Here is a 53,907-nt window from a genome sequence, read left to right on the forward strand (position 1 = left end):
GGCGGCTCGAGGGCCGTTGCATCAATATCCACCACTCCTTCCTGCCCGGCTTCAAAGGCGCCCGCCCCTATCACCAGGCCCATGCCCGCGGGGTAAAGGTGATCGGCGCCACCGCCCACTACGTCACCCCCGACCTGGACGAAGGCCCGATCATCGAACAGGATGTCGAACGGATCAGCCACCGCGACACGCCGGAAGATTTGATCCGTAAGGGTCGTGATATCGAACGACGCGTCCTAGCTCGCGCGGTCCGAAGACATCTCGAGGACCGCGTTTTGCTGCACGGCACAAAGACCGTCGTCTTCGAAGACTGAATGGTCAAGCTGCGTCCTCTTGTCACGCCGCATGCATCCTTTAGGTGAAATCGAACGTAACCTTGTCGCGGCCGCCACAACGCGGGCCAGGCCCAGGCCAACGGCGGGACCGCCACCCTGGAGACGGTTCAGGGCGAGGAATTGAAGGTCGCGGCCGGCCCGAACAACACCTGGGTCATCACCGACGCCAAGGGCGGCGCGTCCACCATCACCCAGGCCGACGTGGCCCAGTCGAACGGCATGGTCCACGTGATCGACACGGTGCTGACGCCCTAAAAAATAATTTCGTTCTGTTCGGAACGGGCTGAAACCAAATCCCCCGCTCCGTGTTCTTCAAGGGCGCGAGACGCACCGTAAGCCGGGTCAGACATCCCCCAACGTCCCCGGCAAAAAAGAAAGGGCCGCACTTTCCCCCGGGTGCGGCCCTTTCGAATTCTCAACTGACCCGAAGGCCAGACCTTATTCGCCGGCGCGAATCTGCTCGCGGGCGATGGAGGCCAGTTCGTCGATCTTGGAGCGGATTTCGCCTTCTGACACCGCCAGGCCCGAGGCCTTGAAGTCGCCGGCGACCTTGCGGAACACGTCCTCGTCGCCCGGCTGCTCCATGTCGGCGCGCACGATGGCGGCGGCGTACTGGTCGCTGCTTTCGGCCGACAGGCCCATTTTCTCGGCCGCCCAGTGGCCCAACATCTTGTTGCGCCGGGCGATGGCCTTGAATTCCTGCTCCTGATCGAGGGCGAACTTGGCCTCGAAGGCCTTTTCCCGATCGTCGAAGGTGGTCATGTCGCCAGCATAGCTCCGCACGCCCCTCACTCAGGGACTAGGGCGTCTATAGCCCGCCCGCGCCTGAACGCAACATGACTTCCGTCGCGTCAGTCGCCGATCTCGGGTTTACGGCCCGGCCTTATTTGTATCGAGAGCCGCCTTAAGCTAAGGAGACCGCGAACGAGATTGACTGCCCGAACGATTCCGAAACGCGCCGCCAGGACCGGGTCTTCCCCTTTCCACCATGGCCGCGCGATTTTTGTTTCTGGAGGGCGCCCGTAAGCCGGGACCGGATTATGAACAGCAAGCGCAAGAAGATTTACGAAGGCAAGGCCAAGATCCTGTACGAAGGACCTGAGCCCGGCACCCTGATCCAGTACTTCAAGGACGACGCCACCGCGTTCAACGCGCAGAAAAAGGCGGTCCTCGAAGGCAAGGGCGTGGTCAACAACCAGATCAGCGAATTCATCATGTCGCGCCTGAACGGCATCGGCGTGACCAACCACTTCATCAAACGTCTGAACCTGCGCGAGCAGCTGATCCGCGAAGTCGAGATCATTCCGCTGGAAGTCGTCTGCCGCAACATCGTCGCCGGCTCGATGAGCCAGCGTCTGGGCATCGAGGAAGGCACGCCGCTGCCCCGCTCGATCATCGAATTCTACTACAAGAAGGACGAGCTCAACGACCCGATGGTCACCGAAGAGCATATCACCGCCTTCAACTGGGCCTCGACCCAGGAACTGGACGACATCCTGGCGATGACGGTTCGGGTGAACGACTATCTGTCGGGCATGTTCGGCGCCGTCGGCATCACCCTGGTGGACTTCAAGATCGAGTTCGGCCGCATCTGGGAAAACGACTTCAGCCGCGTCATCCTGGCCGACGAAATCAGCCCGGACTCCTGCCGCCTTTGGGATTCCACCACCGGCGAGAAGATGGACAAGGACCGCTTCCGCCGCGATCTGGGCAATGTCATCGAAAGCTACACCGAAGTCGCGCGTCGCCTGGGCATCATGAAGGGCATGCCGACGGTGATTCAGGGCGGCCTGCACTGATGACGGGAGTCGCGGAAGAAGGCGGCGAGTTCCGGCGGGCCATTGATCTGGCCGGAACCAGCCGCTTTCGCCGCATCGCTGGCCTCGGCCCAATATACGAGGTGACCGCCATCGTCGGAGACCGCGTCAGGGCCTGTATGATCGACAGTGACGAGGCCTTCGACTATCCGCTGGCCGACGCCGAAAACGACCCCCTGGCCTGATGTTCGCGATATCCTTCGATCTGGACCTCAACGAGACGACCGCCATCCATCCCGCCGGGGTGAGGCAGGCGTATCGCGAGATCGAACGGACCCTGAAACGCTATGACTTCCACCGCGTCCAACAGAGCGTCTATCTCACTGAGATCCCCGACCTCGCTAATCTGACCCTGGCCATGACCGCCCTCAAGGCTCTGCCCTGGTTCCCCCAATGCGTGAAGGACGTTCGCGGCTTCCGCGTCGAGAACTGGTCCGACTTCACTCCCTTCATGAAAGGCAATGGCTGATGGCCAAAATCAAGGTTCACGTCTTCCTCAAGCCCGGCGTCCTGGACGTTCAGGGCAAGGCCGTCGAAGGCGCCCTGCAAGGGCTGGGCTGGTCGGGCGTGTCGAACGCCCGCGTCGGCAAGCTGATCGAGTTCGACCTCGCCGGCGCCGAAGATCCCCAGGCCGAGGCCAAGAAGATGTGCGAGCAGCTCCTGGCGAATACGGTGATCGAAGGCTACCGCATCGAGGCGGCCTGACACGAGATCGACCAGCACCGCCGCAAGTTGAAGAGTGGCGACGTGAGGTTGACATAAATCCAGCTGCCGACCAATGTTCTCCCAATATTTGGGGGAACCCGCGTGACGTTCACCGACATCCAAAAGGCCCTGAGCGCCCGGGGTTTCGATCCCGGTCCAATCGACGGCGTATGGGGGGCGCGCACCACTGCTGCGGTTCGCGCCTTTCAGGCCAGCAAGGGCCTGAAGGTCGATGGCATAGTCGGCCCGCGCACGGCTGCGGCCTTGGGGCTGGACGCCACGGTGACCAATCCTCTGATCGACCCGTCGCTGGTCTGGTTCCAGGCGGCCTGGCGCCTGCTCGGCACCAAGGAAGCGCCGGGAACTTCCGACAACCCGAATATTCTGCAATGGGCGTCGCGCCTGGGGATTCCTTACAGGCGCGATGATGTCCCCTGGTGCGGCCTGTTCGTCGCCCACTGCATCGGCTCGACCCTGAGCGCCGAACCCCTGCCGAACAATCCCCTCTCCGCCCGCAACTGGTTGAAGTTCGGCGTCCAGACCACCGGACAGGCCGGGGCCGTCGCCGTCTTCTATCGCGGCGCCCTCAAAGGCTGGCTGGGCCACGTCGCCTTCTACGTGGGCCAGGACGATGAGGCCTATCACGTCCTGGGCGGCAATCAGTCGAACGCCGTCAGCGTGGCCCGCATCGCCAAGAACCGGCTCCTGGGCTTCCGCTGGCCTTCGACGGTCCCGCCGGGATCCGGCAAACCCGTGCTTCTGACCCCCAGCGGGCAGCTGTCGACGAACGAGGGCTGAGCTTTCCGTTCGGGATCAGGATGATTAGGTTTGGCCTCCCTATCGGAGCGCCCCCATGACCTTCACCCTCACTTCCGACGACATCCAGAACGGCGGCGTCCTGGCCGACGCCCAGGTCCACGCCAAGGGAAACACCTCGCCCCACCTCGCCTGGTCCGGCGCGCCCGAAGGAACCAAGAGCTTCGCCGTCACCTGCTATGATCCCGATGCCCCGACCGGCTCGGGCTTCTGGCACTGGACCGTCGCCAACCTGCCCGCCGACGTGACCGAGCTGGCGACCGGCGCGGGCTCGCCCGGCGGACACCTGCCGCTCAGCGCCGTCCAGGGGCGCACGGACTACGGCCAGGCCGGCTTCGGCGGCGCCGCCCCGCCCCCCGGCCACGGTCCGCACCGCTATATCTTCACCGTCTTCGCCGTGGACGTCGACCGGCTGGACGTCACCGCCGACGATTCCGGCGCCGTCTTCGGCTTCAACCTGTATTTCCACACCCTGGCCAAGGCCGCCATCACGGCGACCTACGAAAACCGGGGCTGAGGCGGTTGATCCAGGGGCAGGCCCATAGCCGCCGGCGACGGCTGGGCTTCGACCGGCTGGCTCGGCGTCGGCCTGTCCCTGGGCGGGTTTTCAATCTTCGTGATCGCCTGGCTGGCGGGTCGGGCGCGCGTTAGGGCCTCGATCTGAGCGTTTCGCCGGTCGCGCCATTCTGGTAAGAACGGGTCATGACCGACGTGACCAGCGCACCGATCTACGAAGTGCTGAAGTCGATCCAATTGGATGTTGGGCGTCTGCGCACCGACATACGGGAAGTGAAATTCGAAGTTCAGGCCGTTCGCAGCCATGTGATGGGCGTCCAGCAGGACATCAGCAACATCTGCGCGACCCTGGGCGACCACGGCAAGCGACTGGATCGGATCGAGACCCGCCTCGGACTTCTTAAACCCGCGCACTGACATTTCCCGAAAACGATGCTAGAGGGCCGCGCCATGAGCGCAGCCGTCATCGTCTTCCCCGGTTCCAACTGTGATCGCGACTGCAAGGTCGCCGTCGAACGCTCCACTGGCGAGCCCGTCTCGATGGTCTGGCATGCCGAGACCGAACTGCCCTCGGGCCTGGACCTGATCGTCATTCCCGGCGGCTTCTCCTACGGCGACTATCTGCGCTGCGGCGCCATGGCGGCCCAGTCGCCGGTGATGCAGGCGGTCAAGAAGGCCGCGGACGACGGCGTCGCCGTGGTCGGCATCTGCAACGGCTTCCAGATCCTGTGCGAGGCCGGAATGCTGCCCGGCGCCCTGCTGCGCAACAAGGGGCTGAAATACGTCTGCAAGCCCATCGCCCTGACCGTCGCCAACGGCCAGACCCGCTTCACCGCAGGCTATCAGGGCCAGCGCGAGGTGGTCATGACCCAGGGCAATGGCGACGGTAACTTCTTCGCCGACGCCGAAACCCTGGCCCGGATCGAGGGCGAGGGCCAGGTGGTCTTCCGCTATGTCGAGAACCCCAACGGCTCGGTCAACGACATCGCCGGCATCCAGAATGCGCGCGGCAACGTCCTGGGCATGATGCCCCACCCCGACCGCGCCTTCGAGGCCGAACTCGGCTCCGCCGACGGCGCGATTCTGTTCCAGAGCATCTACGCGGCAGCTTGACGGCAATCTGGAGTTAGTGCGCATTTGCAGAATGCGCAGCCTCCTTCGATTCACCGCCGTTTTCATAGCTCTCGCCGCCGCGACGCCTGCACTGGCTCAGGAAGGCGCACCCCAGGGAGAGGACTGGGCTTTCACATCAGTGCCCGCGCAAAAGGCGACGATCGCCATGATCGACTTCACGTCCGGTCTGACCATCGCCGCGCGTTGCGTCGACGGCGTCTACGACGTCCTGATCACCGGCCTGCCGGAAGCGCCCAGTCGCGCCCTGTCGCGCGAGCTCGGCATTCAAGCGGGCGATCAGGAGGAACCCTTCACCTCCGTCTGGACGGTGGGCACACAACGCGACACGGCCTTCAGCCGGATCCCGGCCGTCGTCGCCCGCGACCTGGCCAAGGGCGGCAAGCTTCAGGTCATCGTCCCAGCGACCTCCAAGTCGCCACGGACGCGCTACGTCATGGAGCTGAATCCATCCAGCACAGCCATCGAACAGACCTTGACCGCGTGTGGACGTCCGATGGTGGATCCGCGCGAAGCTCGGTCGGATGAAATCGAGGGCAATGGCCAGGACGGATTGCCGAGCAGCGTGAGCTGGCAAACCTTGCCCCGACCGACCTTCCCCGACTCGGTCAACGGCCGAAGCCCTACAGAGGGCTATGTCGTCCTGTCCTGCGTCGTCGATGCGCTTGGCGGGCTTAACGAATGCCAGACGGAAAGCGAGCAGCCCGCAGGCTATAACCTGGGCCGTTCCGTCGAACGTTCCTTGCCGCGCGCCCGGATCAAACTGACCGACGAAGCGGCGGCGACGGGAACCCCGCTCGCCGGCCTCATGATCCGCTTCTCCGTGATCTTCAAAATGGAGCGCTGACGGATCTTTCCGTCCCCGTCGCCGGTTTCGGAGTCCACCGTTCTCTCGAGTTTGTGACACGCGATAATCGTGATCTGCGCTAACCTGAAGATGCATCGGCGTCTCGGGGGCGATCATGGCGACTATTCTCGACCCACTGCCTCAGGCCGTGCTTGACGACCTCAAGCGGCTGAACGCCCTGCTCGACGCCGTGCCGCCCAAGACGGCCGGCGACAATCTGCTGATGGCCACCTGGAACATCCGGGGGTTCGGCAGCCTGACGGAGAAATGGGAAAGCGAGGACGGCGACAGCCCGCGCCGCGATTTCCACGCGGCCGTCCTGATCGCCGCGGTGCTCGAGCGGTTCGACGTCATCGCCGTGCAGGAGGTGAAGGCCAATCTGCGCGCCTTGCGTCATGTGCTGAAGAAGCTGGGGCCCGACTTCGGCTTCCTGATGACGGACGTCACCTACGGCGACCCCGGCAATGACGAACGCCTGGCCTACATCTACGACAATCGACGACTGAAGCCCTCGGGCCTGGCCTGCGAACTGGTGGTGCCGGAAGACCTGAACACCCCCTTCGCCACCCCTGCCAACGCCTTCCAGCGCCAGTTCGTCCGCACCCCCTACGCCGTCAGTTTCAACGCCGGCGGCAAGACCTTCGTCCTCGTCACCCTGCACATCGTCTATGGCGAAAAGGGCGCGGACCGCGTCGCCGAACTGACCGCCATCGCCAAATGGCTGCGCCACTGGGCCGAGTCGATGGACGACTACGGCCAGAACCTGATCTGTATGGGCGACTTCAACATCGACCGCCACGGCGATCCGCTGTGGCAGGCCTTCACCTCGACCGGCCTGGTCACCGCCCCCGGTCTGGAAAAAGTGCCGCGCACCCTCAGTTCCTCGGTCGAAAAACCCGATCTGGCCAGCTTCTTCGACCAGATCGCCTGGTTCGAGCGGCGCAAGGACGGCAGACCCTATCTGTCGCTGAAGTTCCGCAAGTCGGGCGGTCTCAACTTCCAGGGCGTGGTCCTGCCCCATCTGACCCGCACCCAGCTGTCGTGGCGGATGAGCGACCACTATCCGCTGTGGGTCGAGTTCGGGCTGGACTGACCCCTTTCAGCTTCCCAGCTTCGGCGTCGCCCCGCCCCCGGCGTCGATGGCGTCGAACAGGGCGCAGATCAGCCCGCGCTCCTCCTCGGTGATCTCGGGTTTCCAGACGTCGAAGATCAGGATGGTGCGATCCTGATCACTGTCGTTCCAGGCCTCATGCTCGATCGTGTCGTCGAAGGCCCAGGCCTGGCCTTCCTCCCACTGACGGACATCCGATCCCACCCGGAACCACGACCCCGGGGGCGCCACCAGCGGCAGGTGACAGATCAGGCGGGTATTGATCAGCCCGTGATGCGCCGGAATCCGCGCCCCCGCCGCCAGTTTCGAGAACAGGATCGACGGCGACCGCCCCGGAATAATGCTCAGCGGCGCCGCCTCCAGCGCCTTCAAGGTCTGCGGACAACGCGCGGCGATCTCGGGAACCACCACCCCGTCCTTCCACAGGAAGACGGCGCTCCAGGACGGATTTTCCAGCATGCCCGCCTGGCCGCTGCGCGGCCGGTTGGATCGATCCTCCACATAGGGGGCGAACAGGCTCGGTTCGGCCAGCACCGCCTCCAGCTCGGCGCGGATCGCGGGCGCAGCCGCCTCGATCTCCGCCAGCCAGGTCGTGTCGGCGCGCGGCTGGAACTGGACCTGCGGCAGGCCCGGAAACAGATAGAATTTCGGCTGCTGGTGATACAGGGGCTTTCGCCCGGTCAGCAGGTCCAGCGACAGGGCGAATCGCGCACTGGAGCGCGCCTCATCAAAGCCTCGCGCCTTCACTCCGGCCAGCAGGTCGTCTTCAAACCGGCGTTTCATATCCGCCAGCGCCTGCTGGGCCCGCCGCAACTCGTCCCTCAGCGCGGGATCAGCGCCCCGCTGCCGCGCGCCGGCCAGCGCCGCACCGTAAAAGGTCGAGGCGGAACGCGCATCGCCCCGCGCGGCCAGGGCGTCGGCCTTGAGAATGGCGCCCAGAACATGGCGTGCATCGACCTGAAGAACCCGCTCCGCCGCCGCGAGCGCCGCCCCGGAATCTCCGCCCGCGCGGGCGGACAGGGCGTGCTGAAGAAGCGTCTCCAGAGCGACGGGGGCGTCTGAGTTCATGGATCACATGAACGACAATCACCGAACCTGCGTCAAGGAACGACATTGCCTGTCCGATCACTCCGGGCGCGCCGACCGTCCGTTCTCCAGCGCTTCGTCCTCGTCGAGCGTCACCACGCCGCCCGGATCGCGCTGCGCCGCCAGTTCTCGGGCGCCCACGCCCTGGCCCTGTTCTATGGCGTGGTTGGCTTCGACCTCGTCGGTTTCAAAGCGTGGGGTGTCGTCGTTTTGGTCCGCCATGACGGTCTCCGGTTCATGCTGATCTGACAACCGGTCGCCGGGACTCTGGTTCCGCCTTGGGGCAAGCTTCACATTTCACGCTTTACGTTGAACCTTCCGCCCCTCCAACGCGTACACTCAATCAGTACGTCGCCGTATCGGAACCCCCATGTCCTCGATCCTCCGCCCCACACCCGCCCAGCGGACCCGCCGTCTGGTCGTTCTGGCCGCCGCCGTCTTCGCCCTGGTCGTGCCTATGGTGCAGAATCTGGCCGGTCTGGGCCTGACCCAGGCCGAGTTCGCGGCCGATGGAAACTCCACCCTGCGCGTCGCCGGCTATGCCTTTTCGATCTGGGGCCTGATCTATCTGGGCCTCATGGCCTACGCCGTGCGCCAGGCCCTGCCCCAGACGGGCGAGAGCCCCCTGATCACCCGGATGGGCTGGCCGTCGGCCGTCGCCTTCTTCGGCATCGGCATGTGGATCGTCGTCGCCGCCCTGAACCTGAAGGCGGCCAGCGTCATCGTCATCTTCGCTTCGCTGATCGCCCTGCTCGCCCCGCTTCTGGCCTATTCCGGCTCCATCCGGGGGCTCAGCCGAACGGATCGCGACCGGCTGCTGCTGGTCTGGCCCTTGGCCGCGCTCGCGGGCTGGCTGACGGTGGCCGCGCCCCTGAACCTGATCACCACCCTGACCGCCTTCCAGGCCCTGCCCGAGGCCCTGTCGCCCAGCGCCTGGGCCATCCTGGCCATCATCGTGACCACCGGCGCCGCCCTGGCCGTGACCGCCCGCCTGCGGACCATCGCCTATCCCCTGCCGACGGCCTGGGGCCTGCTGGGCGCCTTCGTCGCCGAACAGACGGGCAAGCCCGCAGTCGCCTTCACCGCCCTGGCCGCAGCCGTCGTCCTGCTGGTCGGCGGCGTGCTGCTAGCCTTCCGCCTGAAGCCGGGGGTCGAGCGCTAAGACCCCTTGGCGGGCGTGTCGGTCGCAGGGTGGTCGCCATCGCCGACGTCGAACGCCCCGGTCTCCTGAAAGCCGACGCTGCCGATCCCGGTCGCCTGTCCGGTCAGCCGCTGGCGGCGGCTGATCATGGCCTGCTCGGGCGCGGCCTTGTCCAGTTCACGCATCGTGTCGGGATCGTTGGACCGGTCCACCTGCTGACGGGTGGCGGGGTCGATGGGCCTGTGGGTCATGACGAAAGCTCCGTGTGGACTACACACGAAATGACGCCCAGCCCCTGGACGTTCCCCCTACTCAGATCGTGATCGCCACGTCCGTCTTCGAAAAGTCGTCGCCCTTGAACAGCAGCGGTTCGCCGCTGCTCAGGCTCAGCGCATAGGCGAAACAGTCGCCGTAGTTCAGCCGCGCCGGATGCCGCCCCTTGCCGAACCGCACCATGGCCTCGCACGCGATCCGCATCTGCGCCTGATCGACGGGGACCAGGTCCAGCCGGTACTCCTCTTCAAGACGATCGAGCACGGGACGGGCGTCCAGGCCGAGCCGGGACGTCAGCACCGCCGCCAGTTCGACCCAGGTCGCGACACTGACCCGGCGCGTCGTCGCCGAGCGAATCCGCTCATCGAACGCCGCCGCTTCCAGCTCTCTCAGAACAATGGCGACGAAGGCGGAGGTGTCGATGACCATCAGCGCGGCAGGCCGTGCTCGTCGTACATCTCGTCGTCGATTTCCTGAAGAGAGCGGCCGTCGCCGGGCGGCAGGGTCCGCAGATAGGCGAACAGCGCCTCGCGCTTGCTCGCCCGCTCCGCCGCCGCCTCGTCAGCGGTCAGCTCCTTCCAGGTCTTGTCCAGGGCGATGTCGATGGCCTCGGTCAGACTGACCCCCATCCGCTCGGCGACGGCGCGCGCCTTGCGCTCCGTCTCGGCGCGCTTGATGCTGAGGCCCATTCTAGAACTCCCAAAATGCTGTCTAGAATATAGCCTATCGGCCCATCACCGGCTAGAAGCCCCCGCCATGAGCGCTCCCCAGAAGACCCCCGCCAAGACGATGGCCGAACTGGCCGCCGAATACGGCCTGGCCCCGAATGAATATCAGGTCGTCCTCGACCGGCTGGGCCGCGAGCCCAACCATGTCGAACTGGGCGTCTTCTCGGTCATGTGGTCCGAGCACTGCTCGTACAAATCCTCCAAGATCCACCTGGGCAAGTTCCCCACCACCGGCGACCGCGTCATCTGCGGCCCCGGTGAGAACGCCGGGGTGATCGACATCGACGACGGCGACGCCTGCATCTTCAAGATGGAGAGCCACAACCACCCCTCCTATATCGAACCCTATCAGGGCGCGGCGACGGGCGTGGGCGGCATCATGCGCGACGTCTTCACCATGGGCGCCCGCCCGGTGGCCCTGCTGAACGCCCTGCGCTTCGGCGACCCGTCGCACGAGAAGACCAAACGCCTGGTCAAGGGCGTGGTCTCGGGCATCGGCGGCTACGGCAACTGCGTCGGCGTGCCGACCGTGGCGGGCGAGACCAATTTCCACGCCGGCTACAACGGCAACATCCTGGTCAACGCCATGTGCGTGGGCCTGGCCAAGGCTGACAGCATCTTCTATTCGGCCGCCCCCTCGGCGGGCCTGTCGGTCGTCTATTTCGGCTCCAAGACCGGCCGCGACGGCATCCACGGCGCGACCATGTCCTCGGCCGAGTTCGACGACGAGTCGGAATCGAAACGCCCCACCGTCCAGGTCGGCGATCCTTTCGCCGAGAAACTGCTGATTGAGGCCACCCTCGAACTGATGGCCTCGGGCGCCGTCGCCGCCATCCAGGACATGGGCGCGGCCGGCCTGACCTCCTCTTCGGTCGAAATGGCCGGCAAGGGCGGCGTCGGCATCGAGCTGAACATGGACGCCGTGCCCCAGCGCGAAGAGGGCATGACCGCCTATGAGATGATGCTGTCGGAAAGCCAGGAGCGGATGCTGGCGGTCCTGAAGCCGGGCCGCGAGGCCGACGGCGAGCGCATCTTCAAGAAATGGGGCCTGGACGCCGCCACCATCGGCGTCACCACCGACACCGGCCGTCTGGTGCTGAAGCATCACGGCGAGACGGTCTGCGACGTGCCCCTGGCGCCCCTGTTCGACGACGCCCCCCTGTACGACCGCCCCTGGATCCAGCCGGAGCTCCAGCCCAAGCTGAACCCCGCCGACATCCCCGCGCCCGAAAACTGGGCCGATGCGGTGATGAAGGTGATCGCCTGCCCCGACATGGCCTCCAAGCGCTGGATCTGGGAACAGTACGACCGCCACGTCATGGCCGACACGCTGCAGGACTCGGCCACCGGCGCCGACGCCGGCGTGGTTCGCGTCCACGGCACGGACAAGGGTCTGGCCGTGACCAGCGACTGCACCCCCCGCTACGTCCAGAACGACCCCTATGAGGGCGGCAAACAAGCCGTGGCCGAGGCCTGGCGCAACCTGACCGCCGTCGGCTCGCGCCCCATCGCCATCACCGACAATCTGAACTTCGGCAATCCGCAGCGCCCCGAGATCATGGGCCAGATCGTCCGCGCCATCGACGGCATGGCCGAGGCCTGCCGCGAACTGGCCTTCCCGGTCGTCTCCGGCAACGTCAGCCTGTATAACGAGACCAACGGCGTCGCCATTCCGCCCACCCCGACCGTGGGCGCCGTGGGCCTGCTGCCCAACTATGACGTCGTGACCAACTTCTCGACCATGGCGGCCGGGGATACCCTGGTCCTGATCGGCCAGACCGTCGGCGAACTGGGCGCCTCCATCTATCTGCGCGAGGTTCTGGGCCGCGAGGACGGCGCCCCGCCGCCCGTCGATCTGAAGCTGGAAAAGAAGACCGGCGACTTCGTGCGCGACCTGATCGAGGCCGGCGACCTGACCGTGGTTCACGACCTGTCCGACGGCGGCCTGATCGGCGCCGCCGCCGACCTGGTCCTGGCCTCCGACGTCGGCGTGACGCTCGGAATTCAGGGCGACATCCCCGACCACGCCTTCTTCTTTGGTGAAGATCAGGCCCGCTATCTTGTCGCGGTCAGCGGCGATCAGCTCGATACTCTTGACGCCAAGTTCAATGCCGCTGGCGTCGATTACCTTGTGGTCGGCCAGGCCGGCGGCGACGTATTCTCCGCCAACGGCTCCGATGGCCCCCTGTTCAGCATCCCCGTCGCCCATCTGCGTGAATGGCACGAAGGCTGGATGCCGGCCTGGCTCGGCGACGCCGCATGATCCGCACCGCCCCGCCGATCGCGTTGCTCCTCGTGCTAGGGGCCTGCGACGGCGGCGGCGATCCGGTGCAGCAGGCGCTGCGTGAAGCGTCGGCCGCCAACCAGGCGGCGGCGACCCGCACCACGGCCGAAATGCAGGCAGCGGCCCAGACCGCGGATCAGACTGCGGATCAGGCCTATGTCGCTAAGATGATCGCCGACCACGAAAGCGCCGTCGCCACAGCCCGGGTCGCCCTGCGCGACAGCCGCGATCCGGAAATCCGGCGCATGGCCCAGATGGTCATCGACACTCGAACGCGTGAGATCGCCGAAATGAAGACCTGGTCGCCCACCGCCCCTAAGGCGAACTGAACTTGGCTAAGGGATCCTATCCCGGCGGCGGAAAACGGGCGCGTTCTCCCGGTTCCAAAACTGCGCCGACGGGACGTCTTGCCGAGCGGAAGCCGGGGCGGCCTGCCGCACGGACGCCGTCCAAGCCTTCACAGATCACGAGAGACGAACTGAAGCACTTCAGTTTTCGCGGTCTATCCAAAGAGGCGTTTCTGGATGAGTTCGATCCGTGGCTCCGCGCCTGTTTCAAGAACGGCTTCACCCGGCCCAACGAGATCGCCGGCCTTCTGAACAAATTGCGGAAGACAACCGCCTGCGGCCAACCGTGGACGCCTCACCTTGTCTGGGGTCTTCAACGCTTTCTGTTCGAGCGACGCGAAAAGCGCAGAGCCGCTCAATCGGGTGAAGCGGCGCCGGCGGCCCCGGTTTTGAAGCCCGCCGCCTCAGGCCAGGGCTCGAAGGATTTGAGTGCTGAGGATATGGCGCGACTGCTCGGCGCCATCGGCAGGGCGTCGCCTTCTCGTTGACGTCGTGCTGGTCCACTATGCTTCATGAACGCATGCACCAGATCGCGCGTTTTAGGGACGATGCGCCCGGCTGACGGGCGATTTGCACAGGGAGCGTCTTATGGACGCGACGACCGCCGACGCCATCTTCCGCCCCGCCGTCCCGCCCCGTCGCACGGGCGGCCCCTTGGCGCTGCTGCCCTTCCTGTGGATCAGCTGGCGCGACCCGATCCGCATGTGGTCCGAGCGGCATTTCACCGAGCCGCAACTGCACGGCAATTCGGCTTTCGGCGAAATCCTGGTCGTCAGCCACCCCGAGGGGGTCCGTCACGTCCTGACCGAGAACGCCGCCAACTATGTGAAGGGCGACCTGCAACGCCGCGTCCTGGGCCCCATGCTGGCCGAGGGCCTGCTGCTGACCGAGGGCGAGGTCTGGCGTCGCGCCCGCCGCATCCTGGCCCCCCTGTTCACCCCCGCCAAGATGGCCACCCTGAACGGCCGCATGGCCGAGGTCTGCCAGGCCCGCGTCGCCGGCTGGTCCCTGTCCGCGCGCGGCCGGGTGCTGGATATCGATTCCGAGATGTCCGGCCTGACCTTCGACATCCTGTCCGCCACCATGTTCTCCGACGAACTGGGCGGCGAGGCGCGCGGGTTCGAGCGCGCCCTGAACCAGTTCCTGGCCAATGGCGCCCGCATCGATCCGCTGGACGTGCTGGGCGCCCCGGACTGGGCCCCGCGCCTGGGCCGTCTGGCCAGTTTCCGCTCGGCCCGCTTCTTCGAACAGCGCGTCACCACACTGGTCGAGGCCCGCCGCGCCCGGATCGAAGCGAACGCCGACGCCCCCGACGACCTGCTCAGCGCCCTGTTACTCGCCCGCGACGAAAACGGCGGACCCACTTCACAGGGAATGGGCCTGTCGGACGAAGAGGTCGCCGCCAATATCCTGACCTTCATCCTGGCGGGGCACGAGACCACCGCCCGCGCCCTGGGCTGGACCCTGCACCTGCTGTCCCGCCAGCCCGAATACCTGGCCCGCCTGCAAGCCGAGGCCGACGCCTTCGACGTCTCAGATCCCAAATGGGCCGACGCCCTGCCCTGGACCCGCGCCGTGCTGGACGAGACCATGCGTCTGTTCCCGCCCGCCCCGACCATGGCGCGCAAGGCCCTGGCCGACGACGAGATCGGCGGCCAGCCGATCAAGGCCGGCGCCACCGTCATCATCTCCCCCTGGATCCTGCAACGCCACAGCCTGCTGTGGGACGACCCCGACGCCTTCAAGCCGGAACGTTTCCTGCCCCAGAACCGCAAGTCCATCGACCGCTACGCCTACATCCCCTTCAGCGCCGGCCCCAGGGTCTGCATCGGCGCCGCCTTCGCCATCCAGGAGGCGATGATCGCCCTGGCCTCCATCCTGCGCGTCGCCGAGGTCGAGGCCCTGACCACGGTCGAGCCCCGTCCGGTCCACCAGATCACCCTGCGCAGCCGCGACCCCATGCGCCTTCGACTGCGCGCCCGCCGACCCTGAAGCCGACCCTGACTTTGACGACGCTGACTGTAACGACGACCGGCCCGCCGTTACAAACCCATCGCGGACGCGACACAAACCGCCTATAGGCGGCGAATCTCTCGTCGGATCATCCCTTGCGCACCGCCGTCCTCCTGCCCCCCGGCTGCCTCTTTTCCGAAGCTCAGCCCAACTCGATGGAGACGGTTGTCCGCACCCTGCTGACGTCCGACCCGGCGCACGAGACGCGGGTGTTTTGCAGCCAGGGCGCCGAGGACCACAATGCGCCGAACGTCGTCGCCTTGCCGCGCCAGGGTCGCCCACAGGCGCTGATCGCCGCCCTCAAAGACTTCGCCCCCGACCTGATCGAACACCACCAGCAGGTCAAACAGGCGCTCGCCGTCTCGTCGCGTTTCCCCGGCACGGCCCACCTGCTGTACCGGCACAATGCTCTGAAGCCGGCGCGTCATCTGTTCGACCGCTGGCGCTACGCCGCGCGCTTCGGCCGGATGGACGGCCTAGTCTTCGTCAGCGTCGCCGAGCGGGACGCCTTCGCCCGCACCTATCCCCGCCTCGCCGACCGCGCCCACGCCCTGCCCAACGCCATCGATGCGGACGCCTGGTTCGCCCCGCCGGAAGATCGTCAGCCGGTCATCGCCTTCGCCGGCCGCGCCATGCTGGAAAAGGGGCTGGACGTCCTTTGCGCCGCCCTGCCCGCCGTGCTCGACGCCCACCCCGACTGGCGGGCGGTTCTGATGTTGAACGACTGGGACAGGCACGCCGCCTGGGCCGCGCCGCACCTCGCCCCGCTCGAACGTTTCGGCGCGCGTGTCGCCGTCCTGCGTTCCGCCCCCCTGTCTCAGGTGCGCGAACAGATGAAGACCGCCGCCATCGCCCTGACCCCCTCGGTCTGGGACGAGCCCTTCGGCCTGACCGCCATCGAGGCCCAGGCGGCGGGCGCGGCCCTGATCTCGTCCGGCCGGGGCGGCCTGCGCGAGGCTAGCGGCGACTACGCCCTCTATGTCGATGCGGTCACCCCCGAAAGCCTGACCGAGGCGATGGAGCGTCTGATCCGCAACCCCGACGAACGCCTCGCCCTGGCCCGCGCGGGACAGCGCCATGTGATGGACGCCCATACGCCGCGACAACGCGCCGCCGAACTGGCGCAGATCCGAAACGCCGTCGTCCTGGCCCGACGCCGAACCGCCGCCTGACGCACGACGCAACGCCCCCGCCTCTGGCCGATCCGACTGGAAAATCTGTCACATCGGGGCGATAGAGGCGAAGCTCAGTCCAGGGATGTTTCAATGACCACGCTCGCCCTCTCGCGCCGTTCGATGCTGGCCGCCTTCGGTGGAGGCCTGGCCCTGTCGCCCACCGGCCCCGCCCTGGCCCAGGCCGTCTTCGACACCAACCCCTTCCGGTTGGGCGTGACGGCCGGCGATCCCCTGCCCGACGGCTTCGTCATCTGGACGCGCCTCGCCCCCGACCCGGTCGCCTATGGTTCCGGCATGCCCCGGGCGCCCGTCGCCGTGAAATGGGAGGTCGCCGCCGACCGCGGCTTCAACACCGTCGTCCGTTCGGGCGAAGCGATCGCCCGCCCCGAACTGGGCCACTCCGTCCACGTCGAGGTCGAGGGGCTCGAGCCCGCCCGCCCCTATTTCTACCGTTTCCAGTGCGGGACCGAACGCAGCGCCGTCGGTCGCGCCAAGACCGCCCCCGGCGTTTCCGTCTCGGCCGTCCGCTTCGGCGTCGCCGGCTGCCAGGCCTATGAGAGCGGCTACTACACCGCCCACCGCAAGATGGCGGACGAGGATCTCGACTTCATCTTCTGCTACGGCGACTACATCTACGAAGGCCGGGGCAACCCCATCTATCAGTCCGGCGCCGGCCCCCAGGACAACACCCGCGTCCACCTGGGCGGCGAAATCTACAGCCTCGACGACTACCGCCGCCGCTACTCGCAATACACCATGGATGCGGACCTACAGGCCTCGCGCGCCTCGGCCGCCTGGTTCTGCACCTATGACGACCATGAGGTCGACAACAACTGGGTCGGCGACATCGACCAAGAGGGCGTCCCGCCCGAAATCTTCGACCTGCGCCGCGCCGCCGCCATGCAGGCCTTTTACGAGTTCATGCCGATGCGGAAGTCGGCCTTCCCGCGCGGCGTGGCCATGCAGGCCTATCGACGCGCCCAGTACGGCGACCTGCTGGACATCGCCTTCCTCGACACCCGCCAGTACCGCACGGACCAGCCCTGCAACGACCGGTTCAACTCCACCTGCCCGGGCATAGAGGCCACGGCGGCCCAGGTGCTGGGCGACGCCCAGGAAGCCTGGCTGCTGACCAACCTCGACCGTTCGAAAGCCCGCTGGAAGGCCCTGGCCCAGCAGATCATGATGATGGATCTGAACCGCAACACCTCGGGCGGCCAGGGGATCAACACCGACAGCTGGGCCGGCTATCGCGTGCCCCGCAACCGTCTGCTGCGCCACATCCGTGACCAGCGCATCGACAATGTCGTGGTCCTGACCGGCGACGAGCATCAGAACTACGCCGGCGGCCTGTGGCTGGACGGCAGCCAGCCCGAGGGCTCCCCCATCGCGGTCGAGTTCGTCGGCACCTCGATCAGCTCCGGCGGCGACGGCTCGGACCGCGGCGCCGACTATGACCGCTTCCTCTCGGCCAACCCCCAGCTCAAGTTCCGCAACACCCAGCGCGGCTATCTGGTCTGCGAGGCCACGCCGAGCCTCTGGACCACCCAGTTCAAGGTGCTCGACAAGGTGTCCGACCGCTCGGGCGTGCTGACGACTCGTCAGACCCTGGTGGTCGAGGCCGGTTCGAACACGCTGACGACGGCGTGATGACCCCGCATCATCACGGCAGCCTGGTAGCCTTCTCTATTCCTGTCTTGACGCGATCAGGCTGCGCCGGCTTTCCGGCTCCGGCGCGGGGCAGACGTGACCACAGGCTTCCCCCCCTTAAGGCTTAGCGGGATGGGCGCGAGGCCGGGGATATCGACCGAAATCCTCAGCTTTCCGCCCAGGGCTGCGATGTGCTTTTCCAGCGTGGACACCATCAGATCATCCCGGCGCTCGATCTTCGAAACCTGATCCTGTGTCGTGCTGGCCGCCTTGGCGACGGCGGCTTGAGTGAGGCTGACGGCCTCGCGGACCTGACGCAGCGTGTATTCTTGCACCAGTTCGCGACCACGGACCTCGCCGGCTTCGCGGACGTCCTTCGGCAATTTGGCGAAGACTTCGTGAGCGGGGATCGCAGGTTTCGTCATTTGATCGTCTCCAAATGTTGGGCATAGCGTTCTTCGGCCTTGGCGATCAGCCCGTCATAAAACCGCGCTTTGCTCACGCCCGATTTATCGCCGCCGCAGAGCAAGATAGCCTTCCTCTTGGGATCAAACGCATAGGCCACGCGCCAAACTCCATTGTCCGCCTTGAACCGATACTCTTTCAGGTTCTTCAGTCTTGACCCGCTCAGCGTATCGGCATGAGGCCGTTTGAGCCCTGGACCGACCGTTTCCAGCAGGGCCACGCCGGCAATGATTTCAATCTGAACGGCGGGGTCCAGTTGAAGGAACTCCGCCTCAAAATCGGGGTGGAACTGGACGGTCCAAGCCATGCCCCTATATGACACACAAGGCATATGCACTCAAGTGCATATGCCGTGCCCCACACAGGTCTCGAGCGCCGGCAATCCAGGTTCAATGGCGCACGCCGACAGCCCTGCCGGAGACCGGCAGGCGATCAAGTCGCTGACGACACTCCCTTGCCGATCAGAGAACCGGCACCGCCTGCGACAGCCGCCCGCCCACCCGGATCGGCTCGACCCGCGTCGCCAGCCCCGTCTTGTCGTCGGTCTCGACGAACACGCCGCAAATCGTCGCCGGCCCCGAGGCCGGCATGTACCGCCCGCCCGAGATCCGGGTGGTGAAGCGGCGCAGCGGCTCTTCCTTCTCGTTGCCGATGACGCTGTCATAGTCGCAGCAGCCCCCCGCGTCGGTCTGATAGGCCGTGCCGCCGGGCAGGATCTGGCAGTCGGCGGTCGGGACGTGGGTATGGGTGCCGACCACCAGGCTGGCGCGCCCGTCGCAGAAATGGCCCATGGCCATCTTCTCGCTGGTCGCCTCGCAGTGCATGTCCACGATCACGGCGTCGGCCACAGCCCCCAGGGGCGCCGCCGCCAGCTCGCGCTCCACCGCGCCGAACGGATCGTCCATCGGGTCCATATGCACCCGGCCCAGCACATTCATCACCAGGACGGTGCGGCCGCTGTCGGTCTCGAACAGATTGGCGCCGGCCCCCGGCGCATCCATCAGGCGCGGATAGTTGGCCGGCCGGATCAGCCGCGGCTCGCGCACGATATAGGTCAGGGCCTCGCGCTGATCCCACGAGTGATTGCCCAGGGTCAGGCAGTCCGCGCCCGCCATGAACAGCTCGCGCGCCGTGTTCTCGGTGATGCCGAAACCGCCGGCGGCGTTCTCCGCATTGATCACCACGAAGTCCAGCTTCAGGTCGCGCTTCAGGCCCGGAAGATGATCGCTGATCCCGTCACGGCCGGACTTGCCGATGACGTCGCCGAAAAATGCCAGTCTCAAGTCAGAGACTCCGTCCAGTCCTGGCAACGCAGGCCGGGAACGCGTTGAAACTCACCCAGGTTGCCGGTCAGCAAGAGCAGGCCGCGACTGCGCGCGTGGCCTGCGATCAGGGTGTCATGAGCGCCGATGGGGGTTCCGGCTCTCTTTAGATAGGTCTTGATGTCGGCGGCATGGGCCGCCGCCTCATCGTCGAAATCCAACAGCACCAGCCGCTGAACAAAGTCCTCGACCTCGACCTTGTGGTGATCCGGGCGCGACGACAGGCTTACGCCGTAAAACAACTCCATCAGGGCGATCGTCGAAAGGCAAAGCCGGTCGGCGCTCGATCTGAAGTGCGAGCGAAGCAGGCCCGAACGGTCTCGCAGCGCGCGCACGCACACGCTGGTGTCCAGCATGGTCTCAAGCATCAGTCGAACAAAACGACGCTGTCGTCCACCGGATCGGCGGGCTCTCCGATATCGATGCCCGGCCGGTCGAAAAAGTCGTCCCAAACGGCGTTTGCGGGCAAGAGCAGAAGGCCTTTGCCTTCCTTGATCACCCGCAACTCCTTGACGTCGTCAGGAAAGGCGACGGCCTTGGGCAAACGCACCGCCTGCGAGCGGTTCGACTTGAACACCGTGGCTTTCAGCGGTCCTGACATGACCGACATATCCGCCGCATCGACGGATATGTCAACGACATATCCCTCAGAAGGCCCGATACCCCGCCTCGGTCAGCACCCCGTGCAGCCCCATGTCATGCGCCTCCAGCGTCAGAACCTCGACCGCCTGTCCCGCATAGGCGAAGCCGACCCGGATCACCTCGGGGCGCGCCGCAAAGGTGCGGTCGTAAAACCCGCCGCCCTGCCCCAGCCGCCCGCCGGCCGCATCAAAGGCCAGCAGGGGCGTGATGATCAGATCCGGCTCCACCACCGCCGCCAGCGGCAGGGGCGCGGGGCATCCGGCGGCGTCCGTCTCCAGCGGCTCGCCCGGCGACCAGGCGCGAAAGATCATTGGCGCGTCCCGCTCCAGCACCACCGGCAGACACAGCCGCCGCCCCGCCGCCTCCAGCGCCACCGCCAGGGCCTCGGTGTTCATCTCGGACCCCATGGCGCTGTAAAGCGCGACGACCTGCCCGGGCGGCAGGGCCTCGGCATGATCGGCGGCGCGTTGGGCCGCCATCGGATCGGCCTCGGCCAGACCCTTGCGCCGCGCGCGGGCGGCCGACCGGAGTTCATGCTTCTCAAGGGTCATGACGCGGGCTTACACCCCCCATCCGGTCCCGCACAGAGACCATGCACCTCGTATGCCGGACTCGCTCAAGCAGCGAGCCGCCGCGCGGCGAGCGGTAGCGACAAAAAAGAAAGAAGTTGGCGGCGCCGCAAGAACCGTGAAGGGCGTTTAAATCCTCTCGAACCTGGGTAGCCAGGTGGGCTCCATATGCCCAGGCCCTCGAGCCCGGACAGGGACAGATCCCTTTGAGTGAATTAAGGTCGCGAGGAAATGTATGCCTTCGACGAGGGCCGCAGCAGGACCCGCCGTCTGACAAGATAGGCGTTGCGCCCCGCCTTCTCAAGCGCCGTGATCAGATTGATTGGGCGATCTTCTCGATCCGCGCCGCCACGGCGTTCAGCGCCTCGGCCACCCCGTCGCTGGTCGGCGGCGCAGGGGCGGCCAGCGGCGCGGGAATCCCGCCCACGTTCAGCCGCGCCTCGTGCAGCTCATCCGACAGGATCAGGGCCGACATCAGAAACAGCCGCAGATCCCCGACATGGCCGACGTCCTGGGCCACTTGGCGCACCTGGTTGTCGAACTGTTTGGCCAGGATGCGGACCCGCTCCTCCTGCCCGTCGGCGCAGCCCACCGCATAGGGGCGGCCGTTGACCTCCACCGTCACCGTCGCCATCAGCCGGCCTCGCTTTCGGTCTCTTCGTCGTCCTGATCCAGCACCTCGCGCACGGCCGCCGCCGCCCGCGCCAGGGCCTGCGACGCCTCGCGCCCGGCGGCCTCCAGCTCGGCCACACGCGCCGCATCCGCCCCATTCCCAGCTCTGGGCGCGAACAGGTCGTCGTCGGCGATCGCCGAACCCGAGGCCGGACGGGCCTTCAGCTCCAGGATCTTGCGTTCAAGTTCGGCCAGGGCCCGGTCGATACGGGCCCTTGCGGCCGTGGTGGCGTCTGCCATCGGTCGCTCCTTATAAATTCCGTATAGAACCCGAGGACGCGCCGGGGTAAAGCGGCGCGCTTCTGAATTTCCGCTTCCGCCGAAAGGTCTTCCCCCGTGACCGACGTCAAATCCGCCCCCAAGGCCACGCCCCAGCAGATGGCCAACGCCATCCGCGTCCTCGCCATGGACGGCGTCGAACAGGCCAAGTCGGGCCACCCCGGCATGCCCATGGGCATGGCCGACGTCGCCACGGTGCTGTTTTCCAAGTTTCTGAAGTTCGACGCCAGCCGCCCCGACTGGGCTGACCGCGATCGCTTCATCCTGTCGGCGGGCCACGGCTCGATGCTGATCTACGCCCTGTTGCACCTGACCGGCTACAAGGCCGCGACCAAGGAAGAACTGTCCAACTTCCGCCAGTGGGGCTCCAAGACCGCCGGCCACCCCGAATACGGCCACATGCCCGGCGTCGAAGTCACCACCGGCCCCCTGGGCCAGGGCCTGGCCACCTCGGTCGGTTTCGCCATGGCCGAGCGTCACCTGGCCGCCAAATACGGCGACGCCCTGGTCGACCACCGCACCTGGGTCGTGGCCGGCGACGGCTGCCTGATGGAAGGCGTGTCCCAGGAAGCCATCGCCCTGGCCGGCCGCTACAAGCTGAACAAGCTGACCGTCCTGTGGGACGACAACGAGATCACCATTGACGGCAAGGTCTCCCTGTCCGACGCGACCGACCAGAAGGCCCGATTCAAGGCCGCCGGCTGGGCGGTCAAGGCCATCGACGGCCATGACATGGAGGCCATCAAGGCCGCCCTCAAATGGGCGACGCGCCAGGACAAGCCGACCCTGATCGCCTGCAAGACCAAGATCGGCAAGGGCGCCGCCACCATGGAAGGCAGCCACAAGACCCACGGCGCCGCCCTGGGCGCCGCCGAGATCGCCGCCACCCGTCTGGGCCTGGCCTGGGATCACGCCCCCTTCGAAATGCCCCAGACCATCGCCGACGCCTGGGCCAAGGTCGGGCGTCGCGGCGCCAAGGACCGCAAGAAGTGGGAGGCCCGCCTGGCCGCATCCAGCCAGGCCGCCGACTTCACCCGCGCCATGAAGGGCGACCTGCCCGAGAGCGCCTTCGACGCCCTGAACGCCAAGATCGCCGAACTGATCGAAACCAAGCCCGCCCAGGCCACGCGCCAGTCCTCGGGCGCCGCCCTGGACCAGGTCTTCGCTTCGATCCCCGAACTGGTCGGCGGCTCGGCCGACCTGACCGGCTCGAACAACACCTTCGTCGCCGGCACCCCCATCCTGGACGCCCCGTCCTATGAGGGCCGATACGTCAACTGGGGCATCCGCGAGTTCGGCATGGCCGCCGCCATGAACGGCCTGGCCCTGCACGGCGGGATCATCCCCTACGCCGGCACCTTCATGGTCTTCTCGGACTACAGCCGCCCGGCCATCCGTCTGGGCGCCCTGATGGGGGTCCGCGCCATCCACGTTTTGACCCACGACTCCATCGGCCTGGGCGAGGACGGCCCGACCCACCAGCCGGTCGAACACCTGGCCGCCCTGCGCGCCATCCCCAACCTTCTGGTCTTCCGCCCCGCCGACACGGTCGAGGCCATGGAATGCTGGAAGATCGCGCTGGAGACCAAGACCGCCCCCTCGGCCATGGCCCTGTCGCGCCAGAAGACCCCGGCCGTCCGCACCGTCGCCTCGACCGAGAACCTCTCGGCCAAGGGCGCCTATGAGATCAAGCCCGCTTCGGGCGAGGCCAAGGCCACCCTGTTCGGCACCGGCACGGAACTGGCCCTGGCGCTCAAGGCCGCCGAGACCCTCGAGGCCGCCGGCGTACCGACCCGCGTCGTCTCCGTCCCCTGTTTCGAACTGTTCGAGCAACAGGACGCCGCCTACCGCGCCTCGGTCATCGGCCGCGGCACGATCCGCGTCGCCGTGGAAGCCGCCATCAAACAGGGCTGGGAAGGCTTCATCGGCGAAGACGGCGCCTTCATCGGCATGACCGGCTTCGGCGCCTCCGCCCCCGCCGAGATCCTCTACGACAAGTTCGGCATCACCGCCGACGCCGTCGTCGCCGCGGTCAAGGCCCGGCTGTAATCTCCCTTCATTTCCCTCTCCCCCTTGCGGGAGAGGGAGACCGCGCACGGCGGCGAAGCCGTCGTCCTGGCGCGGTCGGGCGAGGGGTCACGCCGGCGCCCCGAAACCCCCGGCCTCGTCGAACCGCGCGCTAATCTTCTTCCGTCGAAGAGATGTCCTCATACAGGCTCGACGGCGGCGCACTCAGGTCGTTCGTCGGCTTGACCGCCGGCTGCCTCGCCAGGACATAGAGGATCGGCGAATACAGCTTCAGCACCGGAATCCGCGCCAACAGCCGATAGAAGGGCCGCAGCGCATATTTGTTCGAGGTCGGCGACGGCATCACGCCGATCTTGACGACCTCCAAGCCCAGATAATCGACATAGGCCCTAAGCTGAGCCAGCGTATATTCGTGCTTGTGCCGCCCGGTCGCGTCCGCCCGATAGCGCATATAGATGTTCTTCTGCGCGATCAGCTTCAGGATATGGGCGATCGAACAGACGTTCGGCACGGTGATGCAAACATGGCCGCCGGGCTTGACCACCCGCCGGATCTCCATCGACATTTTCACCGGGAAGGAGTCGAAATGCTCCAGGATTTCGCAGGCGGTCACGACGTCCAGCGAATTATCGGCGAACGGAAGCCCTTCATTCTCGACGTCGGCGTGACTGATCTCGACCGGTCCGCCCGGCGAATAGATGGTCTGGTACTGACGAAGCGGATGATCGTCATTGGCGAAATAGACGCCATGGCAAAGCCGCGCCCCCGCCGCCTTCGCCCGATAAAGCAGGTAAAACGGCGAGGCGCCGATATCGAGCACATCCTTGCCGACGACATGGGGCGCGATCAGGTTGAAGGTCCGGTCCATGCGGTCCTTGCCGCGACGAAAATACTCGCCGCCCGCATGATACGGCGTAGGGTTCCGCCTTTCTTCATCATAGAAGAAGGCGAAATCTTCCGGCCCGGCGGCGACCGGATCGCCGCTTGAAGTCGCACTCATAAGGGTTCCCGCCAGATCTGAACTCGAGCGCTCGTTTCCCCGACGCCCATACCTCATGGTTGCACAGCACGCACCAGAAGACATAGACCAATTCTGGCGCAGGATCGGAGATTGTCGATGAAGCGACTTGCGCCGCTGACGCCTGGCCCGTCCTGGTTTAAACCGCGCCTGCAACGATCGATCAGGATCCCAGATGAAACTCGGCACCCCGCTTTCCGACACCGCCGTCCGCGTCATGCTGCTGGGCTCGGGCGAACTGGGCAAGGAGGTCGCCATTGAGCTGCAAAGGCTCGGCGTCGAGGTGATCGCCGTGGACCGCTATCCCAACGCCCCCGCCATGCAGGTGGCGCACCGCAGCCACGTCATCCCGATGACCGACCCCCAGGTGCTGAACGGCGTCATCCTGGCCGAGGCCCCGCACATCATCGTGCCCGAGATCGAGGCCATCGCCACCGAGGTCCTGGCCGATATCGAGGCCGCTGGCCTGGCCGTGGTCATCCCCACCGCCCGCGCCGTGCAACTGACCATGAACCGCGAGGGCATCCGCCGTCTCGCCGCCGAAGAGCTTGGCCTGCCCACCAGCCCCTACGCCTTCGCCGGCAGCGCCGAGGAACTGGCCGCCGGCGCCGAGACCGTGGGCTACCCCAACTTCGTCAAACCGGTCATGTCCTCCTCCGGCAAGGGGCAATCCTTCGTCGAAAGCCCCGATGAAATCGCCGACGCCTGGACCTACGCCCAGGACAGCGGCCGCGTCGCCGGCGCCCGCGTCATCGTCGAGGGCCGTATCGACTTCGATTTCGAGATCACCCTGCTGACCGTCCGCTCACGCGCCGCCGACGGCTCGACCCGCACGGATTTCTGCGCGCCCATCGGCCACCGTCAGGTCAAGGGCGACTATGTCGAGAGCTGGCAGCCCCAGGCCATGCCCCCCGCTGCGCTTGCCGCCTCGCAAGACATCGCCGGCAAGGTGACGGACGCCCTGGGCGGTTTCGGCGTCTTCGGCGTCGAACTCTTCGTCAAGGGCGACCAGGTCTGGTTCTCCGAGGTCTCGCCCCGCCCCCACGACACCGGCCTCGTCACCCTGGCCAGCCAGACCCTGAGCGAGTTCGCCCTCCACGCCCGCGCCATCCTGGGCCTGCCCGTCGATGTGACCCTGCGCGAACCCGCCGCCAGCGCCGTCATCTACGGCGGCATGGAGGCGCAAGGGATCGCCTTCGAAGGCGTCGCCGACGCCCTGTCCGTCCCCACCGCCGATCTGCGCCTCTTCGGCAAACCCGAAGCCTTCGAGCGCCGCCGCATGGGCGTCGCCACCGCCCGCGGCGCCGACACGGACCAGGCCCGCGAACGCGCCCGCGAAGCCGCAGGCCGCGTCAAGCTGGTGCGCAGCTGATCCAGACCCGATCTCTCCGTTCGCCTTCGCGAACGGAGAGCTGAGCCGAAGCCTCAGGCCGCCTTGTCCCAGTTCAGCACCACCTTGCCCGACTGGCCCGACTTCATGGCCTCGAAGCCTTCGCGATAGTCGGCATAGTCCAGCCGGTGGGTGATCAGCGGCTGCAGATCCAGACCGGCCTTCAGCAGGCCCAGCATCTTGCGCCAGGTGGTGAACATCTCGCGGCCATAGACGCCCTTGATGGTCAGGGCCTTCAGGATGATCGCGCCCCAGTCGGTCTCCATCGGCTTGCCGGGAATGCCCAGCATGGCCATGCCGCCGCCCATGATCAGGGTGTCGACGCACTGTTTGAAGGCGATGGGCGAGCCCGACATCTCCAGCGCCACGTCGAACCCGACCTTCAGGCCCAGCTCCTTCATGACGTCGTGGATGTCTTCCTTGGTCGTGTTCACGGTGCGCACGCCCGGCGCCACCTTCTGCGCCAGCTCCAGCCGGAAGTCGTTGATGTCGGTCAGGACCACGGTGCGCGCCCCGGCGTGGCGGGCCACGGCGGCGGCCATCATGCCGATGGGGCCGGCGCCGGTCACCAGGACGTCCTCGCCCAGCAGGTCGAACTGCTGCGCCGTGTGCACCGCATTGCCGAACGGGTCCAGGATCGAGCCGATCTCATAGGGCACGTCGTCCGGCAGTTCGATGACATTGAAGGCCGGCGCCACCACGAACTCGGCGAAGGCGCCCTGGCGGTTCACGCCGATGCCGCGCGTCTTGGGGTCCAGGTGGAAATGGCCAGCGCGGGCCGCCTCGGAGTTCAGGTCGATGACATGCCCTTCGGCCGAAACGCGCTGACCGATCTTCAGCGGACGATCCACGTCCTTGCCGACGGCGACGATCTCGCCGGCGAACTCGTGGCCGGTGATCATCGGGGTCGGGACATTCTTCTGGGACCACTCGTCCCAGTTCCAGATGTGAATGTCGGTGCCGCACACGGCGGTGCGGTGCACCCGGATCAGCACGTCTTCCGGCCCCGCCTCGGGGATCGGCGCGTCGATCAGTTCCAGTCCCTGCACCGGCCCAGTCTTGGCCAGGGCCTTCATTGTGTCGGTCATGCCGTCTCTCCTAATACCTGATCCCTCTCCCGGCGGGAGAGGGCTTGAGCGCCCGAGAGCCCATCGGGCGATCGGACTTGCGCGAAAGGGTGAGGGCCGCGCCTCAACGGGTCCACCCGCCCCTCACCCTTTCGCCTTGCGCATCGCTTCGCTCTGCGAGGCTCAAGCCCTCTCCCAAGGGGAGAGGGAGAAAACTAGATAACCCCCAGCTCCCGCCCCGCCTGCGTAAACGCCTCAACAGTCCGGTCGATCTGTTCGAACGAATGCGCCGCCGACATCTGGGTGCGGATCCGGGCCTGGCCACGCGGCACGACCGGGAAGCTAAACCCAATCACATAGACGCCCAGCTCCAGCGCCCGCGCCGCGAAGTCCTGCGCCAGCTTGGCGTCGCCCAGCATGACCGGGATGATCGGATGTTCGCCGTCCAGCAGGGTGAAGCCCGCATCCGCCATGGCGTTGCGATAGCGGTGAGCATTGGCCGACAGGCGGGTGCGTAACACGTCGCCCTCCGACCCTTGGGCGATACGGATCGCCTCCAGCGACGACCCGCACACCGCCGGCGCCAGGGCGTTGGAGAACAGATAGGGCCGCGCCCGCTGTTTCAGCAGTTCGACCACCGACTTCTTGGCGCAGATGAAGCCGCCCATGGCGCCGCCCAGGGCCTTGCCGAAGGTGCCGGTGACGAAATCCACCTCCACCCCGTGATGGGCGAAGGAGCCCTTGCCTTGCGGACCCAGGAAGCCCGTCGCGTGACAATCGTCCACCATGATCAGGGCGTCGTATTTGTCGGCCAACGCCCGGATCTCGTCCAGTTTGGCGATATAGCCGTCCATCGAGAAGGCGCCGTCGGTGGCGATGATGATGTCGCGGGCGCCGGCCGCGCGGGCCTCTTTCAGCCGAGTCTCCAGCTCGTCCATGTCCGAGTTGGCGAACCGATAGCGTTTGGCCTTGCACAGCCGCACCCCGTCGATGATCGAGGCGTGGTTCAGGCTGTCGGACACGATGGCGTCGCTCTCGCCCAGCAGAGGCTCGAACAGGCCGCCGTTGGCGTCGAAGGCGGCGGCGAACAGTATGGCGTCCTCGAAACCGAGATAGCCGGCGATGGCGGCTTCCAGCTCCTTATGGATTTCCAGCGTGCCGCAGATGAACCGGACCGAGGCCGTGCCCGCGCCCCACTTCTGCTGCGCCGCGATCCCTGCCTGGGTCACGCGCTCGTCGCCCGCCAGGCCCAGATAGTTGTTGGCGCAGAAATTCAGCACGTCGCGGCCGGCCACCTGGATCACCGGCCCCTGGCGCGAGGCGATGATGCGTTCGGGCTTGGTCAGGCCCTGGGCGTCGATCTCGGTCAGTTCACCGGCGACGCGGTCATAGAAGCTCTGGGTCATGCGCCGCGACCTACGCCGATTTCGACCGAGTTTCCAGCCATCTTAGGTCGCCATCTGGGGATCGGGCTGACCGTCGCCGCGTCGCCGCTTGCCGATGTCAGTGACCCTTCTTCGGCGTCTCCATCAGCTCGATCAGCACCCCGCCCATGTCGCGCGGGTGCAGGAAGACGACCGGCGTTCCATGCGCTCCGATACGCGGCTCGCCCGTGCCCAGGATCGTCACCCCCTTGGCTCGCATCTCGGCCACGGCGGCGTGGATGTCGGCCACCTCGAAACAGACGTGATGCTGGCCGCCCTTGGGGTTCTTGGCCAGGAAGCCGACGATGGGGCTGGTCTCGTCATAGGGTTCGATCAGCTCGATCTGGGCCGTCGGCGTGTCGATGAAACAGACCTTCACCCCCTGCGTCGGCAGGTCGAAGGGCTCGCCGATCTTCGTCGCCCCCAGAATGTCGCGATACAGTTTGATCGAGTCCGCGATGGACGGGGTCGCGACCCCGACATGGTTCAGGGCGCCGATCATGACTTGTCCTTTGCAGGCGCGGCCTGGGCGTAGCCCAGCCGCTGGTTCAGTTTCTCGATCAGGTCCACCGCCGTGTCGGCTATGGCCGAACCGGGCAGATAGACGGCGGCGGCGCCCATATCGAGCAGGGGCTGGACGTCGGACGGCGGTATGACGCCCCCCACCACGATCATGATGTCCGGCCGTCCCAGCCGCGCCAGCTCGGCCTTCAGTTCCGGCACCAGCGTCAGATGCCCCGCCGCCAAAGACGAAGCCCCCACCGCATGGACCCCCTTGTCGACCGCGTCCTTCGCCGCCTCGGCCGGGGTCTGGAACAGGGCGCCGGCGGTGACGTCGAAGCCCAGGTCGCCGTATCCGGTGGCGACCACCTTCTGGCCCCGGTCATGCCCGTCCTGCCCAAGCTTGGCGATCAGGATGCGCGGCGGCCCGCCGTCATTCTCGACGAAGGTCGCCACCATCTCGCGGGCGCGCGCGAAGCGGGGATCGGCGCCGGCCTCCTTGGCGTAGACGCCCGATACGGTCTGCACCGTCGCCACATGCCGGCCGAAGGCGGCCTCCAGCGCGTCCGAAATCTCCCCCACCGTCGCCTTGGCCCGCGCGGCCTGCACCGCCAGCTCCAGCAGATTGGCGCTGCCCCGCGCACCGTTCGTCAACGCCTCCAGCGCCGCATCGGTCACGGCCTGATCCCGCTCGGCCCTCAGCCGTTTCAGCTTGTCGATCTGGGCCGCCAGCACCGCCGCATTATCGACCTTCAGCATCGGAATATCGTCGACGACGGGGTTCAAATATTTGTTCACCCCCACCACCGTCTGCTGGCCGGTGTCGATCCGGGCCTGGGTCTTGGCGGCCGATTCCTCGATCCTCAGCTTGGGAATCCCGGCCTCGATGGCCTTGGCCATGCCGCCCAGGGCCTCGACCTCGGCCATATGCGCCCGCGCCCGTTCGGCCAGTTCGTGCGTCAGTCGCTCGACATAGAAGCTGCCGCCCCACGGATCGATCACGCGGGTCAGCCCCGTCTCCGACTGCAACAGGATCTGGGTATTGCGCGCGATCCGGGCCGAGAAGTCGGTCGGCAGCGCCAGGGCCTCGTCCAGCGCATTGGTGTGCAGGCTCTGCGTCTGCCCGCCCGCCGCCGCCATGGCCTCGACCATGGTGCGCGGCACATTGTTGAACACATCCTGCGCCGCCAGGCTCCAGCCGGATGTCTGGCAGTGAGCGCGCAGGCTCAACGACTTGGGATCGACCCCGCCCTCTTTCCGCACCGCCTCGGCCCACAGCAGACGGCCCGCCCGCATCTTGGCCACCTCCATGAAATAGTTCATGCCGATGGCCCAGAAGAAGCTCAGGCGCGGCGCGAACCGGTCGATCGGCATGCCCGCCGCCACGCCCGCCCGCAGATATTCGATCCCGTCCGCCAGCGTATAGGCCAGCTCGATATCCGCCGAGGCCCCGGCCTCCTGCATGTGATAGCCGCTGATCGAGATCGAATTGAACTTCGGCGTCTCCTGCGCCGTCCAGGCGAAGATGTCGGCGATGATCCGCATCGAGGGCTCGGGCGGATAGATGTAGGTGTTCCTGACCATGAACTCCTTCAGAATATCGTTCTGAATGGTCCCGGTCAGGGCCGCGTGCGGCACCCCCTGTTCTTCCGCCGCGACGACATAGAGGGCCAGGATCGGCAGCACCGCCCCGTTCATCGTCATCGACACCGACATCTGGTCTAGCGGGATCCCGTCGAACAGGGTCCGCATGTCATAGATGCTGTCGATGGCCACGCCGGCCATGCCGACGTCCCCCTTCACCCGCGGGTGGTCGCTGTCATAGCCCCGGTGCGTCGCCAGATCGAAGGCGATGCTCAACCCCTTCTGCCCCGCCGCCAGATTGCGACGATAGAAGGCGTTGGACTCCTCAGCGGTCGAGAAGCCGGCGTACTGGCGGATGGTCCAGGGATTGCCCGCATACATGGTCGGATAGGGCCCGCGCACGAAGGGCGCGAACCCCGGCAGCCCGTCCTGGTGATCCAGCCCGTCCAGCGCCTCGGCGCCGTATGTGGTCTCGACCGTCAGCCCCTCGGGCGTCAGCCACGGATCACGCGTCGGCCCCTGCCCGGTCGCGTCGAGGTTCAGGGCGATCTTGCTGAAATCTGGGAAACTCATCCGATCACCGCCTCGAAGGCCGCCGCAAATCGGATCGGCGTCAGGGGTTCGCACACCCGCTCCACCGCCGCCGCCGTCTCGTCGCCCGCCTCGACCGGCGCCGGCCGCACGTCCGCGTCCACATATTTGGTCACGCCGATGATCTGGGCCGCGCCGTTCTTCAGGGCCGCCTCCTTCAGAGCCCGAGCGCGGGCGATGCGGGGCTGGATCACCGACCCCTTCAGGGCCTCGACCAGACCGCCCTCGGCCTCGATCATCTGGAACTCGGCCCAGCCGGCCTCGGCCAGATCCCGCGTCCGCGCGTCCAGATACCAGCTCCCCGCCGCCGGATCATCGACCCGGCCCAGATGCGCCTCCTCCATCAGCACCAGCTGCGTGTTCCTCGCCTGCCGCCGAGCAAAGGCGTCGGACCGGCCCGAAGCGCGGGTGAAGCCGTCCAGCACCACCACGTCCGCGCCCCCCACGGCGCCCGCAAACCCCGCCGCCGTCAACCGCAGCAGATTGGGCCAGGGATCGCGCGCCGCCAACATCCGTCGCGACGACCGCGCCTCGATCACGGCCGGCGCCTCGACCTCAAAGGCCCGCGTCAACCCAGCCCAGATCAGCCGCATGGCCCTGAGTTTGGCCAGGCTGTCGAAATATTCCGCATCGACCGACAGGCCGACCACCGTCCCCTTCAGGGCCGCCTCGACCGACATCCCCGCATCCACCGCCGCCTTCGCATGGGCCACCACGCTGGCGGCCGCAAAGGCCAGCTCCTGCGCCGCCGATCCGCCCGCCTCGTGCGCCACCCGCCCGCTGGCCATGAAGAAGCTCGCCTCGGGATAGGCCCCCGCATGGCGCGCCGCCGTATTGGCCGCCAGGCTCAGATGCTCTTCCACCGAACGCGGCGCCCCGCCCGCCTCGGCGAAGGCCGAGACCGGGTCCATGTGGAATCTCAGCTGGGCGCGCGGCGAGCCCTTGGCTGTGACGGCCAGGGCGTTGGCCGCATCGGGCCCGTCGATCCCGGCGTCCAGCGCGACCGGCGCCAGCTCCATCGCTACCCCTTCCAGCGCCCGCCCCAGCGGCCCAGAATCCGCCAGCACCCGTCCCTTCAGCACCACCGAGGCCGCGCCGTTCTCCAGATCGGTCAGGACGGCGGCGTTGACCGCCTCGGCGTCGTCCCCCTCGACCAGGGTCCGCAGATCCCAGGCCCGGCCTTCGGAGTCCGACGGACGCGGCGCGGAGATCGGCTGCACGCCGGTCGCCCCGGCGTACAGCGGCCGCGTCACCAACTGGTCCGCGTCGAGCGACATCAGCGACTCGATCGGCCGATCCTTCAACGCCTTCTGGGCCGCCTCGCGCCATTCGAGGGGGCTGGGGATGGGGAAGCTCATACGCCCGCCCACACACACGCCGTCATCCTAGGCCTTGTGCCTAGGATCCATAGACTCGGTCGAGGACGGTGCGCACAGGCGGACACCGAGCGTATGGATCCTCGCCACAAGGGCGAGGATGACGACGGATAGAGTGGCGGCGAACCCACGCTCCACATCACCCGAACTCCACCAGCACATCATCCGCCGCCACCGGGTCCCCGTCCTTGGCCCCCACCGCCTTCACCACCCCGTCGCGCTCGGCCTTCAGGATGTTCTGCATCTTCATGGCCTCGATGATCGCCACCGTCTCGCCGGTCTTGACCGCCTGCCCCACCACCACCGGGATCGACACCACCAGCCCCGGCATCGGCGACAGCACCAGCTTCGACGTATCCGCCACCGCCTTCTCCGGCAGGCGCGCATACAGTTCGGCGACATGCGGCCTCAGCACCCGCACCCGCGCCCGCGCCGCGCGGTGACGAATATCAAAGCCGTCGGCGACGCGCTTGACCTCGGCGGTGAAGGGCTCGCCATCCAGCTCAGCCTTGAACTGGGCCAGGCCGGGCCGCCAGTCGATGTCCGACAGGCGGATGTCGCCCCCGCCCGTCAGGGTCAGGATCATCTCCTCGTCCTCGTCATAGGACAGGCCGACGCCGTGCGGCGTCTTGTCGATCATCACGATCCAGTCGGTGCGGTCCGACGGGTCGCCGTCCTGTTCGGCGATGACCTCGTGCATGGCCAGGGCCGAGGCGATCAGGATCCGCTCCTGCTCCACAGTCGGGCGCAGGCCGTGGAAGCCGTCCGGGAATTCATCCTTGATATAGCTGGTCGACAGATTGCCAGACTTGAACCGGTCCTGGTCCATCACCGCCGCCAGGAAGGGCACATTATGCCCCAGGCCCGACAGGTGGGTGTCCTCCAGCGCCCGGGCCATGCCCGTCACCGCCGCCTCGCGCGTCTCGCCCCAGGCGCACAGTTTGGCGATCATGGGGTCGTAGAACAGGCTGATCTCGTCGCCCTCGCGGACGCCGGAATCGTTGCGGACCACATAGCCGTCCTGCTCGCCTTCCTCGGGCTGCTCATAGCGGACCAGCCGCCCGATGGACGGCAGGAAGCCGCGATAGGGGTCTTCGGCATAGATCCGGCTCTCGATGGCCCAGCCGTTGATCGACAGGTCCTTCTGTTCGAAGGCCAGGGTCTCGCCCCAGGCCGAACGGATCATCTGCTCGACCAGATCGACCCCGGTGATCAGCTCCGTCACCGGATGTTCGACCTGCAACCGGGTGTTCATTTCCAGGAAGAAGAAGCTCTTGTCCTGACCGGCCACGAACTCGACCGTGCCGGCGCTGTCATAGTTGACCGCCTGGGCCAGGGCGACGGCCTGCGCCCCCATGGCGGCGCGGGTGGCCTCGTCCAGCAGGGGCGAGGGCGCCTCCTCGATGACCTTCTGGTTGCGGCGCTGGATCGAGCATTCGCGCTCGAACAGGTGGACCACATGGCCGTGTTTGTCGCCCAGCACCTGGATCTCGATGTGGCGCGGATCGATGATGAACTTCTCAAGAAAGACGCGGTCGTCGCCGAAGGCGTTCAGCGCCTCGGCCTTCACCGCCGCAAACCCCTCGGCCATGTCGGCGTCCGAATGGGCCACGCGGATGCCCTTGCCGCCGCCGCCGGCGCTCGCCTTGATCATGATCGGATAGCCGATCTCGTTGGCGATCTTGACCGCCTCCTCCGGCGTCTCGATCAGCCCCATATGCCCCGGCACGGTCGAGACCCCCGCCTCGGCCGCCAGCTTCTTGGAGCTGATCTTGTCGCCCATGGCCTCAATGGCCTCGGGGTTCGGCCCGATAAAGGCGATCCCCTCGTCCCTCAGCCGCCGCGCGAACCCGGCGTTCTCGCTCAGGAAGCCAAAGCCCGGATGCACGGCCTGCGCCCCCGTCTGGCGCACCGCCTCAACGATCTTATCCGCCAGCAAATAGGACTGCGCCGCCGGCGCCGGCCCGATCAGCACCGCCTCGTCAGCCATCTCGACCGCCAACGACCCGGCGTCCGCCTCCGAATAGACCTGCACGGTCTTGATGCCCATGCGGCGGCAGGTCTTGATGATCCGAACCGCGATCTCGCCCCGGTTGGCGATGAGGATTTTGGAGAACATGGTTCAGTCCTTCATAATCGTCATCCTAGGCCTTGTGCCTAGGATCCATAGACTCCGTCGAGGCCGGGGCTCACCGGCCCAAACCGGGCGTATGGATCCTCGGGACAAGCCCGAGGATGACGAGGTGTGGGGGAGAAACAAATGGTCGGCTGCGACAGCCTGATCGGCTGCTACATGATGACCAACCGAAAGCACGGCGTGATCTACACCGGCGTCAGCAGCCGACTTGTCACGCGCGTCGGCGAGCACCGCGCGGGCCTCATCGACGGCTTCACCAAACAGTTCGGCCTCAAACGCCTGGTCTGGTACGAATTCCATGACACCATCGTCGGCGCGATCCAGCGCGAAAAGTCGCTGAAACGCTGGCCCCGCGACTGGAAAGCCAACCTGATCGAACGCACCAACCCGCACTGGGACGACCTGTTCACCGACCTGGTCCGGGCGACGGGCGCCGAGCCGGACCCGGAAGTCTATAGAAACTGGACCCCGCCGGAGGAGACCTGACGCCCCCTCCCCTTTCCCCACCCCCGTCATCCCCGCACCCCTAACCGTCATCCTAGGCCTCGTGCCTAGGATCCATAGACTCCGTCGAAGCCGGTGCGCACCGGCCCACACCGAGCGTATGGATCCTCGGGACAAGCCCGAGGATGACGAATCTTGGGAAGGCATCGACCGCAAAACGGACATAGGGAAACATGACGCCCCCTCCCCCTCTCCCACCCCCGTCATCCTAGGCCTTGTGCCTAGGATCCATAGACTCCGTCGAGGCCGGTGCGCACCGGCCCACACCGGGCGTATGGATCCTCGGGACAAGCCCGAGGATGACGAATTATGGGACGACGCCCGACATCCAAGCGGAACATCGAGGCGACGCAACACACGCTCCCCCACCCCCGTCATCCCCGCACCCCTAACCGTCATCCTAGGCCTTGTGCCTAGGATCCATAGACTCCGTCGAAGCCGGGGCTCACCGGCCCACACCGGGCGTATGGATCCTCGGGACAAGCCCGAGGATGACGGAAAGGGGGTGGCGGACAAACGAACGACCATCACAGCGGACCATTGCCGTGCGTCACCCAGGCGTTCCCCTGGAACCGATCCTTGCACTCGACCTCAGCACAGACCTGCACCGCCTGGCCGCCCATGAGGCGGCAGGTCTTGATGATCCGAACCGCGATCTCGCCCCGGTTGGCGATGAGGATTTTGGAGAACATTCAGGTGTCCTTACGGCTAAAAGCGTCCAACCAAACGGCTAGGCTTTCAGAGTCAGTATCGGGTGTTGCGATGTAGAGGGGCAGCAGGGCGAGAACGGCTTCACGGTCAGCTTCGGCCCAGGTCGCGAAATGAGACCTCTCCAGCTTTTGGCGCACGACATCGCCACTGGTCATCCAGCCAGCGTCAGGCTCACGGATCACTCGCCTCAAAAATTCGGGCAGTATCCGAGCAACTATCTTTTCCGAAATGATTGTCGTCGTGGCGCGCCATATCGTGAGGTCAATATCTGTGTTGGACCATTCCTCGGGACGTGAAGCGTCCATTCGGATCAGCCGTTCGCTGTCCTCGTTTCGCGAGCAATAGATCGCCGCCGGATCAATATCGCCGAGCGTCCCCCTCACAGCGGAATATTATCGTGCTTCTTCCAGGGGTTCTCCTGGACTTTGTTCTTCAGCGTCCGCAGCGCCTTCACCAGCCGCCGTCGCGTCCCGTGCGGCATGATGACGTCGTCGATGTAGCCCAGGCCCGCCGCCACGAACGGATTGGCGAACCGGTCCTTGTACTCGGCCTCGCGCGCAGCCAGGGCCGCCGGATCGCCGGCCTCCTTGCGGAAGATGATCTCGACCGCCCCCTTGGCGCCCATGACCGCGATCTCGGCGGTGGGCCAGGCGTAGTTGACGTCGCCGCGCAGGTGTTTCGAACTCATCACATCATAGGCGCCGCCATAGGCCTTGCGCGTGATCAGGGTCAGTTTCGGCACCGTCGCCTCGGCATAGGCGAACAGCAGCTTGGCCCCGTGTTTGATCAGGGCGCCATACTCCTGCTTGGTCCCCGGCATGAAGCCCGGCACGTCCACCAGGGTCACCAGCGCAATGTCGAAGGCGTCGCAGAAGCGCACGAACCGCGCGGCCTTGCGGCTTGAATCAATGTCCAGCACCCCCGCCAGCACCTGGGGCTGGTTGGCGACGATCCCGACCGTCTGGCCGTCCAGCCGGCCGAAGCCGCAGATGATGTTCTTGGCGAAGTCGGCCCCGATCTCGAAGAAGTCGGCCTCGTCGACCACCTTCAGGATCAGCTCCTTCATGTCATAGGGCTGGTTCGGATTGGCCGGGATCAGGGTGTCCAGCGACGGCTCGTCCCGCTCGGGCTCGTCATAGCTTTCGCGCACCGGCGGCTTTTCGCGGTTCGACAGCGGCAGGAAGCCGATCAGGCGGCGCACCTCCGACAGGGCCTCCAGATCATTCTCGAACGCCCCGTCCGCCACGCCCGACTTGCCGGCATGGACCCGCGCGCCGCCCAGGTCCTCGTGGCTGACGACCTCGTTGGTGACCGTCTTCACCACATCGGGGCCGGTCACGTACATGTAGGACGTGTCCTTCACCATGAAGATGAAGTCGGTGATGGCCGGCGAATAGACGTCGCCCCCCGCGCACGGCCCCATGATCACGCTGATCTGGGGAATGACGCCGCTGGCCAGGGTGTTTTGCAGGAAGATGTCGGCGTAGCCGGCCAGGCTCTCGACCCCCTCCTGGATCCGCGCCCCGCCCGCGTCGAACAGGCCGATGATCGGCGCACCCGTCGTCAGGGCCATCTTCTGCAACTTGACGATCTTGGCCGCATGGGCGCCCGACAGCGACCCGCCGAACACCGTGAAATCCTTGGAGAAGACATAGACCAGCCGCCCGCCGATGGTGCCGCGCCCCGTCACCACCCCGTCGCCGGGGATGCGTTGCGTCTCCATCCCGAAGTCGTGGCTGCGGTGTTCCACGAACATGTCGGTCTCCTCGAAGGAGCCCTCGTCCAGCAGAACGTCGATGCGTTCGCGCGCCGTCAGCTTGCCCTTGGCGTGCTGGGCGGCGATACGCTTTTCCCCACCGCCCAGTTTGGCGGCGGCGCGACGACGCTCCAGTTCTTCAAGGATGGCTTGAGTCATGATCGGTTTAGGCCTCGTGTTCCCTGCGAAAGGCGTGGCGCCTTCATCGCAAATTGGCAAACGCAACTTTGCAAAAGGTGCGGAACTGCGCGGACTTGCAAAGGCGGGAACGATGAACTGCAAACTTGCGAATGGCTGAGAAGCTTTTTCTGGGCGCCAAGCTGCGCAAACTGCGCGAGGCGCGCGGCTGGACGCTGGAGGCCTGCGCCGAACGTCTGGGCCTGTCGCCCTCCTACTTGTCGCAGATCGAGACCAATCAGCGCCCGGCCACCGCCCGCGTCCTGATCGCCCTGACCCGCGCCTTCCATATCGACGCCAGCCTGTTCGATCTTGAGGGCGACGCCCGCCTGATCGCCGACCTGCGCGAAGCCACCACCGACATCGCCGGCCCGGTCAGCGGTGGGGCCGAGCCCCCGACCGCGGCCGAGCTGAAACAGGCCGTCGCCAACACCCCGCGCCTGGCCCACCAGTTCCTGGCCCTGCACCAGGCCTTCCGCCAGCTGGACGAGCGGGTGAAGGCGCTGGACGACACCCTGGGCCGCGACGAACTGGGCGCCCGCGTCGCCCTGCTGCCCTATGAGGAGGTCCGCGACTTCTTCCACTACCGCGACAACTACGTCGACAGTCTGGACACGGCGGCCGAGACCCTGGCGGCCGAGATCCCCCAGGACGGCCCGATCGAACGGACGCTGGAGACCCTGCTGGCCGACCGGCACGGCGTCCGCACCGTCTATGTGGCGGGGCAGGAGGCCCTGCGCCGCTATGATCCCGCCGGCCGGATCCTCAGCCTCGACGCCTGGCTGCCCGGCGCGACCCGGTCCTTCCAGCTGGCCCACCAGCTGGCCCTGCTGTCCTTCCGCGACCGGATCGAGACCGAGCTGGACCAGGCCGCCTTCCGCACCCAGGCCGCGCGCGACGTGGCCCGCGTCGGCCTGGCCAACTACGCCGCCGGCGCGCTTCTGCTGCCCTACCGCGCCTTCCTCGAGGCGGCGCGGGCCGAGAAGCACGACATCGACCGCCTTCGCACCCGCTTCCAGGTCAGTTTCGAACAGGTCTGCCACCGGCTCTCGACCCTGCAACGGCCCGGCTGGCGCGGCGTGCCCTTCTATTTCGCCCGCGTCGACATGGCCGGCAACATCACCAAACGCCACAGCGCCACCCGCTTCCAGTTCGCCCGCTTCGGCGGCGCCTGCCCCCTGTGGAACGTGCACGAAGCCTTCGCCACGCCCGACCGGATCGGGGTGCAACTGGCCGAGATGCCCGACGGCTCGCGCTACATCTCCATCGCCCGCAGCGTGTCCAAGCCCAGCGGCTCCTACCTCGCCAACGACCGCCGCTACGCCCTGTCCCTGGGCTGCGAGGTCGAACACGCCGGGGCGCTGGTCTATGCCGCCGGCCTGGACCTGAACGGCCCCGCCGCCCGGATCGGCGTCAGCTGCCGCATCTGCGAGCGCACCGACTGCACCCAGCGCGCCTTCCCGCCCCTGGACCGCGCCCTTCACGTGCCCGAGAACGAGCGCGGCGTCGTGCCCTATGTGCTGGATGGCCCCCGCCCGGACCGCTATTGATCGGGGCATGACTTCGAACACCCCCATCGGCGTCGCCGTCGTCGGCTACGGCCTGGCGGGCCAGACCTTCCACGCCCCCCTGATCAAGGCGACCCCCGGCCTTCACCTGACCGCCGTCGTCTCGTCCCGCCCTGAAGCGGTCCACGCCGACATGCCGGAGGTCGCGGTCCTGCCCGACCTGAACGCTGCGCTCGCCCGCGACGACATCGGCCTGATCGTCGTCGCCACCCCCGACGCCCTGCACGCCGAACAGTCGATCGCCGCGCTTCAGGCCGGCAAGTCGGTGGTGGTGGACAAACCCTTCGCCGCCACGCTTGAGCAGGCCCAAGCCGTCGCCGCCGTCGCCGCCGCCTCGCCCGGCGTATTCAGCGTCTTCCAGAACCGCCGCTGGGACGCGGACTTCCTGACCCTGCGCCGGCTGATCGCCGAGGGCGAACTGGGCGATGTCGCCGTATTCGAAAGCCACTACGACCGCTTCCGCCCCACCGTCACCGACCGCTGGAAGGACCAGCGCGACGGCGGCGTCTGGGCCGACCTGGGCCCCCACCTGATCGACCAGGCGGTGCAGCTGTTCGGCCCGCCCCTGGCCGTCTACGCCGACCTCCAGGCCCAGCGCGTCGGCGCGACCGCCATCGACTACGCCCACGTCCTGCTGCGCTACGACCGGCTGCGCGTCATCCTGAACATGAGCCACCTCGCCGCCGACGCCGGCCTGCGCTACGTCGTCCACGGCACAGGCGGCAGCTTCGTCAAACACGGCCTCGACGCCCAGGAAGACCAATCCAAAGCCGGCCTTCGCCCCGGCCACCCCGACTGGGGCCTCGACCCCTCGCCCGGCGTCCTGGCCCGACAGCTCGACGGCCAAACCCTCGGCCCCCCCCCCCGAACGCGGCGACTACCCCGCCTTCTACGCCGCCGTCCGCGACGCCATCCGCGGCCAAGCCCCCCCGCCCGTCCCCACCGACCAGGCCCTGACCGTCATGCGCATCCTCGACGCGGGACGACGCAGCGCGGCGGAGCGGCGCGAGGTGTCGCTCTAACTTTCACCTCCCCGCGCGCGAAGGCGCGCGGGGAGGACAGGTCGCGTAGCGACCAGGCGGGGGCGACTCCGACAGTCGTGATGACCACGCCGGCTTCCAACACCGCCTCGCCCCCACCTGGCGCTCGCTGACGCTCCCGCCTGTCCTCCCCGCCGGCCTTCGCCGACGGGGAGGTGAGAGAGCACCCCACCCTACCGCGAGTTCATCCGCCCGCCTCATTCCCGCCCCAATCCGCTACGCATGTAGCGCTACAAATGTAGCGTCAACAGTCCCGGGAACAGCCTCATGATCGAATCCCTGCCCCGCCGCGAACGCGAGGTCTTCGAGACCCTGTGTCGGCTCGAGAAGGGCGCCGCCGCCGCCGTCCGCAACGCCCTGTCCGACGTGCTCAGCGATTCCGCCGTCCGCACCCTGTTGTCGCGGCTGGAGGCCAAGGGTCTGATCGAACGAACCCCTGGCCCCGACGGCTATGTCTACAGCCCGGTCCAGCGCACCGAGGCTGTCGCCGCCGGCGCCCTGCAACGGATGATCGACACCTTCTTCGCCGGCTCGGCCGCCAGCGCCGCAACCGCCCTGCTGGGCCTGGGCCAGAAGCTGACGCCGCAAGAGGCCGCCACCCTCGAACGCATCATCGACGAATCCGTGGAGCGCAAGTCGTGACCTGGGCCCTTCTGCTGTCCCTGCTGGTCAAGTCCAGCCTGATCGCCGGCGCCGGTCTGGCCTGTTCGCGCCTGCTGGCCCAGCGGCCGGTCGATCGGGTCGACATCCTGCGCGGCGTGACCTGTCTGCTGCTGGTCCTGCCGGTGATCATGGCGGTCCTGCCGTCGCTGAAACTGGTGGTCCTGCCCGCCGCCGAGCCCCTCATCACACCACAGACTATGCCCATGTGGCAGGGCGAGGTCGGCCCCGTCGCCGGGGTCGAAATCTCCGGCGCCCTGCCCTGGCCCACCCCCGCCCTGATCTTCGGCCTGGTCTGGCTGATCGGCGTCGCGGCGGTCGCCGGACGGCTGCTCTTGGGCCTGCACACCCTGGAGCGCTGGACCCAGGAAGGCCGCGCGGTCAAATGCCCGGCCTGGCGCACCGCGCTGGACACCCAGACCACCGGCCGAGCGCCGCGCCTGATCGCCAACGACCGGCTGTCGGGCCCGCTCAGCTGGGGCGCCGCGCCCGGCGTCATCCTGGTCGATCCGACCAGTCTCGCCGAACGCCAGGCCGCTCCCGCCATCCTCGCCCACGAACTGGCCCATCTGCGGCGCAAGGACTGGGTCTTCCTGGTTCTGTCGCGGCTCAGCCTGGCCCTGTTCTGGTTCAACCCCCTGGTCTGGGCCCTGCACCTCGACCTGGTCGCCCGCTCCGAAGAGGCCGCCGACGCCGACGCCCTGACCACCGTGGACCGTCAAGTCTACGCCCGCGCCCTGGTCCGCCTGGCCGCCCATCCCGTCCCCCGCTCCATCCCTTGCGCCGCCAGCCCCATGGCCGCCGACGCCCGCACCCTGAAGACAAGGATCGCCTGCATCATGTCGAACACGCCGTCCCGCCGTCGCCCGCTGACCGTCGCCCTGACCGTCGCCGCCCTCGCCGCCGTCGCCACGCCTCTCGCCGCGCTCGAGCTGAGCCGCCAGGACTACGCCAGTCCGCCCCCGCCGCCTGAAACGCCCGAGCCGGCCCAACCTCCGGCCCCGCCCGCCCCGCCGGAACCGCCCGCACCGCCGTCCCTGGTCGTGCCGCCGTCCCTGGTCGTGCCGCCCGCGCCTCCGGCTCCGCCTGCGCCGCCCGCTCCCCCGGCGCCGTCCATCTTCCACTCAAGCTACAGCTACACCTACAGCGGCGGCGTCCCCTCGCCGGAAGCGGAACGCGCCGCAGCCGACGCCCGCGCCCAGGCTGAGCAGGCCCGCGCCCGCGCCGCCGAGGCCCGTCGCAACGCCGCCGAGAGCCGTCGCCAAGCCGAAGACAGCCGCGCTCGGGCCGAGATCGCCCGCCTCGACGGCGCCCAGGCCCGCGCTCACGCCGCCCAGGTCCGTGTCCGGGGCGAACAGGCCCGCGTCGAAGGCGAAAAGGCGCGGCGCATGGGTGAGCAAGCCCGGCTCCAGGCCGCCAGCGCCCGCGTGGACGCCCGCCGCCAGATGGCCCTGGGCGCCGAACAGATGCGCAAGGGCGCTCAGAACCTGCGAGCGGAAGCCGTCCGCCTCCGCGACCCCGCCTACCGCGCCCGCCAGATCGCCGACAATCGCACGCGCGGCAACCACGTCACCGACGCCGAACTCCTGGCCCTCTCCGCCAGCCTGCCCGCCAGAGCCGACGAGATGGACCGCAACGCGGACCGTCTGGCGCAAGACGCGCAGCGTCAGGACTGAGTTGTCGGAACGGGACCAGTACAACCCAGTTTGAACGTACGGTTAAACAAGCTGAACCATACAATCTAACGCCGCATAAATATCCCCGTGACGTTGCTGTCCCGTCATTTCGACAGAGCGGGGACAAGATGTTTTCAGAAAGTGCAGCGGCTTGGGTTCAGGCCGGTGGATCCATACTCGCCATCCTGGCGGCTTGGATCATGGCGACATGGCAAGATCGGGCGCATGATCGGCGCAAGGCTCAGCAAATCAAGGATCGCATCGCTGCAACCGAGGTGGTGTTGTTCCAGTGCTGCGCAGCCCTATCGCGGGCGAACAATAAGATGTTGGGCAAAGGCAGAAAATTCAGTTTGGGGAACGTGGGCCAGACCGAGCAGGAGTTCGACGCATGCTTGGATTACCTGTCGCGGGTACCGATTTTCGATATCCCGGACACGGACCTTGTCGGTCGCGTCGTGGACGCCCGCTATTGGGTCATGACCTCGCGTAGGCGGGCCGCGCAGGTGCGTGAGCAGTTGGAGAAGAACGAGACTGCGGCCGTCAACTTCGCCGAACCGCTCGAAAAGATGACGATGCTCTCCCGCACGGCCTGAACGAGCACTATTGAGCGGACGCCCCCTGCGTCCACCGCTCCACGTCCGGCTGAAGCCCGATCAAGGCCAGGCCGGCGGCGATGGATTCGAACTCGCCGCCCGTTTCGATCCGCTCCGTTCCAAACCGGCGATGGAACATCGTCCGCACGGCGGGGGTCAGGGAGGTGCCGCCGGTCAGGAAGACCCGGTCGATCCCCTCCGGCGCCAGGCCCGAGACGCGCATCGCCTCGTCCAGGGCCTCGTCCAGAGCGGTTTCGATGGCGGTCAGTTCGGGCGCGATCCAGGCCTCGAACTGGGCCCGCGTGACCGGCTTCTCGATCCGCACATCGCCGGCCACGAACGAGAAGTCCGCCGTCTCGGCCGCCGACAGATCCTGTTTCAGGGTCGAGACCGCGCGGTACAGGGCGTGGCCGTGGTTGTCGTCCAGCACCTCGATCAGCCGGTCGATCTTCTCGGGCTCCAGCGAGGTGGTGGCCAGGCTCCGGATGTCGCGCATGTCGCGCGACGCCCGCAGCAGGGCCAGCTGGTCCCAGCGGGCGAAGGCCGAATAATAGCGTTGCGGCACCGGCAGGGTCTTGCCCACACTGGCGTAGAAACTGCCCTTGCCCAGTTCCGGCGACACCAGATTGTCGATGATCCGATAGTCGAAGGCGTCGCCCGCCACCCCGACCCCCGACCGCGCCAGGGGCGTGGACTTCAGCCCGTCGGGCGTCCGTTCGAAGCGGATGATCGAAAAGTCGCTGGTGCCCCCGCCGAAGTCGGCGACCAGCACCGTCGCATCCTGTTTCAGGGTCCGCGCGAAATAGAAGGCGGCCCCGACCGGCTCATAGGCGTAGCGGACATCCTCGAACCCCAGCCGGCGGAATGCGGTCTCATACCGCTCCAGCGCCAGGGCCTCATCCGGCCGCGCCCCGGCGAAGGTCACCGGCCGGCCCACGATGACGCGCGGCGGCAGGTCGGCCATGGCCGCCCCCGCATGATGGCGCAGCTTCAGCAGAAAGGCGGCCAGCAGGTCTTCGAATGTATAGCGCCGGTCGTGAATCCGCGTCTCGGTGAAGGCGGCGCTGGCGGCGAAGGTCTTGAACGACTGGATGAACCGGGTGTCGTGCGGGTCCTCGACATAGGCCTCGATGGCCCAGGGCCCGGCCTCGACCACCCGCTCGGGCCGCCCGTCGCCCTCGGCCGCATGGAACTGGAAGCTCAGGGCCGAGCGGAAGGTCGAGCTTTCGCCGCCCTCGACCACGAACTGCACCAGAATGGCCCCGTTCGTCGGGTCCGCCACCGCAACGACGGAATTGGTCGTGCCGAAGTCGATGCCGATCGTCAGCGGCTGTGGCGTAGTCATGACCCGGCTCCTTGAAGGGCGGGCTTCCTACAGCGTCCTCGTGGATTATGAAACTAAGCTTCGTGCGCCGACGGACATGAGACAGAGGTCGCGGCTCCATATTCGCAGCCCGGCTGGCGATCCAAGCCCCGACCGACCAGCCAGAACACCGCCGCCCAGACCAGCAGCGAAAAGATCAGGGCCCCGCCCCAACCGATGATGCGCCAATAGGCGCGGCGGGCGTCGTCCACGATAACGTCAGGGTCGTTCATATCGACCTCCGATCTGCAACACAGGCCCCTTCATTCGCCTCCAGCGCGAGTCCTGCAACCCGGCAATATACTTAACCAGCGCAAGTTCTGTGGACGGGACGCTCCGGCATTTCATCGCGGCCTATGTTTGGGCGGCCCGATGACGCGCCAGCACGGCCTCGGCCTGGACCAGATGCAGACGTTCCACCATGGCGCCCGCCACCCGGATCGCGCCCCGCCCCTCGGCTTCCGGCGCGGCGAAGGCCTCGACCACGGCGCGGGCCGCCTCGACCTCCGCCTCGCTCGGCGAGAAGGCGGCGTTGGCGGCGGCGATCTGCGACGGATGGATCAGGCTCTTGCCGTCGAACCCGTACAGCCGCCCCTGCGCCGCCTCGGCCGCCAGGCCGTCGGCGTCCTCGATCCGGTTGAACACCCCGTCGATGGCCGCCAGCCCCTGCGCCCGCGCCGCCACCACCAGGGCCGCCAGCCACGGCTTGAACGGCTCGCGATCCGGCGACGCCCCCGTCCCCAGCGCCTTGTCCAGGTCATTGACCCCCAGCATCAGCCCGTCCAGCCGCCCGCCCGCCGCCGCGATCTCATTCAAGGCGATCAGCCCACGCGGCGTCTCGATCATGGCCCACAGCGCCGCCCCCGGCGCGCGGGCCGAGATCGCCTGCACCGTCTCCACCGTCTCCACCTTGGGCGCGACGATCAGGCCGGCGCCCGCCGCCGCCAGGGCGTCCAGATCGTCCTCGCCCCACTGGCTGTCCAGGGCGTTGATCCGCACCCCCAGACTCGGCCCAAATCCTCCGGCCCGAACCGCCGCGACCGCCGCCGCCCGCGCCTCAAGCTTGGCCTCGGGCGCCACGGCGTCCTCCAGGTCCAGGATCGCCACGTCACAGTTCAGACCCCGCACCTTCTCCACCGCCCGCGCATTCGACGCCGGCAGATACAGGACGCTGCGGACCAGATCGCCCCGCATCAGACCCGCCCGGTCACGGGCACCAGCGCCCCGGTCATGGCCCGGCTCTCGGGCGAGGCCAGGAACAGGATCACCGCCGCCAGATCGGCCGGCGCCACCCAGGTCGCCGGATCGGCCTCCGGCATGTCCTTGCGGTTGGCCGGGGTGTCGATGATCGAGGGCAGGACGGCGTTGACCGTCACCGATGTGGCCTTCAACTCCTCCGCCAGGGCCTGGGTCAGGGCGTGCACCCCCAGCTTGGCCGCGCCGTAAGCCCCCATGCCCGCGCCGGGCTTCAGCGCGGCGGCCGAGCCGATATTGACGATCCGCCCGTCGCTCGCCGCCTTCAGATAGGGCAGGGCCGCCCGGCTGGTGTTCAGGGCCGTGGTCAGGTTCAGCGCCTGCATCCGCTCCCAGGCCGGCGCCGCGTCGTCCGTCGTCTGCCACACGAACCCGCCGGCGATATTGGCCAGCACGTCCAGCCGCCCGAACCGGCTGATGACCGAGGCCACGGCCCCCTCGGCCTGGGCCGCGTCGGTCAGGTCCACCCCGCCAATCTCCAGCACTCCGGCCGGGACCGGATGGCCCGCGGCGTGGTCGATGACCGCCACCGCCAGCCCCGCCGCCTGCGCGGCCTCCAGCACGGCCCGGCCCAGCACCCCGTGCCCGCCGGTAATCACCATCACCCGTTGCGTCATCTCGTCCTCCATCCCCTCCCCCAGATTCCGCTCAACCGGCGGCGAACACCTTGGCCAACAGGCTTTCCAGCCCCGCCTGGTCCACGGCGTCAAAGGCGGCCGGCGTCGTCGCATCCACGTCGAACACGGCGATCAGCGCGCCCGAGGCGTCCAGAACCGGCACCACGATCTCGCTGGCCGAGCGGCTGTCGCAGGCGATATGGCCGGGAAAGGCGTGGACGTCCTCGACCAGCTGGGTCGTCCGCGTCGCCGCCGCCGTCCCGCACACCCCGCGCCCAAAGGCGATCCGCAGGCAGCCCAGCGTGCCCTGATAGGGCCCGACCACCAGTTCGTCGGCCCCATCCGGCGTCTTGTCCGGCGCCACGACGTAAAACCCCGTCCAGAAGAAGTCGTCGAAGGCGTCGGCCAGCATCGAGGCCACGGTGGCCATCCGCGCCGTCACATTGGGCTCCCCGTCCAGCACGGCCAGAATCTCGGCCTCGACCTCGGCATAGCGGTCCGCCTTGTCGGCGGGGCGATCGTCGCGGGCGACATAGGACATGGGCGGCTCCTTGTGATTCGGAGCCGATATAGGCGGCGAGGCCGTCGGATGCGAGCCTCGGCCTTGCGAGCGAAATTCTTAAATACCGGAAATCGCACAACAAGGTTCGAACACCAGAAAAATGTCGCTTGCTGTCGCGTCGCTTTGTCGCAAAACATCGTTAACCATGTTTGACGGTCGGACCTGCCGGCGCCCGCGCGCCGCCCAGCGTCGCGCCGAACACGGGGCTTTGAGGAGCGACAGGACAGTATGCGGGAGTACGACAACGCGGATCGCGGTCCGTCCCGGCTCCAGCGGCATCGCATGCCCCTGGCCGGCGGCGCCGTGGCGGTTCTAGTCCTGCTGATCGCCGTCCTGCTGCTGGCCAGCTGCGGCGACGGCGCCCCCGCCTTCTGGCGGCGCGGCGGTCCGAACGAGGCCGCCCTGTCCTGCCCCCGCCCCGCCTCGGTCACGGGGTCCGAGTTCAACGCCCAGGAGGCGGGCCTGCGCCACCTGCGCCGCGCCGCCTTCCGCGGCGACGTCTTCGCCCAGCTCGAGCTGGGCTCGCGCTACGCCGCCGTCCGCGCCACCGACAAGAATATCGAAGACCCGATCGAGAGCTCGGTCTGGTACGCCATGGCCCTGGCCAATGACGAGGGCTACGCCCCGATCAACGGGGTGGACCGCAAGGGCGGCGTGTTCGGCGGCGGCCTGCGTCCCCTGTCGAAATACGACGACTGCCGCGCCTTCGAACGCCACCGCGCCTATCAGGTGCTCGACCGCCAGCTGTCGCGCATGAGCCGCGAGGAGCAGGAGGCGGTGCGCGACCGGGTCATCTACATCCTCTCGACCCAGGACGCCGAGGGCTATCGCACCCTGGCCCGCCTGCACGACGGCCTCTACGGCCCCTTCGGCGAGCCCGCCGACAATCGCGAGGCCCGCGAGGCGCTCGGCCGCAAGCCCGAGGGCAAGACCCCGGCGATAGGCCAGCCCCGCTCGCGCGGCGGCTACTGGGCGGCGGTCAATCTGTTCCAGCGCAACGACGTCGACGCCTACCTCTACAACTATCTGGCGGTCCAGACCGGCGACGTCGGCGCCTATGTGCTGATGAAGGACTTCGAACGCTCCTCGCCCGGCCGCGCCCAGTACGCCGGCTTCGTCGAGGCCAAGGCCCGCCAATGGACGCCGCCGTTCGAATTCTATCCGCTGGAGGCTCCCGCCTCGGGCGTGCCCTTCTCGGACGAAAGCCGCCCGCGCGGCGACGCCTATGAATACGCCCTGTCGCGGCTTCAGGGCGAACTGCCCTTCGTCCATGTCGGCCGCGCCCTGCGCTATCTGGGCGTGACGCCCGAGGCCGTCACCGCCCCCGAACAGCTGTCCCGCCAACAGATCGAGGCCTTCGAGGCCATGATCGGCCATGCGACCGAAAGCCGGCTGTCCCCCGTCGAACGGGTCCGCGCCATTCAGCTGGCGGCCGTCAACGGCTCGTCCGAGGCCCAGCTGGTCCTGGCGGTCATGTACGCCGAGGGCATCGGCCTGCCCGCCGACTACGCCCGCTCGTTCAAATGGTTCAGCGAGGCCGCCCGCCAGGGCAGCCCCGAGGCCAAGTTCGCCATGTCCACCTATTTCGCCCTCGGCGTCGCCGGGGTGGCGGATCAGGACAAGGCCGACGCCGTCGCCTTCCGCATCGAATCCTCGCTGTCGGGCTTCGGCCCCTCGGCCTCGCGTTTGCAGGCCCTGCTGTCCCAGGTGTCCCGCGCCCAACAACAGCGCCGTTAACAGGGAGGGTCTGGTCGCATGAACATCCGCTCGCTCGCGAAAGTCTCGCTCCTCGCGGCCTTCGCCCTATCCGCCGTCACCGCCTTGCCCGACCCGGTTCAGGCTCAGGTCGCCGCAAAGGTCGAGGCCCAGACCCGGCCCAATTTCGGCGTCCTGCTGGAGCCGCCGACTCGCAGCCGGCCGCGCGCCCATCGCCGTTATGACTACGGCCGGTATCGCGGCCCCGACTGGCGCCCCCTGCCCCGCCCCCCGCACCAGGAGGAGGTCGTCCTGGTCGATTGCGGCGGCAATCCCGGTTCGGGCGCGATCGAAAGCGCGGTCCAGCGGGTGCGCCCCGGCGGCACCTTGATCATCCGCGCCCGGGCCGGCGCCTGCGTCGGCTGGCTGAACATCGACAAGCCGATGACCATCATCGGCGACAGCGGCTTTGATCCGCGCCGCTGGGATGCGGCGACCCCGACCCTCCAGGCCCCGGACGGCCTGCCCTGCCTGACCGTCGCGCCCGGCGTCCGGGTCGAGGTCCGCGACCTGGTCTTCGCCTCGCCCCGCGCCGGCGACGCCGCCTGCGTGGTCGGCTACGACGCCGAGATCGTCATGAACCGGGTCGGCTTCCGCCACGCCGGGGACGAGGCCGCCATCTACGCCGACGGCGGTCTGTTGGACCTGCGCGACGTCCTGATCGACGCCCGCACCGTCTCGGCCGCCATCGTCGCCGACGGCGCCGCCACGACCCTTTATGAGACCGCCATCACCGGGGCCCAGTCGGGCGTGGATCTGACGCCGGGCTCGGGCGCCCCCTCCACCCTGACCTCCGTCACCCTGATCGGCTCGGAACAGCCGAACAATTTCGGCCCCCGCGCCATCGGCGTCATCGTCCGATCCGCCCGCGACTACGGCCAGGTGGCTATCAGCAACGCCAAGATCTGCGGCTATGTCGAGGGCGTGGCGGTCGAGGGCGCCTCGGTCTCGGTCTCCAACAGCCGGATCTGCAAGGGCGACAAGGGCGCCGTCCTCTACAATGGCGAGCTCGTCTTCGATCAGAACCGCGTCCGCGTCAGCCAGATCGGCGTCGCCGCCGTCTCGGGCCGCGCCGTGATCACCGGCAACAGTTTCGCCGGCGTCCGCGACGCCATCTATGACGAGGAGCGGGCCAGTATCCAGGCGCGCAACAACCGCGTCTGGTCGCGCGACCTGTGCCGCCCCCGCTTCGAAAACCGCTACCGCGACCGCTACGCCCCGTCCTGGAGCGCCGGCAACGGCTTCTACGACTGCCAGCAAACCCCCTATCCCCGCGACTGGTGGGAGAACGAAGACGGCCAATACGTCAATGACGCCTACGCCCTGGACGGCTACGACCGCTACCAACAAGGCTACGGCTGGTACGACCGCGACGGCCGCTACATCCCCGACGACCGCCACCGCGGCGACGACCGCTGGCGCCGCAACGGCTGGTTCTAGGCCACACTCACCTCCCCGTCGGCGAAGGCCGGCGGGGAGGACAGGCGGGAGCGTCAGCGAACGCCAGGAGGGGGCGACTCGGTGTTTGAAGCTGGGTCGGTCATCCCCACCGCCGGAGTCGCCCCCGCCTGGTCGCAAGCGCGACCTGTCCTCCCCCCGCGCCTTCGCGCGCGGAGAGGTGACGCCATTTCATTCACCTCCCCGTCGGCGAAGGCCGACGGGGAGGACCGGCGAGAGCGTCAGCGAACGCCAGGAGGGGGCGACTCGGTGTCAGACGCCGCCCCGGTCATCCCCACCGCCGGAGTCGCCCCCGCCTGGTCGCAAGCGCGACCTGTCCTCCCCACGCGCCTTCGCGCGCGGAGAGGTGACCCAGCGCGCACAATGACGCTGGTCCGTTCCCAAAGATTTCAACGCTCTATAAGAATCTCACCCCGACTTCCGCGCCATAGAAGCCGGCGCCCTTATCCTCCTCTCATCCCCGCCGATGGGGAGGGCGTCGGATCCAGCGCCCTGACGGCGGCGGGGCTGTGGTCGAGCGATGAAGCCGGTGGGGAGGAGACCGCCGGGGTCCTTAGGGGCGGCGATGGATGCCGTCTCCTGCTCGCCGCACGCTTCGGAAAGCGAACCGCTGTCGATTTTCAATCGGCATGTCCGCCCCGGCGAAGCCGTCGCAAGACGGCCCGCCGATCCGGCAAGGCTCGAAGGCTAGGGCCGCCAGCCGGAGCGCGTGTGGAAAACGACCACGTGGGACGACGACTGCGCCGAAACGGTACTTAAAACTCCAAACCCCGGGTGCAGACCCGGCGTCCCACGCCCTCCCCGAACTTCGCTGCTCAGCCGCGAAGACGCAGCCAATTCACCACACTCCAAACCCCACGCCCCAAAAGGAACCCCCAATGCCGCATGCCGACAGACGGCGTGAAACTCTCCTTGGCCTCAGCGACCGATCATCGTTAACTGGCCCCCATGGACACGACCCTTTCCGCACAGGCGACCCTTCACTACGGCGACGGCGAATTCGCCGTTCTGAAACCCGGACGCTTCGTCCGCTGCGCCGTCACCGAACAGCCGATCCCGCTGGAGACCTTGCGCTACTGGAGCCCGACCCGGCAGGAGGCCTATCTCGGCCCGGCCGAATTCATCGCCGGGATGAAGGCCGGGTGATCGGACGCCGCTCCCTGCTGCTGGGCGTCGGCGCAACCCTCGCCGTCCCGCACAGATTGGGCGCCCATGTCCCGGCTCCAGGCGAACTCGACCTGATCCTGAACGGCGCCTGGCGTCAGGGCGGCTACGCCCTGGGCCGCACCGAACCTCGCGCCCTGATCTTCGTGGACGGCGAGGCCCTGTCCACCGCCTCGGCCGACGGCCGCTTCGTCGTCGGCTTCGACCGCGACGCCCCCGCCGGGGTCGAGATCGCGGTCCGATCCGGCGCCCGCTCCGGCGACCGCACGACCCGCCGCGTCCTCGACATCGCCCCCCATGTCTTCCCCTCGACCCGGGTCGACGGCCTGCCGCCCGCCACCGTCGAACCCAGCGACCCCGCCCTGCTGACCCGCATACAGCAGGAACTGGCCCTCAAGACCGAGGCCTTCGCCAGCGACGCCGACACCGACGATTTCCGCGACGGCTTCATCTGGCCGCTCGAGGCCTTCCGCATCTCCAGCGAATGGGGGGCGCAGCGCGTCCTGAACGGCACGCCGGCCCGTCCCCACTACGGCATTGATCTCGCCGCCCCCGCCGGAACCGTGATCCGCGCCCCGGCCGACGGCCGCGTCATCTTCGTCCGCCCCGACATGCATTTCGAGGGCGGCCTGACCCTGATCGACCATGGACAAGGCCTGATCAGCGCCTATCTGCACCAGTCGCAGCAGGACGTGGCTCCAGGCCAGACCGTGCGGCGCGGCGATCCCCTGGGTCGTGTCGGCATGACCGGCCGCGCCACCGGACCGCATTTGTGCTGGCGCCTGAAGTGGCGCGACCGCAACCTCGACCCCTCGCTACTAGTGGGCGTCCACGCACCCTGACGCAGCCCCGACAACAACTTCAACGCTTGCACGGGTAAGGATAACCCCGTATTGTCAGACCTCGCTTCGGTGGGAGGCTCCGGATGTCATTGCTGCGGTCGCTGAACGTTCTGGTGGTCGATGACCAAGAGCATATGCTGACCATCGCCTCCACGATTCTGCGCGCCGCCGGCATCCGCAGCGTTTACGAAGCGAGCGACGGCGCTGCGGCCCTCAGCATTCTGGGCAGCAAGCCGGTCGATCTGGCCCTGGTCGATTACAACATGTTCCCGCTGGACGGCGACGAACTGACCCGCCGGGTCCGAACCGGGGCGGACGGCGGCAACATCTACCTGCCCATCATCATGATGAGCGGCCATGCCGAAAAAAGCCGTATCCACGCCGCCCGCGACGCCGGCGTGACCGAGTTCCTGGCCAAGCCGCTGACCGCCAATTCGATCATCGAGCGGATCAAGGCGGTCATCCTCAACCCCCGCCCCTTCGTCAAGATCGACACCTATTGCGGCCCCTGCCGCCGCCGCAAGGAAGCCGCCAACTACGACGGGCCGCTGCGTCGCGGGGTCGAATCGGATCAGTCGTTCAGCGCCGCATAGACCTTGTCGGGCCAGCGCCGGTGGACCCAGAACCAGTCTTCTGGAACCTCGCGGACCCGATCCTCGACGAAGCGGTTCACGGCCTGGACGCCGGCCAGGATGTCCGCGTCCCGATCCCCGGTCTCGGCCACCCGGATCGGCTCATGCGCCGTCACCCGGAACCGCACCCCCGGCAGACGCACCACCGACAGCGGCTGGATCACCGTGTCGAACTTCAGCGCCAGCCGCGCCGCCCCCGGCGAGGCGTTGACCGGCTGATCGAAGAACGCGACCTCCGGCCCCTGATTATATTTCTGATCGACCAGCAGGGCGATGGAATCCCCCCGCTTCATCCCCGCCATCAGCTCCCGCGTCCCATCGCCCTTCGGCGCGAACAGGCGGATGCCGTAGCGCTCGCGGCTCTGGCGGATCAGGGCGTCGACATAGGGATTGTTCGCCGCCCGATAGGTCACCTGGCACGGCAGGCCCGAAGCCATGATCACCGCCGCCATCACTTCGAAATTGGCCAGATGGCCCGAGATCAGCACCGCCGCCTGGCCGCTGTTGCGCAGGGCGTGCAGCCGCTCCATCCCGA

Annotated in this window: 59 protein-coding genes, 1 other RNA gene and 4 pseudogenes (2 of these 64 cut by a window edge); 33 read left to right on the top strand and 31 right to left on the bottom strand. The window is 67.5% G+C overall.

Annotated elements, in window-relative coordinates:
* Together purU and OU998_RS13465 are read left to right on the top strand one after the other, a co-directional pair.
* Positions 1 to 314, top strand: the 3' end of a protein-coding gene (gene purU, locus OU998_RS13460) for a formyltetrahydrofolate deformylase (RefSeq protein WP_267514155.1). 529 nt of this gene lie to the left of the window's left edge; only the last 314 of its 843 coding nucleotides appear in the window; the start codon falls outside the window, past its left edge; its stop codon occupies positions 312 to 314.
* 87 nt (positions 315 to 401) lie between these two features.
* A pseudogene (locus tag OU998_RS13465) lies at positions 402 to 590 on the top strand (fasciclin domain-containing protein); the annotation flags it as partial.
* Positions 591 to 773: 183 nt separating this feature from the next.
* Here OU998_RS13465 and OU998_RS13470 read toward each other — a convergent pair.
* Positions 774 to 1,097 (bottom strand): DUF1476 domain-containing protein, encoded by a 324-nt coding sequence (locus OU998_RS13470; RefSeq protein WP_267514156.1) that lies wholly within the window; start codon positions 1,095 to 1,097, stop codon positions 774 to 776.
* Positions 1,098 to 1,375: 278 nt separating this feature from the next.
* Between OU998_RS13470 and purC the strand changes: the two genes are divergently transcribed.
* From purC to OU998_RS13520, 10 genes are all read left to right on the top strand, one after another.
* Positions 1,376 to 2,134 carry a phosphoribosylaminoimidazolesuccinocarboxamide synthase gene (purC, locus tag OU998_RS13475; protein WP_183196008.1) on the top strand — a complete coding sequence of 253 codons (759 nt, stop codon included), beginning with the start codon at positions 1,376 to 1,378 and terminating at the stop codon, positions 2,132 to 2,134.
* Positions 2,134 to 2,337, top strand: coding sequence for a hypothetical protein (locus OU998_RS13480; RefSeq protein WP_267514159.1), 204 nt, complete (start codon positions 2,134 to 2,136; stop codon positions 2,335 to 2,337). Before purC ends, OU998_RS13480 begins: the two co-directional genes overlap by 1 nt.
* Positions 2,337 to 2,621: a hypothetical protein gene (locus tag OU998_RS13485; RefSeq protein ID WP_054766402.1), complete on the top strand. Its 285-nt coding sequence runs from the start codon at positions 2,337 to 2,339 to the stop codon at positions 2,619 to 2,621. The genes OU998_RS13480 and OU998_RS13485 overlap by 1 nt, the downstream gene beginning before the upstream one ends.
* Complete coding sequence (gene purS / locus OU998_RS13490; RefSeq protein WP_267514161.1) at positions 2,621 to 2,857, top strand: phosphoribosylformylglycinamidine synthase subunit PurS; 237 nt, start codon at positions 2,621 to 2,623, stop codon at positions 2,855 to 2,857. Before OU998_RS13485 ends, purS begins: the two co-directional genes overlap by 1 nt.
* Before the next feature lie 102 nt (positions 2,858 to 2,959).
* Complete coding sequence (locus OU998_RS13495) at positions 2,960 to 3,655, top strand: TIGR02594 family protein (protein ID WP_267514162.1); 696 nt, start codon at positions 2,960 to 2,962, stop codon at positions 3,653 to 3,655.
* Positions 3,656 to 3,710: 55 nt separating this feature from the next.
* A complete protein-coding gene (locus OU998_RS13500; protein ID WP_267514163.1) occupies positions 3,711 to 4,190 on the top strand; it encodes a YbhB/YbcL family Raf kinase inhibitor-like protein in 480 nt (159 codons plus the stop codon).
* A gap of 185 nt (positions 4,191 to 4,375) precedes the next feature.
* Entirely contained in the window at positions 4,376 to 4,606 is a 231-nt protein-coding gene (locus tag OU998_RS13505; RefSeq protein WP_267514164.1) for a hypothetical protein, read from the top strand.
* A 33-nt stretch (positions 4,607 to 4,639) separates the two neighbouring features.
* Positions 4,640 to 5,302 (top strand): phosphoribosylformylglycinamidine synthase subunit PurQ, encoded by a 663-nt coding sequence (gene purQ, locus OU998_RS13510; protein WP_267514165.1) that lies wholly within the window; start codon positions 4,640 to 4,642, stop codon positions 5,300 to 5,302.
* A 166-nt stretch (positions 5,303 to 5,468) separates the two neighbouring features.
* Complete coding sequence (locus OU998_RS13515; protein WP_267514166.1) at positions 5,469 to 6,167, top strand: hypothetical protein; 699 nt, start codon at positions 5,469 to 5,471, stop codon at positions 6,165 to 6,167.
* 115 nt (positions 6,168 to 6,282) lie between these two features.
* On the top strand, positions 6,283 to 7,260 hold the full coding sequence (locus tag OU998_RS13520; protein WP_267514167.1) for an endonuclease/exonuclease/phosphatase family protein: 978 nt from the start codon (positions 6,283 to 6,285) through the stop codon (positions 7,258 to 7,260).
* Positions 7,261 to 7,266: 6 nt separating this feature from the next.
* On the opposite strand, the gene OU998_RS13525 is transcribed toward OU998_RS13520, so the two are convergent.
* Both OU998_RS13525 and OU998_RS13530 read right to left on the bottom strand, forming a co-directional pair.
* Positions 7,267 to 8,346: an aspartyl/asparaginyl beta-hydroxylase domain-containing protein gene (locus tag OU998_RS13525; RefSeq protein WP_267514168.1), complete on the bottom strand. Its 1,080-nt coding sequence runs from the start codon at positions 8,344 to 8,346 to the stop codon at positions 7,267 to 7,269.
* 57 nt (positions 8,347 to 8,403) lie between these two features.
* On the bottom strand, positions 8,404 to 8,586 hold the full coding sequence (locus tag OU998_RS13530; RefSeq protein WP_267514169.1) for a hypothetical protein: 183 nt from the start codon (positions 8,584 to 8,586) through the stop codon (positions 8,404 to 8,406).
* Positions 8,587 to 8,734: 148 nt separating this feature from the next.
* Between OU998_RS13530 and OU998_RS13535 the strand changes: the two genes are divergently transcribed.
* A complete protein-coding gene (locus OU998_RS13535) occupies positions 8,735 to 9,526 on the top strand; it encodes a hypothetical protein (protein ID WP_267514170.1) in 792 nt (263 codons plus the stop codon).
* Here the strand turns inward: OU998_RS13535 and OU998_RS13540 are convergent.
* The 3 genes from OU998_RS13540 to OU998_RS13550 form a co-directional block, all read right to left on the bottom strand.
* Entirely contained in the window at positions 9,523 to 9,756 is a 234-nt protein-coding gene (locus OU998_RS13540; protein ID WP_267514171.1) for a Tat pathway signal protein, read from the bottom strand. The two genes, OU998_RS13535 and OU998_RS13540, sit on opposite strands and share 4 nt — an antisense overlap.
* A 61-nt stretch (positions 9,757 to 9,817) precedes the next feature.
* Positions 9,818 to 10,207 carry a type II toxin-antitoxin system VapC family toxin gene (locus OU998_RS13545; RefSeq protein WP_267514172.1) on the bottom strand — a complete coding sequence of 130 codons (390 nt, stop codon included), beginning with the start codon at positions 10,205 to 10,207 and terminating at the stop codon, positions 9,818 to 9,820.
* Entirely contained in the window at positions 10,207 to 10,467 is a 261-nt protein-coding gene (locus tag OU998_RS13550) for a type II toxin-antitoxin system VapB family antitoxin (RefSeq protein WP_267514173.1), read from the bottom strand. Before OU998_RS13550 ends, OU998_RS13545 begins: the two co-directional genes overlap by 1 nt.
* 67 nt (positions 10,468 to 10,534) lie before the next feature.
* Between OU998_RS13550 and purL the strand changes: the two genes are divergently transcribed.
* The 5 genes from purL (at position 10,535) to OU998_RS13575 (ending at position 17,975) form a co-directional block, all read left to right on the top strand.
* Positions 10,535 to 12,769: a phosphoribosylformylglycinamidine synthase subunit PurL gene (gene purL, locus OU998_RS13555; RefSeq protein ID WP_267514174.1), complete on the top strand. Its 2,235-nt coding sequence runs from the start codon at positions 10,535 to 10,537 to the stop codon at positions 12,767 to 12,769.
* Complete coding sequence (locus OU998_RS13560) at positions 12,766 to 13,119, top strand: DUF305 domain-containing protein (RefSeq protein ID WP_267514175.1); 354 nt, start codon at positions 12,766 to 12,768, stop codon at positions 13,117 to 13,119. The genes purL and OU998_RS13560 overlap by 4 nt, the downstream gene beginning before the upstream one ends.
* Before the next feature lie 606 nt (positions 13,120 to 13,725).
* Positions 13,726 to 15,129, top strand: a complete 1,404-nt coding sequence (locus tag OU998_RS13565; RefSeq protein WP_267514176.1) for a cytochrome P450 — start codon at positions 13,726 to 13,728, stop codon at positions 15,127 to 15,129.
* 116 nt (positions 15,130 to 15,245) lie between these two features.
* Positions 15,246 to 16,322 (top strand): glycosyltransferase family 4 protein, encoded by a 1,077-nt coding sequence (locus OU998_RS13570; RefSeq protein ID WP_267514177.1) that lies wholly within the window; start codon positions 15,246 to 15,248, stop codon positions 16,320 to 16,322.
* A gap of 93 nt (positions 16,323 to 16,415) precedes the next feature.
* Positions 16,416 to 17,975 carry an alkaline phosphatase D family protein gene (locus OU998_RS13575; protein WP_267514178.1) on the top strand — a complete coding sequence of 520 codons (1,560 nt, stop codon included), beginning with the start codon at positions 16,416 to 16,418 and terminating at the stop codon, positions 17,973 to 17,975.
* Between the two features lie 56 nt (positions 17,976 to 18,031).
* Here the strand turns inward: OU998_RS13575 and OU998_RS13580 are convergent, their stop codons facing one another.
* The 9 genes from OU998_RS13580 to OU998_RS13620 form a co-directional block, all read right to left on the bottom strand.
* Positions 18,032 to 18,400, bottom strand: coding sequence for a helix-turn-helix domain-containing protein (locus tag OU998_RS13580; RefSeq protein WP_267514179.1), 369 nt, complete (start codon positions 18,398 to 18,400; stop codon positions 18,032 to 18,034).
* A complete protein-coding gene (locus OU998_RS13585; RefSeq protein ID WP_267514180.1) occupies positions 18,397 to 18,747 on the bottom strand; it encodes a type II toxin-antitoxin system RelE/ParE family toxin in 351 nt (116 codons plus the stop codon). The genes OU998_RS13580 and OU998_RS13585 overlap by 4 nt, the downstream gene beginning before the upstream one ends.
* A gap of 154 nt (positions 18,748 to 18,901) precedes the next feature.
* Complete coding sequence (locus OU998_RS13590; RefSeq protein WP_271163517.1) at positions 18,902 to 19,723, bottom strand: TIGR00282 family metallophosphoesterase; 822 nt, start codon at positions 19,721 to 19,723, stop codon at positions 18,902 to 18,904.
* On the bottom strand, positions 19,720 to 20,118 hold the full coding sequence (locus OU998_RS13595; RefSeq protein ID WP_267514181.1) for a PIN domain-containing protein: 399 nt from the start codon (positions 20,116 to 20,118) through the stop codon (positions 19,720 to 19,722). Before OU998_RS13595 ends, OU998_RS13590 begins: the two co-directional genes overlap by 4 nt.
* A gap of 11 nt (positions 20,119 to 20,129) precedes the next feature.
* Positions 20,130 to 20,372 carry a type II toxin-antitoxin system VapB family antitoxin gene (gene vapB, locus OU998_RS13600; RefSeq protein ID WP_267514182.1) on the bottom strand — a complete coding sequence of 81 codons (243 nt, stop codon included), beginning with the start codon at positions 20,370 to 20,372 and terminating at the stop codon, positions 20,130 to 20,132.
* Positions 20,373 to 20,409: 37 nt separating this feature from the next.
* Complete coding sequence (locus OU998_RS13605; protein ID WP_267514183.1) at positions 20,410 to 20,955, bottom strand: 5-formyltetrahydrofolate cyclo-ligase; 546 nt, start codon at positions 20,953 to 20,955, stop codon at positions 20,410 to 20,412.
* A gap of 118 nt (positions 20,956 to 21,073) precedes the next feature.
* A non-coding RNA gene (ssrS, locus tag OU998_RS13610) (6S RNA) lies at positions 21,074 to 21,236 on the bottom strand.
* Between the two features lie 50 nt (positions 21,237 to 21,286).
* Positions 21,287 to 21,607: a cell division protein ZapA gene (locus OU998_RS13615; RefSeq protein WP_267514184.1), complete on the bottom strand. Its 321-nt coding sequence runs from the start codon at positions 21,605 to 21,607 to the stop codon at positions 21,287 to 21,289.
* Positions 21,607 to 21,885 carry a hypothetical protein gene (locus OU998_RS13620; protein ID WP_267514185.1) on the bottom strand — a complete coding sequence of 93 codons (279 nt, stop codon included), beginning with the start codon at positions 21,883 to 21,885 and terminating at the stop codon, positions 21,607 to 21,609. Before OU998_RS13620 ends, OU998_RS13615 begins: the two co-directional genes overlap by 1 nt.
* Positions 21,886 to 21,981: 96 nt before the next feature.
* On the opposite strand from OU998_RS13620, the gene tkt reads away from it, so the two are divergent.
* A complete protein-coding gene (gene tkt, locus OU998_RS13625) occupies positions 21,982 to 23,973 on the top strand; it encodes a transketolase (protein ID WP_267514186.1) in 1,992 nt (663 codons plus the stop codon).
* Between the two features lie 130 nt (positions 23,974 to 24,103).
* Here tkt and OU998_RS13630 read toward each other — a convergent pair whose 3' ends face one another.
* The gene (locus OU998_RS13630) at positions 24,104 to 24,952 is read right to left on the bottom strand and encodes a class I SAM-dependent methyltransferase (protein ID WP_267514187.1); all 849 of its coding nucleotides are present in this window, start codon (positions 24,950 to 24,952) and stop codon (positions 24,104 to 24,106) included.
* A gap of 193 nt (positions 24,953 to 25,145) precedes the next feature.
* On the opposite strand from OU998_RS13630, the gene purT reads away from it, so the two are divergent.
* Complete coding sequence (purT, locus tag OU998_RS13635) at positions 25,146 to 26,342, top strand: formate-dependent phosphoribosylglycinamide formyltransferase (protein ID WP_267514188.1); 1,197 nt, start codon at positions 25,146 to 25,148, stop codon at positions 26,340 to 26,342.
* 53 nt (positions 26,343 to 26,395) lie between these two features.
* Here the strand turns inward: purT and tdh are convergent, their stop codons facing one another.
* From tdh to OU998_RS13665, 6 genes are all read right to left on the bottom strand, one after another.
* Complete coding sequence (gene tdh, locus OU998_RS13640; protein WP_420709837.1) at positions 26,396 to 27,436, bottom strand: L-threonine 3-dehydrogenase; 1,041 nt, start codon at positions 27,434 to 27,436, stop codon at positions 26,396 to 26,398.
* A gap of 206 nt (positions 27,437 to 27,642) precedes the next feature.
* Complete coding sequence (locus OU998_RS13645; protein WP_267514190.1) at positions 27,643 to 28,833, bottom strand: glycine C-acetyltransferase; 1,191 nt, start codon at positions 28,831 to 28,833, stop codon at positions 27,643 to 27,645.
* A gap of 97 nt (positions 28,834 to 28,930) precedes the next feature.
* Complete coding sequence (mce, locus tag OU998_RS13650; protein WP_267514191.1) at positions 28,931 to 29,353, bottom strand: methylmalonyl-CoA epimerase; 423 nt, start codon at positions 29,351 to 29,353, stop codon at positions 28,931 to 28,933.
* Positions 29,350 to 31,509, bottom strand: a complete 2,160-nt coding sequence (gene scpA, locus OU998_RS13655) for a methylmalonyl-CoA mutase (protein ID WP_267514192.1) — start codon at positions 31,507 to 31,509, stop codon at positions 29,350 to 29,352. Before scpA ends, mce begins: the two co-directional genes overlap by 4 nt.
* Complete coding sequence (locus OU998_RS13660; protein ID WP_267514193.1) at positions 31,506 to 32,885, bottom strand: methylmalonyl-CoA mutase family protein; 1,380 nt, start codon at positions 32,883 to 32,885, stop codon at positions 31,506 to 31,508. The genes scpA and OU998_RS13660 overlap by 4 nt, the downstream gene beginning before the upstream one ends.
* 157 nt (positions 32,886 to 33,042) lie before the next feature.
* Positions 33,043 to 35,022 carry an acetyl-CoA carboxylase biotin carboxylase subunit gene (locus OU998_RS13665; protein WP_267514194.1) on the bottom strand — a complete coding sequence of 660 codons (1,980 nt, stop codon included), beginning with the start codon at positions 35,020 to 35,022 and terminating at the stop codon, positions 33,043 to 33,045.
* 141 nt (positions 35,023 to 35,163) lie between these two features.
* Between OU998_RS13665 and OU998_RS13670 the strand changes: the two genes are divergently transcribed.
* Positions 35,164 to 35,526, top strand: coding sequence for a GIY-YIG nuclease family protein (locus tag OU998_RS13670; RefSeq protein ID WP_267514195.1), 363 nt, complete (start codon positions 35,164 to 35,166; stop codon positions 35,524 to 35,526).
* Between the two features lie 602 nt (positions 35,527 to 36,128).
* Here the strand turns inward: OU998_RS13670 and OU998_RS13675 are convergent.
* The 3 genes and pseudogenes from OU998_RS13675 to OU998_RS13685 form a co-directional block, all read right to left on the bottom strand.
* Positions 36,129 to 36,236, bottom strand: a pseudogene (locus tag OU998_RS13675) (biotin carboxylase N-terminal domain-containing protein); the annotation flags it as partial.
* Positions 36,237 to 36,638 (bottom strand): hypothetical protein, encoded by a 402-nt coding sequence (locus OU998_RS13680; RefSeq protein WP_267514197.1) that lies wholly within the window; start codon positions 36,636 to 36,638, stop codon positions 36,237 to 36,239.
* A complete protein-coding gene (locus OU998_RS13685) occupies positions 36,635 to 38,170 on the bottom strand; it encodes an acyl-CoA carboxylase subunit beta (protein ID WP_008259414.1) in 1,536 nt (511 codons plus the stop codon). Before OU998_RS13685 ends, OU998_RS13680 begins: the two co-directional genes overlap by 4 nt.
* Between OU998_RS13685 and OU998_RS13690 the strand changes: the two genes are divergently transcribed.
* From OU998_RS13690 to OU998_RS13720, 7 genes and pseudogenes are all read left to right on the top strand, one after another.
* Positions 38,169 to 38,309, top strand: a complete 141-nt coding sequence (locus OU998_RS13690) for a hypothetical protein (protein WP_267514198.1) — start codon at positions 38,169 to 38,171, stop codon at positions 38,307 to 38,309. The two genes, OU998_RS13685 and OU998_RS13690, sit on opposite strands and share 2 nt — an antisense overlap.
* On the top strand, positions 38,302 to 39,738 hold the full coding sequence (locus OU998_RS13695; protein ID WP_267514199.1) for a helix-turn-helix domain-containing protein: 1,437 nt from the start codon (positions 38,302 to 38,304) through the stop codon (positions 39,736 to 39,738). Before OU998_RS13690 ends, OU998_RS13695 begins: the two co-directional genes overlap by 8 nt.
* A gap of 7 nt (positions 39,739 to 39,745) precedes the next feature.
* Positions 39,746 to 40,540: pseudogene (locus OU998_RS13700) on the top strand (Gfo/Idh/MocA family protein); the annotation flags it as partial.
* Positions 40,541 to 40,658: 118 nt separating this feature from the next.
* A pseudogene (locus OU998_RS13705) lies at positions 40,659 to 40,778 on the top strand (oxidoreductase); the annotation flags it as partial.
* Between the two features lie 285 nt (positions 40,779 to 41,063).
* A complete protein-coding gene (locus OU998_RS13710; protein ID WP_267514200.1) occupies positions 41,064 to 41,438 on the top strand; it encodes a BlaI/MecI/CopY family transcriptional regulator in 375 nt (124 codons plus the stop codon).
* Positions 41,435 to 43,132, top strand: coding sequence for a M56 family metallopeptidase (locus tag OU998_RS13715; RefSeq protein ID WP_267514201.1), 1,698 nt, complete (start codon positions 41,435 to 41,437; stop codon positions 43,130 to 43,132). Before OU998_RS13710 ends, OU998_RS13715 begins: the two co-directional genes overlap by 4 nt.
* Before the next feature lie 128 nt (positions 43,133 to 43,260).
* On the top strand, positions 43,261 to 43,725 hold the full coding sequence (locus OU998_RS13720) for a hypothetical protein (RefSeq protein ID WP_267514202.1): 465 nt from the start codon (positions 43,261 to 43,263) through the stop codon (positions 43,723 to 43,725).
* Positions 43,726 to 43,732: 7 nt separating this feature from the next.
* Here OU998_RS13720 and OU998_RS13725 read toward each other — a convergent pair whose 3' ends face one another.
* The 5 genes from OU998_RS13725 to OU998_RS13745 form a co-directional block, all read right to left on the bottom strand.
* The gene (locus tag OU998_RS13725; protein ID WP_267514203.1) at positions 43,733 to 45,070 is read right to left on the bottom strand and encodes an Hsp70 family protein; all 1,338 of its coding nucleotides are present in this window, start codon (positions 45,068 to 45,070) and stop codon (positions 43,733 to 43,735) included.
* A 53-nt stretch (positions 45,071 to 45,123) separates the two neighbouring features.
* Positions 45,124 to 45,321: a hypothetical protein gene (locus OU998_RS13730; RefSeq protein ID WP_267514204.1), complete on the bottom strand. Its 198-nt coding sequence runs from the start codon at positions 45,319 to 45,321 to the stop codon at positions 45,124 to 45,126.
* 121 nt (positions 45,322 to 45,442) lie between these two features.
* A complete protein-coding gene (locus tag OU998_RS13735; protein ID WP_267514206.1) occupies positions 45,443 to 46,282 on the bottom strand; it encodes an HpcH/HpaI aldolase/citrate lyase family protein in 840 nt (279 codons plus the stop codon).
* Positions 46,282 to 46,959, bottom strand: coding sequence for an SDR family NAD(P)-dependent oxidoreductase (locus OU998_RS13740; RefSeq protein ID WP_267514207.1), 678 nt, complete (start codon positions 46,957 to 46,959; stop codon positions 46,282 to 46,284). The genes OU998_RS13735 and OU998_RS13740 overlap by 1 nt, the downstream gene beginning before the upstream one ends.
* 31 nt (positions 46,960 to 46,990) lie before the next feature.
* Positions 46,991 to 47,500, bottom strand: coding sequence for a GAF domain-containing protein (locus OU998_RS13745; RefSeq protein ID WP_267514208.1), 510 nt, complete (start codon positions 47,498 to 47,500; stop codon positions 46,991 to 46,993).
* 249 nt (positions 47,501 to 47,749) lie between these two features.
* On the opposite strand from OU998_RS13745, the gene OU998_RS13750 reads away from it, so the two are divergent.
* The 5 genes from OU998_RS13750 to OU998_RS13770 all read left to right on the top strand — a co-directional run bounded on the left by OU998_RS13750 (position 47,750) and on the right by OU998_RS13770 (position 53,333).
* Positions 47,750 to 49,258 carry a tetratricopeptide repeat protein gene (locus OU998_RS13750; protein ID WP_267514210.1) on the top strand — a complete coding sequence of 503 codons (1,509 nt, stop codon included), beginning with the start codon at positions 47,750 to 47,752 and terminating at the stop codon, positions 49,256 to 49,258.
* Between the two features lie 18 nt (positions 49,259 to 49,276).
* On the top strand, positions 49,277 to 50,716 hold the full coding sequence (locus OU998_RS13755; RefSeq protein ID WP_267514211.1) for a hypothetical protein: 1,440 nt from the start codon (positions 49,277 to 49,279) through the stop codon (positions 50,714 to 50,716).
* A 966-nt stretch (positions 50,717 to 51,682) separates the two neighbouring features.
* Positions 51,683 to 51,880, top strand: coding sequence for a DUF2093 domain-containing protein (locus OU998_RS13760; RefSeq protein WP_267514212.1), 198 nt, complete (start codon positions 51,683 to 51,685; stop codon positions 51,878 to 51,880).
* Entirely contained in the window at positions 51,877 to 52,740 is an 864-nt protein-coding gene (locus OU998_RS13765; RefSeq protein ID WP_267514213.1) for a M23 family metallopeptidase, read from the top strand. The genes OU998_RS13760 and OU998_RS13765 overlap by 4 nt, the downstream gene beginning before the upstream one ends.
* 83 nt (positions 52,741 to 52,823) lie before the next feature.
* Positions 52,824 to 53,333: a response regulator gene (locus OU998_RS13770; protein WP_267514214.1), complete on the top strand. Its 510-nt coding sequence runs from the start codon at positions 52,824 to 52,826 to the stop codon at positions 53,331 to 53,333.
* On the opposite strand, the gene OU998_RS13775 is transcribed toward OU998_RS13770, so the two are convergent.
* Positions 53,312 to 53,907, bottom strand: the 3' portion of a protein-coding gene (locus OU998_RS13775) for a lysophospholipid acyltransferase family protein (RefSeq protein ID WP_267514216.1). It continues 283 nt past the right edge of the window; 596 of the gene's 879 nt are visible here — the last part of the coding sequence; the start codon falls outside the window, past its right edge; the stop codon is at positions 53,312 to 53,314. The two genes, OU998_RS13770 and OU998_RS13775, sit on opposite strands and share 22 nt — an antisense overlap.

It is taken from the genome of Brevundimonas sp. SL130 (assembly GCF_026625805.1).
Taxonomy (GTDB): Bacteria; Pseudomonadota; Alphaproteobacteria; order Caulobacterales; family Caulobacteraceae; genus Brevundimonas.

What these genes read in the sequence shown, in the direction of transcription:
- OU998_RS13740 (WP_267514207.1), bottom strand. Translation starts at nt 46,959, where the DNA reads ATGACGCAACGGGTGATGGTGATTACCGGCGGGCACGGGGTGCTGGGC.
- OU998_RS13480 (WP_267514159.1), top strand. Translation starts at nt 2,134, where the DNA reads ATGACGGGAGTCGCGGAAGAAGGCGGCGAGTTCCGGCGGGCCATTGAT.
- OU998_RS13525 (WP_267514168.1), bottom strand. Translation starts at nt 8,346, where the DNA reads ATGAACTCAGACGCCCCCGTCGCTCTGGAGACGCTTCTTCAGCACGCC.
- OU998_RS13565 (WP_267514176.1), top strand. Translation starts at nt 13,726, where the DNA reads ATGGACGCGACGACCGCCGACGCCATCTTCCGCCCCGCCGTCCCGCCC.
- OU998_RS13550 (WP_267514173.1), bottom strand. Translation starts at nt 10,467, where the DNA reads ATGGGCCTCAGCATCAAGCGCGCCGAGACGGAGCGCAAGGCGCGCGCC.
- OU998_RS13660 (WP_267514193.1), bottom strand. Translation starts at nt 32,885, where the DNA reads ATGAGCTTCCCCATCCCCAGCCCCCTCGAATGGCGCGAGGCGGCCCAG.
- OU998_RS13695 (WP_267514199.1), top strand. Translation starts at nt 38,302, where the DNA reads ATGGCTGAGAAGCTTTTTCTGGGCGCCAAGCTGCGCAAACTGCGCGAG.
- OU998_RS13710 (WP_267514200.1), top strand. Translation starts at nt 41,064, where the DNA reads ATGATCGAATCCCTGCCCCGCCGCGAACGCGAGGTCTTCGAGACCCTG.
- OU998_RS13725 (WP_267514203.1), bottom strand. Translation starts at nt 45,070, where the DNA reads ATGACTACGCCACAGCCGCTGACGATCGGCATCGACTTCGGCACGACC.
- OU998_RS13720 (WP_267514202.1), top strand. Translation starts at nt 43,261, where the DNA reads ATGTTTTCAGAAAGTGCAGCGGCTTGGGTTCAGGCCGGTGGATCCATA.
- OU998_RS13690 (WP_267514198.1), top strand. Translation starts at nt 38,169, where the DNA reads ATGATCGGTTTAGGCCTCGTGTTCCCTGCGAAAGGCGTGGCGCCTTCA.
- OU998_RS13585 (WP_267514180.1), bottom strand. Translation starts at nt 18,747, where the DNA reads ATGGCTTGGACCGTCCAGTTCCACCCCGATTTTGAGGCGGAGTTCCTT.
- OU998_RS13530 (WP_267514169.1), bottom strand. Translation starts at nt 8,586, where the DNA reads ATGGCGGACCAAAACGACGACACCCCACGCTTTGAAACCGACGAGGTC.
- OU998_RS13595 (WP_267514181.1), bottom strand. Translation starts at nt 20,118, where the DNA reads ATGCTGGACACCAGCGTGTGCGTGCGCGCGCTGCGAGACCGTTCGGGC.
- purT (WP_267514188.1), top strand. Translation starts at nt 25,146, where the DNA reads ATGAAACTCGGCACCCCGCTTTCCGACACCGCCGTCCGCGTCATGCTG.
- purQ (WP_267514165.1), top strand. Translation starts at nt 4,640, where the DNA reads ATGAGCGCAGCCGTCATCGTCTTCCCCGGTTCCAACTGTGATCGCGAC.
- vapB (WP_267514182.1), bottom strand. Translation starts at nt 20,372, where the DNA reads ATGTCGGTCATGTCAGGACCGCTGAAAGCCACGGTGTTCAAGTCGAAC.
- scpA (WP_267514192.1), bottom strand. Translation starts at nt 31,509, where the DNA reads ATGAGTTTCCCAGATTTCAGCAAGATCGCCCTGAACCTCGACGCGACC.
- OU998_RS13760 (WP_267514212.1), top strand. Translation starts at nt 51,683, where the DNA reads ATGGACACGACCCTTTCCGCACAGGCGACCCTTCACTACGGCGACGGC.
- OU998_RS13505 (WP_267514164.1), top strand. Translation starts at nt 4,376, where the DNA reads ATGACCGACGTGACCAGCGCACCGATCTACGAAGTGCTGAAGTCGATC.
- purS (WP_267514161.1), top strand. Translation starts at nt 2,621, where the DNA reads ATGGCCAAAATCAAGGTTCACGTCTTCCTCAAGCCCGGCGTCCTGGAC.
- OU998_RS13580 (WP_267514179.1), bottom strand. Translation starts at nt 18,400, where the DNA reads ATGACGAAACCTGCGATCCCCGCTCACGAAGTCTTCGCCAAATTGCCG.
- OU998_RS13615 (WP_267514184.1), bottom strand. Translation starts at nt 21,607, where the DNA reads ATGGCGACGGTGACGGTGGAGGTCAACGGCCGCCCCTATGCGGTGGGC.
- OU998_RS13470 (WP_267514156.1), bottom strand. Translation starts at nt 1,097, where the DNA reads ATGACCACCTTCGACGATCGGGAAAAGGCCTTCGAGGCCAAGTTCGCC.
- OU998_RS13735 (WP_267514206.1), bottom strand. Translation starts at nt 46,282, where the DNA reads ATGCGGGGCGATCTGGTCCGCAGCGTCCTGTATCTGCCGGCGTCGAAT.
- OU998_RS13560 (WP_267514175.1), top strand. Translation starts at nt 12,766, where the DNA reads ATGATCCGCACCGCCCCGCCGATCGCGTTGCTCCTCGTGCTAGGGGCC.
- purC (WP_183196008.1), top strand. Translation starts at nt 1,376, where the DNA reads ATGAACAGCAAGCGCAAGAAGATTTACGAAGGCAAGGCCAAGATCCTG.
- OU998_RS13730 (WP_267514204.1), bottom strand. Translation starts at nt 45,321, where the DNA reads ATGAACGACCCTGACGTTATCGTGGACGACGCCCGCCGCGCCTATTGG.
- OU998_RS13485 (WP_054766402.1), top strand. Translation starts at nt 2,337, where the DNA reads ATGTTCGCGATATCCTTCGATCTGGACCTCAACGAGACGACCGCCATC.
- OU998_RS13630 (WP_267514187.1), bottom strand. Translation starts at nt 24,952, where the DNA reads ATGAGTGCGACTTCAAGCGGCGATCCGGTCGCCGCCGGGCCGGAAGAT.
- OU998_RS13685 (WP_008259414.1), bottom strand. Translation starts at nt 38,170, where the DNA reads ATGACTCAAGCCATCCTTGAAGAACTGGAGCGTCGTCGCGCCGCCGCC.
- OU998_RS13670 (WP_267514195.1), top strand. Translation starts at nt 35,164, where the DNA reads ATGGTCGGCTGCGACAGCCTGATCGGCTGCTACATGATGACCAACCGA.
- mce (WP_267514191.1), bottom strand. Translation starts at nt 29,353, where the DNA reads ATGATCGGCGCCCTGAACCATGTCGGGGTCGCGACCCCGTCCATCGCG.
- OU998_RS13575 (WP_267514178.1), top strand. Translation starts at nt 16,416, where the DNA reads ATGACCACGCTCGCCCTCTCGCGCCGTTCGATGCTGGCCGCCTTCGGT.
- OU998_RS13770 (WP_267514214.1), top strand. Translation starts at nt 52,824, where the DNA reads ATGTCATTGCTGCGGTCGCTGAACGTTCTGGTGGTCGATGACCAAGAG.
- purL (WP_267514174.1), top strand. Translation starts at nt 10,535, where the DNA reads ATGAGCGCTCCCCAGAAGACCCCCGCCAAGACGATGGCCGAACTGGCC.
- OU998_RS13535 (WP_267514170.1), top strand. Translation starts at nt 8,735, where the DNA reads ATGTCCTCGATCCTCCGCCCCACACCCGCCCAGCGGACCCGCCGTCTG.
- OU998_RS13545 (WP_267514172.1), bottom strand. Translation starts at nt 10,207, where the DNA reads ATGGTCATCGACACCTCCGCCTTCGTCGCCATTGTTCTGAGAGAGCTG.
- OU998_RS13645 (WP_267514190.1), bottom strand. Translation starts at nt 28,833, where the DNA reads ATGACCCAGAGCTTCTATGACCGCGTCGCCGGTGAACTGACCGAGATC.
- tdh (WP_420709837.1), bottom strand. Translation starts at nt 27,436, where the DNA reads ATGAAGGCCCTGGCCAAGACTGGGCCGGTGCAGGGACTGGAACTGATC.
- OU998_RS13665 (WP_267514194.1), bottom strand. Translation starts at nt 35,022, where the DNA reads ATGTTCTCCAAAATCCTCATCGCCAACCGGGGCGAGATCGCGGTTCGG.
- OU998_RS13500 (WP_267514163.1), top strand. Translation starts at nt 3,711, where the DNA reads ATGACCTTCACCCTCACTTCCGACGACATCCAGAACGGCGGCGTCCTG.
- OU998_RS13620 (WP_267514185.1), bottom strand. Translation starts at nt 21,885, where the DNA reads ATGGCAGACGCCACCACGGCCGCAAGGGCCCGTATCGACCGGGCCCTG.
- OU998_RS13605 (WP_267514183.1), bottom strand. Translation starts at nt 20,955, where the DNA reads ATGACCCTTGAGAAGCATGAACTCCGGTCGGCCGCCCGCGCGCGGCGC.
- OU998_RS13520 (WP_267514167.1), top strand. Translation starts at nt 6,283, where the DNA reads ATGGCGACTATTCTCGACCCACTGCCTCAGGCCGTGCTTGACGACCTC.
- OU998_RS13745 (WP_267514208.1), bottom strand. Translation starts at nt 47,500, where the DNA reads ATGTCCTATGTCGCCCGCGACGATCGCCCCGCCGACAAGGCGGACCGC.
- OU998_RS13515 (WP_267514166.1), top strand. Translation starts at nt 5,469, where the DNA reads ATGATCGACTTCACGTCCGGTCTGACCATCGCCGCGCGTTGCGTCGAC.
- OU998_RS13540 (WP_267514171.1), bottom strand. Translation starts at nt 9,756, where the DNA reads ATGACCCACAGGCCCATCGACCCCGCCACCCGTCAGCAGGTGGACCGG.
- OU998_RS13750 (WP_267514210.1), top strand. Translation starts at nt 47,750, where the DNA reads ATGCGGGAGTACGACAACGCGGATCGCGGTCCGTCCCGGCTCCAGCGG.
- OU998_RS13755 (WP_267514211.1), top strand. Translation starts at nt 49,277, where the DNA reads ATGAACATCCGCTCGCTCGCGAAAGTCTCGCTCCTCGCGGCCTTCGCC.